This window comes from Natronomonas gomsonensis (assembly GCF_013391635.1).
GTDB lineage: Archaea > Halobacteriota > Halobacteria > Halobacteriales > Haloarculaceae > Natronomonas > Natronomonas gomsonensis_A.
Genome location: NZ_JACAWU010000001.1, coordinates 106,197 through 159,070, shown reverse-complemented (window position 1 = coordinate 159,070; position 52,874 = coordinate 106,197). Strand labels below are relative to the sequence as shown.

Sequence of the window (52,874 nt, the reverse complement as noted above, 5' to 3'; positions counted from 1 at the left end):
AAGCCGACGACGTACTACGAGGTCCAGCAGGTGCTGTCCTCGGAGTACCCCGAGCGCATCGCCGCCGCGATGGAGGGGCGAGACCCCGACGCCGAGGAGGGCGAGGAAGACGCCGACCGCGAACCCATCGGTCCGAACGAACTATCCGAGGAGACGGGCATCGACCTCGAACGAATCAACCAGATTCTTTCCGGGGAGTTCCGACCGAAGAAGGACGACCGGAAGGCCTTAGAGAAGGCGCTCTCCGTCGACCTCACCGAAGAGGACATGAACAAACTGATGCCCTCGGACATCCGCGACTGGTTCGAGGACATCCCCGACGAGGACATGGAGACGCTCGGCATCTCCTCGGAGAAGTCCCGGCCGGAGTGGATGATTCTGACCGTGCTGCCGGTGCCGCCGGTGACCGCACGCCCCTCGATTACGCTGGACAACGGCCAGCGCAGCGAGGACGACCTCACGCACAAACTGGTCGACATCATCCGCATCAACCAGCGGTTCATGGAGAACCGCGAGGCCGGTGCGCCGCAACTCATCATCGAGGACCTCTGGGAGTTGCTCCAGTACCACGTCACGACGTTCATGGACAACGAGATTTCGGGGACACCGCCGGCCCGACACCGCTCGGGGCGGCCCCTGAAGACCCTCTCCCAGCGACTGAAGGGCAAGGAGGGTCGCTTCCGTGGCTCGCTGTCCGGCAAGCGAGTGAACTTCTCGGCCCGAACCGTCATCTCGCCGGACCCGACGCTCAGCCTCAACGAGGTCGGCGTTCCCGACCGGGTCGCAAGCGAGATGACCCAGACGATGAACGTCAACGACCGGAACATCGAGGACGCCCGGCGCTACGTCGCTAACGGCCCCGAGGCCCATCCCGGTGCGAACTACGTCAAGCGGCCCGACGGCCGCCGACTGAAGGTGACCGAGAAGAACTGCGAGGAACTCGCAGAGAAAGTCGAGGTCGGCTGGGAGGTCGCCCGACACCTCATCGACGGCGACATCGTCATCTTCAACCGCCAGCCGTCGCTGCACCGGATGTCCATCATGGCCCACGAAGTGGTCGTGATGCCGTACAAGACGTTCCGCCTGAACACCGTCGTCTGTCCGCCATACAACGCCGACTTCGACGGCGACGAGATGAACATGCACGCCCTCCAGAACGAGGAGGCCCGTGCGGAGGCCCGCGTCCTCATGCGCGTCCAAGAGCAGATTCTCAGCCCCCGCTTCGGCGAGAATATCATCGGCGCGATTCAGGACCACATCAGCGGGACGTACCTGCTGACTCACGAGAACCCGCAGTTCAACGAGACGCAGGCGCTCGACTTGCTCCGTGCCACGTCCATCGACGAACTGCCCGAAGCGGACGGCACCGACGAGGAGGGCAAGGAGTACTGGACCGGTCGAACGGTGTTCTCGGAGTTGCTGCCCGAGGGTCTGAGCCTCGAGTTCACCTCCTCGGCCGGCGACACGGTCGTAATCGAGGAAGGCGAACTCGTCTCGGGGACCATCGACGAGGACGCAGTCGGCGCCTTCGGCGGCGAGGTCGTCGACACCATCTGTAAGGTGTACGGCAACACCCGCGCCCGCGTGTTCGTCAACGAAGTTGCGACGCTGGCGATGCGTGCCATCATGCACTTCGGGTTCTCCATCGGTATCGACGACGAGTCCATCGAGCGGGAGGCCGAAGAGCAGATCGCCGAAGCCATCGACAACGCCTACGAGCGCGTCCAGAAACTCATCGACACCTACCGGTCGGGCGAACTCGAATCGCTGCCGGGCCGGACCGTCGACGAGACGCTGGAGATGAAAATCATGCAGACGCTCGGGAAGGCCCGTGACTCCGCCGGTGACATCGCCGACGACCACTTCGGCGACGACAACCCCGCGGTCGTCATGGCCCAGTCCGGTGCGCGTGGGTCGATGCTGAACCTCACGCAGATGGCCGGCTGTGTCGGCCAGCAGGCCGTTCGCGGCGAGCGAATCAACCGCGGCTACGAGGACCGAACGCTGAGCCACTTCCAGCGGAACGACCTCTCGGCCGACGCCCACGGCTTCGTCGAGAACTCCTACCGCAACGGCCTGACGCCGCGTGAGTTCTTCTTCCACGCGATGGGCGGCCGCGAGGGACTGGTCGACACGGCCGTCCGAACGTCGAAGTCCGGTTACCTCCAGCGCCGACTCATCAACGCGCTGTCGGAGCTGGAAGCACAGTACGACGGCACGGTTCGGGACACCTCCGACACCATCGTCCAGTTCGAGTTCGGCGAGGACGGCACCTCGCCGGTTCGGGTGTCCTCCAACGAGAAGTTCGACATCGACGTCGAGTCCATCGCCGACCGCATCGTCGAAGAGGAGTTCGACACCGAACAGGCACGCGAGGAGTTCCTCGGGCTGCAGGAACCGACGACGAACCTCTCCGAACACGGGGAGTCGTGGCGAACCGCCTCGGGAACGGAGGTGGAATCCGATGACTGAGATCACCGACGACATCGAGGCCGTCGTCGAGGACACTGACCTGCCGCGACGGCTGAAAGACGAGGTGTACGAGACCGTCGAGGCCCGCGAGGGTGTGACGGCCGAACAGGTCGAGAGCATCACCCAAGCCGTCGAGTCCCAGTACCTCGATACGCGTATCGACCCGCTGGACCCCGTCGGAACCGTTTCGGCACAGTCCATCGGCGAACCCGGGACGCAGATGACGATGAACACGTTTCACTACGCGGGCGTCGCGGAAATCGACGTGACACAGGGGCTGCCCCGACTCATCGAGCTGGTGGACGCCCGGAAGACGCCCGACACGCCGATGATGACGGTGCACCTCGACGGCGAGTACGCCGAGGACCGCGAGAAGGCCCACGAGGTCGTCTGGCAAATCGAGGCGACGCGCATCCTCGCGCTGGGTGACATCTCGACGAACGTCGCGGACATGCTCGTCCGTATCGACCTCAACGAGGAGACGCTGGAGGAGCGGTGGCCGACCGTCGAGAGCCTCGACGAGGTGGCCGGCGAAATCGCCGACACCATCGATTCGAAACTCGGCGTCGAGACGGTCCAGCCCGAACCGACCGTCATCGAGTTCGGCCCCGACCAGCCCTCCTACCGGGAGTTGCTCCAGTTGGTCGAAGAGCTTCGTGAAGTCGTCTTCAAGGGCATCGACGAAATCAGCCGCGTCGTCATCCGGAAAGAGGAACTCGAAGACGGCGAGGAGTTCGTCCTCTACACCGAGGGGTCGTCGTTCGGCGACGTTCTCGACATCGAGGGCGTCGACGCCTCTCGGACGACGTGTAACAACATCCACGAAATCAACCGCAACCTCGGCATCGAGGCGGCCCGTGAGGCCATCATCGAGGAGACGATGAACACGCTCGAAGAGCAGGGGCTCGACGACGTGAACATCCGGCACCTGATGTTGGTCGCCGACATCATGACCAACAACGGTGAAATCGAGTCCATCGGCCGACACGGGATCTCCGGCAACAAGGACTCGGTGTTGGCGCGTGCGGCCTTCGAGGTCACGGTCAACCACCTGCTCGATGCGGCGATTCACGGCGAGGTCGACGCCCTCGACGGGGTCACGGAGAACGTCATCGTCGGCAAACCCATCAAACTGGGCACCGGTGACGTGGACCTCCGGATGGGCGCAAAGCAGACCGGCGGCAAATCCGCCGACGACTAATTCCGGGTCCGCCTTTTAGGCTACTTCATGACCGTCACGCTTTCCGACGAGGCCAGACAGTACATCGCGCTCCTCGATGAGGAAACCGACGTGGCGGCGACCGACTGCCTCATCGACGACGACGAGGACCGCCTAATCTTCGTCGTGCCACCGGGAACGATGGGACGGGCCATCGGGCCGGGAGGAAAACACGTCAAGGCCCTCGAAGAGCGGTTGGGCAAGCACGTCGAGTTAGTGGAGGGGGCGGACACACCCGAGGACTTCGTCGCGAACGCGCTCGCGCCCGCGGCGGTGTACAACGTGACGATAAGCGACGGCGAGACGACCGTCGCCTACGCGGAGGTCGACCACGACGACCGCGGTGTCGCCATCGGGACGGAGGGTCGAAACATCGCCATCGCCCGTCGGTTGGCGAAGCGGCACTTCGACATCGACGAAATCGAGCTAACGTAGCAGGCGTCGCCACGCCTCTGTGACGCGGTCGAGCGTGTTTTCGGGCCGGTCTGGGGCGAACGACGAGCCGGTTCCGTCGTGGTAGGCGTCGATGTCGTCCAGTAAGTCGTCTAGCCGTGGGTCGACGGTTCCGAGCCCCTCGGCGGAACGGCCCTCCGGCGGGCGTCGCCCCTCCCGAACGAGGACGCTTCCGCAGTCGGGACACTCGAAGTAACGGTTGGCGCCGCCGTCGGCGCCGAGTTCGCGGACGGCGTCGTGGTCGCAGTCGGCGTCACCACCGCCAGGGATGGCGTACAAGCGGTGCTCGGGGTCGGGTGTCGATGACATGTGTGGTATGTTGTATCACACAAACAAGTATTCGTCGGGTGGTGTGTGCTGCGGTCGGTAGCCCTCGGCGAGTGGGTGTGTCTCCCACATGCGGGATGGACACACGACGACGCCGTCGAAAAGGGATGCTTAAGTATCTCCGTAGGGAAGCAAGGGGTACTATGGCGAACGGCAAATACGCCGCGCGCAAACTCAAGAAGGACCGCCAGAAACACCGGTGGTCCGACTCTGATTACGCGCGCCGTGCCCGCGGACTCGGCAAGAAGTCCGACCCCCTCGAGGGCGCCCCCCAAGGTCGGGGCATCGTCCTCGAGAAGGTCGGTATCGAGGCAAAGCAGCCCAACTCGGCCATCCGGAAGTGCGTCCGAGTGCAACTCATCAAGAACGGCAAGCAAGTCACCGCCTTCTGTCCCGGTGACGGTGCCATCTCGTTCATCGACGAGCACGACGAGGTCACCATCGCCGGTATCGGTGGGGCGAAGGGTCGTGCGATGGGCGACCTCTCGGGTGTCAACTACAAAGTCGAGAAAGTCAACGGCGTCTCGATGATCGAACTTGTCCGCGGGAACGCGGAGAAACCGGTGCGATAACGATGAGTTCGGACGCACCAGAGCCGGACGCCCCGGCATCGACCGACGACGAGCGCGTCTCGGCGAAACTGTTCGGCGAGTGGGAAATCGGAGAAATCGAGTACACCGACCCCTCGATGCGCCGCTACATCACCGTCACGCCCATCGCCCACACGATGGGACGGCACTCCGAAAAGCAGTTCAAGAAATCCGAAATCAGCATCGTCGAGCGGCTCATCAACCGCCTGATGCAGACCGAGGAGAACACGGGCAAGAAACAGCAGGCGACGCGCATCGTCCGCGACGCCTTCGAAATCGTCGCCGAGCGAACCGACGAGAACCCCGTGCAGGTACTCGTCCGCGCCGTCGAGAACAGCGGCCCCCGAGAGGAGACGGTCCGTCTGAAGTACGGCGGGATTTCGGTGCCGAAAGCCGTCGACGTGGCCCCGCAGCGCCGCGTCGATCAGTCGCTGAAGTTCATCGCACAGGGCACACAGAGCGGGTCGTTCAAGACGACGACGCCGGCCGAGGAGGCGCTGGCCCAGCAGATTACGGGCGCCGCTGACTACGATCTCCAGGCCTACCCCATCAGCCAGAAGGAAGAACAGGAGCGCGTCGCGGCCGCAGCCCGCTAACCGTTCGCTTTCCCTCTCGTTTCTCTCGGTACGTAGCCTCGGCTACTGCCAGCTTTCGCGGTGTTCCCGCGTGAACGTCTCGAAGTCCGTCGGCGCTCTCCCGAGCAGCGTTTCGAGGTCGTCGGTGACACGCCCTGCGAGCCCGAGGCGTGCAGTGGTGTAGATGCCGGCCATGACGGCCGTCTTCGAGAGGTTCCGGTCGATACGATACCGTCGCCACAGGAAGCGAACGAGCGAGGGGTTCGCGTATCGCACGTCGTGGTCGAGTGTCGCCGAGAGAATCGCGGCGACAGCGTGGTAGTCGAGGGCCTCGGGCCCGGTTAGGTCGTAGGCTCCGGTCAGCCCCTCGGTGAGTGCTCTGGCGCCGACGGCGGCCACGTCGCGGGCGTCGACGAAACTCGTGGCGCCGTCGCCTGCGGGAACGAACAGTTCGCCGTCGCGGACTTCCTCGCGGTGGACGGTGGTGAGGTTCTGCATGAAGAACGACGCCCGCAGATACGTCGTCTCGACGCCTGCGCCGTCGAGCCACGACTCGATGTGGGCGTGCGGGACTATCTGGTTCCGGTCGGCACCGATGACCGAGAGGAACACGACGTGTTCGACGCCCGCGCCGACGGCAGCGGCGAGTGCGGGGACGATGTCGCGGCGGATCCGAGAGAGCTGTGGTGGTCGGACGAGAAACAGCGAGTCGACGCCGTCGAACGTCTCCCGGTAGGTCGTCGGGTCGGTGAAGTCGAACTCGACGACTTCCTCGGCGGGGCCATCGAAGTGGTCGGGCGACCGGACCGCTGCTCGAACTGGCGTCGCGTCGCCGTCGAGTTCGGTACAGACCGCGCTGCCGACCGTCCCGGTCGCACCGGTGACGAGTATCATCGTAGTGCCGACCGGTCGACGAGCGCGGCGACGGTGACGGCGGCGGCGACGACGTGCATCAACGCGAGGACGGCCAACCGGGCCGTCGTCGCTCCCTCGAACGACGATGCTTGCACGAGCGTGACCATCGATACGAGCGTGACGCCGACGGCGACAACGACGAATCGACGGTCGGCAGCGGGACCGAACACCCGTTTGAAGATTGCGTAGACGGCGGTGCCACCGATGGCACCGATTGCCGTCACGAGGGCGACCGGTGGGACGGCGAAGGGGTCGAAGCCGCCGGCACCGAGCGTCACCAGTGCCACTCCCAACACGAGGAGGTTCGCGACGATGGCGGCAACGACGGCCACGGCGCCGCGTCGGAGGAGGTCGTTCATCTCGACGCACCCGGAATCGTTCGGTCGGGTTCACGGCTCAGTCGGCCACTCGCATCGAATAGAAGGGGTACCATAGGTCTGGTACGGCCGCTGACGGCTTATATTTCCGCGTGGCGAATCGAATGGGATTCGAACACCTTTCCGAAACAGCACGTTTTAGCGGACGGGGTCGTATGGGCGGGTATGGAGCCCCTCCACAGTCGCCGTCGGTTCCTCGCGTCGGTCGGTGCGGCCGGGTCCCTCGCCGTCGCCGGCTGTTTCGACGATGATTCCGATGCTGGTGACCCGGAACCGGTCGACTCAGAGTACGACCTCTCGGTCGCCCACGACATCGAGTCGTGGGACCGCTACGACCCCGAGTGGGAGCCGCCCCGCAACTCGCCGCTGGAGGCGACCTACGGGACGGAAACGGTCATCGAGAACCTCGAAGTCGGCTGGGACCTCGAGTTCGCCGATAGCGGCGAGGTGTTCATCTCCGAGCGCGTCGGCCGCATCAGTCGGTACTCCGCGGGCGAACTGGAAGCCGTCGCCACGCCCGACGACGTCATCGACCACGCGGACTCCATCGAGAACCCCGAGGACAACGACTGGTGGGCCGGCGGCAGCGAAGGTGGCTTGCTCGGCATCGCCCTGCACCCGAACTACCCCGACGTACCGGTGCTGTACGCCTTCTACACCTATCGGGCGGGCGAGGAGGACTACCGGAATCGGCTGGTGTTCTACGACCTCGAGAACGGCAACGAGGAGACGGTCGTTATCGACGACATCCCCGGCCACCGCATCATCCACAACGGCGCGCGACTGGCGTTCGGCCCGCGAAACTATCTGTGGGTGACCACCGGCGACGCCAACGTCGAGGGACTGCCGCAGGACCCCGGACGACTCGGCGGGAAGGTCCTCCGGTTGAACCCCGACGGTACCGCTCCCGAGGACAATCCCGGCCTCGAAGACCCCCGGGTGTACACCTACGGCCACCGGAACCCACAGGCAGTGACGTGGCTGCCCGACGGGACGACACTCGTCTCCGAACACGGGCCGCAGGCGCGCGACGAGATGCAGATACTCGAAGCGGGTGGCAACTACGGGTGGTCGGACGTTCGCAGCGGTCCGGACGACGACGCCTACGAGTCCTACTCCGACCATCCGGACGTGATTCCGCCGCTCGTCCACACGCGCGGAACGAGCTGGGCGCCGACCGGCGGCGTCTTCTACACTGGTGATGCGGTGCCTGCCCTCCAAAACCGGTTCATCAGCGGCGGTCTCATCTCCCAGCGGCTGAACGTGGTCTCGATTTACGACGGCGACCCGCCGGACATCGGTGGCCAACGCTTCGACGACGACTGGCTGTATTCGGAGTACGACGCGGTTTCCCACTCGCTGTTCGAGGACGAACTCGGACGGATTCGGCACGCCGAGCAGGGGCCCGACGGGGCGCTGTACGTCGTCACGTCGAATCGCGACGGTCGCGCGACCGAACGGTTCCCCAAGCCGAACGACGACCGCCTGCTCCGTATCGTTCAGAACTAATCGGCTGCCCGCTGGGACGGTCCGTCGCCGAGGACGTACTCCCGGGTCACGTCGACGAGCGCCTTCCGGTACTCGGACTCGTCGGGGTCGTCGGCCAACGACCGGAACGTCCGTTTGAACGTCGACAGCGACACGTCGGGTGCGTCCGCGGCGGCGGCGTGGGCGAGGTCGTACAGTCGGTGGCCGTCGCCGATGGCGTCGTGGCGTTCGAGCAGGGCGAGTGCGAACGCCGCGTTGACGGCGGTGATGTCGGGGTCGGCGGCGGGACTCCACCGCTCCCACTCACCGGGGGCCGACGGCGGGGAGTCGGCGACCGCCCGCGCGAGCGAGGATTCCATGAAGGAGACCAACTTCTCGGTCGGGCCGATGTCGAGAGTGATGTCGTCGGCGTAGATGTCCTTCATGTGGTTGGCGATCTGATAACAGTGGGAGAGTTTGCGCCGCTCGACGCTCTTGCCGGCCAACGCGAGAAACAGCGCCTCCTCGGTCGACTGGAGGTGTGAGGGGTGTTCTTCCTCGTAGCGCGCCATGTGTGCGAACTCGTGGAGGGCGAGTTCCCGTGCCATCGCCGAGGTGGCGGCTCGCCTGGAGACGAGCAGTTCGTGGCGGTCGTCGTAGTGGCCCGCGACGGTCCGTTCGTCGGGGTTTTCGCGTATCTTCACGACGACCGGGAGGTCGAGGTCGTACTCGGTGGCGAGGAGGTCACGCGAGCTCAAAAACGGTTCCGCGGGCCCACGTCCCGTCACGCGAACGTCCATGTCTACCGTTACCACGGTCTTGAAGGGTTTGACTCTTGTGTCGGCGGACATTCCCGCGCTCGTCGGCCGGTCGTCGCGGCGTGTGGCACCGGCACACGGGCTGGAACGTCGAGAGCGCGTTTCAGCCACGGCGAAACACTATCCTTTTCACCCTGCTGTCGATAACTGACTGTATAATGGGCCGACGCAAAAAAATCGTACAGGAGTGCGAACGGCTGATGGACAAACCGGAGAACATCCGGAACATCGCCATCGCCGCGCACGTCGACCACGGGAAGACGACGCTGACCGACAACCTCCTCGCGGGTGCCGGCATGATATCCGACGAGACGGCTGGCCAACAGCTCGCGATGGACACCGAGGAGGACGAACAGGAACGCGGTATCACCATCGACGCGGCGAACGTCTCGATGACACACGAGTACGAGGACACCAACCACCTCATCAACCTCATCGACACGCCGGGCCACGTCGACTTCGGTGGCGACGTGACGCGGGCGATGCGTGCCGTCGACGGCGCGCTCGTCGTCGTCGACGCCGTCGAGGGGGCGATGCCCCAGACCGAGACCGTCCTGCGGCAGGCGCTGCGGGAGGGCGTCAAGCCGACGCTGTTCATCAACAAGGTCGACCGCCTCATCTCCGAACTCCAGGAGGGACCCCAGGAGATGCAACAGCGGCTCACGGGCGTCATCCACGACGTCAACGAGCTCATCCGCGGCATGACCGAGGAGATGGACGACATCGACGAGGACTGGACGGTCTCCGTCGAAGACGGCACCGTCGGCTTCGGGTCGGCGCTGTACAAGTGGGGCGTCTCGATGCCCTCGATGCAGCGGACCGGGATGGACTTCGGTGAGATTATCGACCTCGAACAGGCCGACAAGCGCCAGGAGCTCCACGAGCGGACGCCGCTGTCCGACGTGGTTCTCGACATGGTGTGTGAGCACTTCCCGAACCCCGTCGACGCACAGCCGCGTCGTATCCCGCGCATCTGGCGTGGCGATGCGGACTCCGAACTCGCCGACCAGATGCGACTGGTCGACGAGACGGGCGAGGTCGTCATGATGGTCACCGACATCGGTATCGACCCCCACGCCGGCGAAATCGCCGCGGGTCGTGTGTTCTCGGGCACCATCGAGAAGGGCCAGGACCTCTATGTCTCGGGGACCGTCGGGACGAACCGGGTCCAGAGCGTCGGCATCTACATGGGTGGCGAACGCGAGGAGGTCGAACACGTCCCCGCGGGCAACATCGCCGCCGTCACTGGGTTGAAGGACGCCATCGCCGGGTCGACCGTCTCCTCGGTGGAGATGACGCCGTTCGAGTCCATCGAACACATCTCCGAGCCGGTCATCACGAAATCCGTCGAGGCCCAGAGCATGGACGACCTGCCGAAGCTCATCGAGACGCTCCAGCAGGTCGCAAAGGAGGACCCCACCATCCAGATCGAGATTAACGAGGACACCGGCGAACACCTCATCTCCGGGCAGGGTGAACTCCACCTCGAGGTCATCACCCAGCGTATCGAGCGCAACCAGGGTATCCCGGTCAACACCGGCGAACCCATCGTCGTCTACCGGGAGGCACCGCAGGAAGCGTCCCGCGAGGTCGAGGGCCGTTCACCGAACAACCACAACCGGTTCTACATCACCGTCGAACCGCTCGAACAGGACATCGTCGACGGCATCAAACTCGGCGACATCTCGATGGACATGCCCGAACTGGAGCGCCGTGAGGAGCTCATGGAGCAGGGCATGGACAAAGACACCGCCCAGAACGTCGAGCACATCCACGGGACGAACGTGTTCATCGACGACACGAAGGGTATCCAGCACCTCAACGAGACGATGGAGCTCGTCATCGAGGGGCTCGAAGAGGCGCTCAACGACGGCCCACTCGCCGCCGAACCCGTCGAGGGGTCGCTCATCCGACTCCACGACGCGCGCCTCCACGAGGACGCCATCCACCGCGGTCCGGCACAGGTCATCCCCGCGGTTCGACAGGCCGTCCACAACGCACTCATCGACGCGGAAATCAAGCTGCTGGAGCCGATTCAGCAGGTCCGTATCGACGTGCCCAACGAGCACATGGGCGCTGCCTCCGGCGAGATTCAGGGTCGACGTGGCCGTGTCGACGACATGTACCAGGAGGGTGACCTCATGGTCGTCGAGGGTATCGCGCCCGTCGACGAGATGATCGGCTTCTCCAGCGACATCCGCTCGGCCACCGAGGGTCGAGCCTCCTGGAACACGGAGAACGCCGGCTTCCGCGTGCTGGCCGACAACCTCCAGCCCGACATCATCAACGAGATTCGAGAGCGGAAGGGCATGAAGCTCGAACTGCCGCAGTCTATCGACTACTTCTAACGACTCCACCGGATTTTTTGTACTGTCTCGCCGTGCGTAGCTTATGGGTCACGAGGCTGCTCGGCGGGTCACGGAATTCCTCCACGACCGAATCGAAGCGGACCTCCGGACTGTCGTCGTCATTCGGGAGGACGGCCACGATATCCACTATCTTCGCGAGGACCTCCGGGAACGGTACGACGGGGAGACCTACGGTGATGTCGTCGACACGTTTCGACTGGAGGACCCGTATACGTCTCCGGGTGTCGAAGACCAACCGGTCGGAGAGCGCCGTGGAATCGTCCACTACCACGAACACGCCTTCGTCATCCAGTTTCCCGTCTCGGACGCCGAGAGTGTTCTCATCAGCCTCTCGCGTGACTCCGGGCAGAACCTGCTTGAGTTCCTCGAGACGTGTCGGCACCGGGTCGTCGAGTCGTCCTGAGAGCCGACCGTCCGAGTCGTGACGTTCGGTGGCGCTCCGACGCTAGTGGTCGCCGCCGTCGATCGCCGAACCCCCTCGTTCGGAGTCGCCCCACTCGAAGACGGCGTAGTACGACAACACGATAGCGCCGCCGACCAGTACGGTCATGACTGGGTTGACGCTGAGTCCGACGCTGCTTGGCGGAACCCCGATGAGCGTGCCCAACATTCGATAGCCGACGATGGTGCCGAAAAGCAGCGACAGGCCGACGAGGGTGCCACAGAACACGACGGCGAACCGAGAGAGTCGTCGTGCGTCGACGCCGACGGCTACCGCCGTCGCCGCGGGGAGCGGCCAGACGAGCAACGCCCCGTACAGTTCCGCCCCGGTCTGTGGGCCGAACACCGAGGCCGTCGTGACGACGGCGACCAGCGCCGTCACTGCTGCTGTGGTGGCCACGCCCGGAATCTTCTCGTCCATCGCTCCGTGGTAATTATTTATAATTGTATATAAACGCACGTCCAGTTTCGAGACTCGAAACTCGACGGGGATACGCGGCGACACGCCGAAGAGGGCGGCCGGCGTACCCCTCGATATGTCCATGGCGTATCAGGTGGTCGACGTGGTAATCGCGGCGCTGTTGGCGGGGTTGTCGTCGTTTCTCGTCAGTGCTGTCCTGCCGGAGTTCGCGGTCACGACGGGTATCGTACTGGCCTGTATGTACTACTTCTCGCGGAACCCGTGGGGGGCGGCCGACGGTGCGGCGTACAACGAGCGCATCGACGAGGTGTACGACCGACTGTTGCCGGTGTGAACTACCGGCCACGCTTGCGAATGACGGCGCTCTTATAGCCGGCGGTGTTGAGTGGCAGGTAATGAGCGAACGTTCGGAGGTGAGTCGATGAGCGAGGCAGACAGACGGTCGTACACGGTTCGGCTCGAACTCGTCGACGAACCCGGTGAGCTGTTGGGCGCGCTCGAACCCATCGCGGACAACGGTGGGAACCTGCTGTCGATATTCCACGAGCGCGGCAACCTCACACCACGGGGCCACATCCCCGTCGAGGTCGACCTCGAGGCGACCCAGGCGCAGTTCGACGTCATCGTCGACTCGCTCCGGAAAGCGGGCGTCAACGTCATTCAGGCGGGTGCCGAGCGTTACAGCGAGGAGTTGACCGTCGTGTTGGTCGGTCACCTCGTCGAGACGGACCTCTCTGATACCCTCCGGCGGTTCCACGACTGCGGTGGGGTTTCGGTCGCGGACCTGTCGCTGTCGGCGCCAGCGGGCACTGAGGGGCCATCGAGCGCCCGCCTGCGCGTCGTCGCCAGCGAAGGGCAGAGCGACGACGCACTCGCGACTATCCGAGCGGTCGCCGAGGAGAAGGACCTGCGCGTCATCGAACCGCTGACGGAGGGGTCCCAATGAGACTGGCCGTGATGGGTGCCGGCGCCGTCGGTTCCTCCGTGGTGGAGTTGGCCGGCGAGTACGGCCACGAGGTCGTCGCGGTCGCGGACTCCTCGACGGCGGCCGTCGACGACGAAGGCCTCGATGCCGAGGACGTCCTCGCCCGAAAGCGAAGCCGCGGCGTCGTCGGCAATCAGGACCCTGCGGACGCGCTGGAAGCCGACTACGACGCCCTCGTCGAGGCGACGCCGACGACGCTCGGCGACGCCGAACCGGGCTTTTCACACGTCGAGCGCGCGCTCGAACGGGACCGCCACGTCGTGTTGGCGAACAAGGGGCCGGTCGCCGAACGCTACGACGAGGTTCGCAGTTTGGAGGCCGACTCGAAGGGGTCGGTGCTGTTCGAGGCCGCCGTCGGCGGTGCGATTCCGATTCTGTCGACTATCGACGACCTCAACGGGCAGGTGACCGCCGCACGCGGCGTCCTCAACGGGACGGCGAACTTCATCCTCACCCGGATGGCCGCAGAGGGACTGGGATACGAGCACGTTCTCGCGGAAGCACAGGATCTCGGCGTCGCCGAGGCCGACCCCACCTTCGACGTAGAGGGGACCGACGCCGCCCTGAAGTGCGTCATCCTCGCGAACGTGCTGTACGACGACACCTACACGCTCGAAGACGCCGAGGTCGAGGGCATCGCCGATTTGCCCGGAAGCGCACTCGAACTCGCCGCCGAGGACGGCCGGACCATCCGACTCATCGGGGAAGTCGCCGACGGCGAGGTTCGGGTCGGGCCGCGACTGGTGCCGGAAAACGGGACGCTCGCCGTCTCGGGGACGCTCAACATCGTCCAGTTGGAGACGAACCACGCCGGCCGGCTGAATATCTCGGGACGCGGTGCAGGCGGCCCGGAGACGGCCAGCGCCGTCCTGGCCGATATCGGGCGGCTCCCGCCCGTGGAGTGACCCTCTTGGACGGCGGCGTTCCCCGCTAACACTCCCGCTGACTGTTCCCGTGTCATCACCTCGCAAACCGCCCGACGCGCCCGGTTTCGGCGGAATCCCTTTCGAAATCGTTTTACGGGGCACCGACAAAAGACTCCGATATAGCGCCTCTGCGCGTGAGACCACAATGAGCGACAAACCACACCAGAACTTGGCCGTCATCGGCCACGTCGACCACGGAAAGAGTACGATGGTCGGGCGGCTCCTCTTCGAGACCGGGAGCGTCCCCGAGCACGTCATCGAACAGTACCGAGAGGAAGCCGAAGAGAAGGGCAAAGGCGGCTTCGAGTTCGCCTACGTCATGGACAACCTCGCCGAGGAGCGAGAGCGCGGTGTAACCATCGACATCGCCCACCAGGAGTTCGACACCGACGAGTACTACTTCACCATCGTCGACTGTCCGGGTCACCGCGACTTCGTCAAGAACATGATTACTGGCGCGAGCCAGGCCGACAACGCGGTGCTCGTCGTCGCAGCCGACGACGGTGTCCAGCCGCAGACCCAAGAGCACGTCTTCCTGGCCCGGACGCTGGGTATCGACGAGCTCATCATCGCGGTCAACAAGATGGACCTCGTCGACTACGACGAGAGCAAGTACAAGGCCGTCGTCGACGAGGTCAACCAGCTGCTCCAGCAGGTTCGCTTCAACACCGACGACGCCAAGTACATCCCGACCTCGGCGTTCGAGGGCGACAACGTCTCCGAGGAATCGGAGAACACGCCGTGGTACGATGGCCCGACCCTGCTCGAGGCCCTCAACGACCTGCCGGAGCCGCAGCCGCCGACGGACGCGCCGCTGCGACTGCCCATTCAGGACGTTTACACCATCTCCGGTATCGGTACGGTCCCGGTCGGCCGTGTCGAGACGGGGATGCTGAACACGGGCGACAACGTCTCCTTCCAGCCGAGCGACGCTGGCGGAGAGGTCAAGACCATCGAAATGCACCACGAGGAAGTCCCCGAGGCCGGCCCCGGCGACAACGTCGGATTCAACGTCCGCGGCGTCGGCAAGGACGACATCCGACGCGGTGACGTCTGTGGCCCCGCCGACGACCCGCCGACGGTCGCCGAGACCTTCCAGGCACAGGTCGTCGTCATGCAGCACCCCTCGGTCATCACCGCTGGCTACACGCCGGTCTTCCACGCCCACACGGCGCAGGTCGCGTGTACCATCGAGTCCATCGACAAGAAGATCGACCCCTCCTCCGGCGAGGTCGCCGAGGAGAACCCGGACTTCATCCAGTCCGGCGACGCTGCCGTCGTCACCGTCCGACCGCAGAAGCCGCTCAGCATCGAGTCCTCGAACGAGATTCCCGAGCTGGGCAGCTTCGCCATCCGCGACATGGGTCAGACCGTCGCGGCCGGCAAGGTCCTCAGCGTCAACGAGCGATAACGCATGCAACAGGCACGCGTTCGCCTCGCGGGCACGGCACCCGAGGACCTCGACGACATCTGCGACGACGTTCGCGAAATCGCCGACAAAACCGGCGTGACGCTGTCGGGACCGGTCCCGCTGCCGACGAAGAAGCTGGAAATCCCGGCGCGTAAGTCCCCCGACGGAGAGGGGACCGCGACGTGGGAACACTGGGAGATGCGCGTCCACAAACGGCTCATCGACATCGACGCCGACGAACGCGCGCTCCGCCAGCTGATGCGGATTCAGGTCCCGAACGACGTCTCCATCGAGATCGTCCTCGAGGACTAACGCGAACTCCCGTTCGCGAGGGTCGGAAGACGGCACGCGTCTTCCCCCACCGCCCGCCGCAGCACTCACGCGCGACCGCTCCCGGTCGCTTTCCCGAGTGCGAAACAGAAGGTACAAACGACCGAACCGATAACCGACTGTCGAGGGCTCGTAGATCAGCGGCAGATCGCTTCCTTCGCAAGGAAGAGGCCCCGGGTTCAAATCCCGGCGAGTCCATCTAATTTCTCACACTTTCCGAAGGTCCAGCGTTACGACCGCTACTTACGGTTAAGACCAATTATCGATTCTCGACAGTCGGAAAAAACACCGCTCTCTGAGAGAGTTCACGCGGGGACCTCTTCCGGCCCTTGCCGTCCCACGGTTTTTCGAAGGAACGGGGGTGTTTCAGCGTGAGCGACTGCCGGTGCGAGCACGCGGCCACCCCGAAGCGCGACGAACACGGACAACTCTACTGTGCCCGATGTGGTGCGATGCTCGGAGGTGTCTACTCCGGCCCATGAGGTCCCTCAACTTCGAAGCCGAACGCGACGAGGGTACAGACTCATGGACCCGCGCCGACCCACTGAACGGCACTCTCGCACGCCTCACGTGGGAGCAGTGGGGCGTGCACCTTCCAGACGGCGACGACGCCCATATCGTCACTCTGCGGCACGAGAACCGTGGATACGTCGGAGAGTGTGACTGCTCCGGCTACCAGTTCCACGACGGACCGTGTGCCCACCTCTGCGCCGTCAGGAAAGCCGAGTTCATCGGCATCGAGGACGCCGCCGGCGAGATCGTCCACATCGCTGACGAGATGGACGCGGCTGACCAGCATGTTGAGCGAGCGGTGGCCGACGGCGGCCGACGACGAGGTGAGCATCGGTGAGTACCGCGCACGCCCACCCGCGCACGAAGCCGCCTTTTCCACCGCACCGGGGGGTCGTGACTACGAGTTGCCTGTCTCGGCGCCGTCCCACGATTACGGACGTAATCACGGACGTAATCACTCCAGGGTGGTCGGCATGAGCAAGCAAATCAACTCGAACCCTTCGCGGGTGTCGTTCAACCCCGGCGGTGTCGATATCGAGGCACTCGACGAGGTCGCCGCCGACCGCGACATGAGCCGGGCTGAACTCATCCGGCAGACGCTTCAGGAAGTCATCGAGGAGTACGACGACGGCGCTGACCACGCCGACCTCTACAAGCCCGAACACCCCGAACTCCGCGAAACCTTCGAGGCGCTGTTAGAAGTCAGTGACCACCCACGAGGTGTCCGCCGTGTCACCGTCGAGGAGGCCCGCGCTACACTCCACACACAGAACACCAAGAAATCGCAGGTATCGAGTCGCCTGCTCCGGCCACTTGACCGAGAGGGCTTCATCACCGTTCGTGGTGGCTACATCACCGTTCACCGCCGGACGGTCGCAGAAGTCGAAGAAGCCCGCCAGCAGACCGAGGAGGAAGTCGAACAACTCGGATACGACGGCCCGCTCCCCTCGCAGGACGACATTCCCGAGGAACAGAAAACCATTCAAAAGTACCAGCACGGCCGGGTCAACGTCCCTTTCGGAGCTGCCGCGTGGGCTACTGCCGAAGCCGTCTGGGACGACGGAGGTACATCTGTATGAGCGGTCTACTCATGGGCGATATCTACCGATTACTCTGGCTGCTGTGTTTCGGTAAAGACGGGAGAAGGCCCCTCCGATACAAATCAAAAATCAACACAATAGAAAACGCTAGCACAAAAACTGGCGGTGCAAAATCCCAAGAAAATGGGTATTCTACCGTGCTTTGGGCTAAAACCGTCGAATGCATATCTCAAATTAAATGGAGAGATTATATTAAACATGGAGGGTGGGGGGGTTCGCCAAAGCAATCTGAAGTGGATACAATTAGCCTATGACAGTGGTTTGCCTCGGCTGCCACTACGAAAGCGAGGACTACAGAGAACACAACCAACACGTCCGTAACGCTGACCACCCCGACGAAGGCGAGGCGTACAAGTAGTCCGCTACTGCCTGTTTTCTGGAACGTACACGAACGCCCCGCTCAGGGGGTCGTGATACACGTTCATTCGGTCGCCCTGCTCGACTCCCGAGCCTTTCGCCGTTCGCTTGGGGAGTGAGACGGTGAGCGACCCGGAGCGATTCCCAACTTTGACCGGCCCGAGAGGGGTCAAATCAGCATCATCGGGCGCCTGAAGCGCCGCAACCAACCTGTCTGCTTCTGTCGTCGCCATACACGAACCCCTGTGACCTCTACCGTCTTAACACCGGGGCCGTCTCCGGTGGAATCAGGGGACTAGTCCCCGGACGAGTCTGGAGGTAATTCAGGGGTAGGCGACTCGCCCATTATCGGCCCTCTCTGTGGCTCTCGTATGGGTCAGGACGAACCCACGGCGGACGACCAAGCACAGACCAGCGACGAAGGGGGCGATCAACCCCCTGCCGAGTGGTTGCTCGAAGGGGTAGAGACCCCCCGACCAGCAGCAATCGAGCAGCACCCGGACATCGAGGCCGACCCAATCGAGGTGTACCAGTACCGACGAGCAGCAGCAGCCGAGCGACAAGCAGCAGCCGCAGAGCGCGATGCACAGGCCAACGAAATCATCCTCTACGGCCTGCTCGCAGTCGGTGCCGGCGCTGTTGGCTGGTCGCTCTTCGAGTCGGCGGTAGAGGCCGCCACGGGGTACTGATGGAGCAACTCCGACCCGGCCATCCCTGCCGCCGCTTCGACGTGTTCAACGACGAATGGGAGCGGGTCGCTGTTGGTACCAAACTCCCGAGCGGCCTGTTCGTCGTTGAGTGGCTCCGCGAGTCGTTCCCAGAGGAGGAACAGACGAACGACCCCGTGGTATCTCAATACCAGTGTAAAGCAGACGCTCAGCAGGCCACAGGCGGGGAAATAATCTTCGAGGACCCCCGATGAGCCCGGAAATCGAATTCCCGACGAAAGCCGCGGCTGACCGGGTACGAGACCAGCACTCCGACCACCTCTGTAGCGACGACGACCGCCGCTTAAAGACGGTCACTTTCACCAGCGACATCCCCGAGTCGGTCATCGATCAGGCAGAAGCCGTCGCTACCAGCGAGCAAGCAACAGCAGACCGCCCCTCTATCGAAGCGGTCGAACTCACCGAGGCCGAGAAGCGAGACCTTGACTTCTCTCGTGATGGTGTGAACGTCCCAAAGGCTCGCTATCTGAAAGGCTTGGGTTCCGAGTACGGCGTCGATGCCTTCCAGCACGTTGACCCCGGCGAAGTGGACAACGTCACCGACGCCCGCCCCATCCTCGAACGAGCAGCAAAATCGGGCGGTATCGACCGGGGCGGCGGGGCGAACTACGACGACGAAGCCACCGAACGCCAGCAGCGAAAGCGGCGAGAGCAGGCGGAAAAGCACGCCAAAGAGGGGTGCGACCACGCCCGCGACAGTTGCGAGCACGGCCAACCGGAGGCTTGTGAGTTCCTGAGCGAAGCCTGCGGGTATGACGAGCAGGAAGTCGAGCAGTTGCTTTCCGGCGATTTCCCTACCGACGAGACCAGCACCGAGCAAGGGCTTTCAGGGGAGCAGAAGGGGGCGCTTCAGCGGTCGTGGGGTGGGTACAAGGCAGCGATTAGTGAGATTGACCGACTGCTTACCCACCTCGAAGAGCGAAAAGCCGCAGCTCAGCAGGCGTTTGCAGCAATTAACCAGATTCGAGAGCAATCCGGGCAGGACCCACTCGAACCCGAACGACTCCACGAGCAGCTTGAGACCACGCAGGACCTCGCGGTCCAAAACCACGCAGAACACCGATGACAGACTACACTTGCCCCGCTGAGGGGTGCGAGTACGGCGAAAAAGGCGGTAAATCGCTGGCGGCGGTGCGGTCCCACATTAATGCGTCAAGTGACGGCTCCCACGACTGGGAGCAACTGAAACCAACCGTCAAGCAGCAAGGAGACCAGCAACCCGAGGCGACCGAGGAGACTGTCGACCAGGAGACCAGCACCGACGACCAGACGAAGACCACCGACGGGCCGGATACTGACGACGAGTACCAGCAGCAGGTTGAAGCGAACACGGCGCCGGTCGACAACGACGACGATGACGACGACAAGTCCGTGTCCGTCGACCCAGTCGACAACACGACCGACGACGATGCCGGCGGAAGTGCAGCGGTGACGTTGGTGACGGCATCGGTCGCGCTGGCGCTGGTCGTGCTGCTGGTTCGAGGGAACGACGAAAGTAACGAGACGACTGCACAGGACCTCGACGACGACACCGCCGACGTCTTCGAGGGGTGGGACGATGAGTGATGACGACACCACGACCGACGACAAAGTACCTGAGGACGCCGAGGAGCAAACAGAGCCAGAAACTGCCGAGGACCAGCCCGACAACGACGATGAGCGGCCGGAGATGGAAGAGGACGAGAAAGCGACCTTAGACCTCTCAGATGCCGACCTCGACGCCGTCGACGACGCAGGGAAAGAAGCAGCCGGCGACGAAGCCACAACCAACGACGACACCGGAAAGGAGACCGGTCAGAAGCCCGACGACAGCGGCGACGTGAGCGGCCCCAATTGGGGTGATATGTACGTCGACGTACTGGCGACGTTGCTGGTGGCCGTAGTGGACGAGTACGGCGACGGTCAGGCTGACGCCGAGGAGATTGAGGCGCTGGCGAACCAGCCGCCCGTCGCCCTCAACGAGCAGGCAGACCGCGTTTTCGCGGAGATGACCGGCGCCGAGGACCTGCCGCCGGGGCAGGCGCTCGTCATCGGCACCGCGACCGTCGCCGGGACGGTCATCATCAAAGAGACCGACGTGGCACAGGACGCCCTCGGTGAAGTGGCCGAGAAAACGCGAGGTGGTGCGGCGTGATGGACCAAATTCAGCAGAAGATGGCCGGCGCCGCTAACATCGAGGACCGCGAGGAAATCCGGGCGCTGGCGACTGCCGTGGCCGGCGTCGAACGTGACTTGCACGAAGCCGTACAGGACCACTACGAGGCCATTGGCATCGACCGGCCCGACGACCTCCCACCGGCCGAGGAGCGCGTCGACCAGTTCGTTCGCCTGGTCGGTGCGCAGGTAAGCGGTGACCTGTGGGAGTTCTTCGTCGAAGAACAAGCCCCAGACGCCCTCCAGAACGTCGAAGCCGCCAAGGAGCACGCCGGCAAGGACGCCGAAGCGTGGGAGCAGACTGTCGCCGGGTGGGCGTCGGCCCTTCGTGACGACCTCGGTGCCGGTCCAGAAACTGACGACGAGGAACTGGCCGACCAGTTCGTTCGACAGCGGTTCGGTATCCCTCTCGATGTCTTCGAACAGACAGTAGTGAACTACTCAGACCGCCGAACTCTCCGGTGGGCGTCCCGTGGCCCCATCGACGCGAATATCCGGCGTATTGAGGCGGCTACCGAGGCAATCACAGCACCTGAACCAGAAGGCGGCACCGGAGAACCCGAGGAGGGCGGAGGTGAAGCGTGAATCTCTCGCTGCTGGCGGCGTCGGGGTGGGGAAAATCGTGGCTGACTCAGACCATCACGGAGCGGAACTTCAACCGCTACGACTACGTGGTTGTTCTCGACTACAAGGACGAGTATCGAGGGCTGTGCTCGAGGAAACACGGCCCGGCGCCGGCAAAGCATCACCTCGCCGGCAACGTCGAGCGGTCAGTGACTCCCGAGCAGTGGGGCAACGCCATCGAGGAAAACGGGCACCTCGTCGTTGCTCGCTACTCCAAGCACCTCGGAAACACGGAGTGGCGAGAAGTGTGCGCCAACATCATTACCGGCGGGCGGCACCACGTTGAGGGGACCACACTCATCGTCGTCGACGAGGGGCATTTTGTGGCGCCGCAATCCGGCGGCTACCCCGAACCAATCGAGGGACTGGCGACGACCGGGCGCGGCGAGGGCAACAGCGCGATGTGGGTCACTCAGCGGCCGGCCTCTATAGACAAGCAGGTGCTTGGGAACGCGACGGCCCGATTTATCGGTGGTTTCGAGGACCACAACGACCTGTCGTCTGCGGAGGAGACCCTGAACTACCCAGCGAAGGCGCACAGTAGCGGCGGGCAGGACGTGCCGGGACTCCCCGAGGCGTTGCACGCCCCGGACGCCGGCGCCGTTTCGGTGCGGAAGTGGGCCGAAGAACTCGACGACGGGACGGAACTCGTCACGGATTCAGAGTGGATTTACAGCGACGACTCGGGGGCGATGAAGCGAATCCGGTCGGCTGAGAACTACGACCCGGAGTGCGACCACGTTGGCGCCTCTGGGATGCGTATCGATGTGGGGGTGTGAAATGCCGGTCCGAATCACTCTCTACGGCGACGATGCCGACCGTTTTGAGGAACTACAGGAACGGGTCGGAAAGGAACGGCCGGGAAGTAAGCCGGGGAATGCTGAGATGGTCCGCGTTCTGATGGACGAGCGGCAGCAGTAACAGCACTTAGACCATATCAAAATATTTGAAAAGAGATGGGAAATTGCTGAATACACTAACCGGAATATTAAAAATTGATTGAGGACATAGAGAATTATGCCGATTCAACAGTTTCGCTTGTATGATATTCTTGTAGATATCGTTCCTGGGATTATATTTATATTTATGGCAGATGCCCTATTACAAACTGACCTTCTCAAAATTCTGAATATAGATGGTTTCGGGGCTTCTGGTGCGGTTATTTTGGTTACTCTAGGGTATATATTGGGGAGATTAGTTCATTTTTGTTCCAGTATATGTTCGGATATCATAATGAAGCACCTTTTCACGCCCCGTGCTTTTCCTCAAGAAAATACTTTTATTCAAGATTTATTCTGGGTTCTTAAATTAGTGTTTCCTGTTGAGGATAAAGAAGAAGTGATCAAGTGGGCCCTCGATTATTACCCACCCGAACCAGACTGGTTTCCGCAAGTCAGATTCCCAGACTACAATCAAAATATAATCAACAGCTTGTCTGATGATCTAGAAAATAAGTACGACTTCAATATGCTGGGTAATCTTGATGATTTTATTCCATTTGCAGAGTCAAAACTGTATTCGGGCGATCATTTGTACCATAGGTACAATATACTCACGACGTTTTTTCGGAATATGTCTTTTTTGATGTGGTTGTTTGTTGTGGTCATAAGCGTCCAGGCATTATTTTGGCTCCTTCCCGTGAACCATCTCCAAGTATTATCGCCTTGGATGAATTCTACGTATGTGAACTCGATCCCATTAGTGTCTCTAATTTTGAGTTGTATATTCTCAATACAGTTGCAGAAATTTTCGACTCAGAGGAACCGGCATTTAATAATAGATCTATATCAGGTCGTTCGAGACGAGACGGATTGATGGTTTTTAACATCAAACTTTCTCCGACCACCGGTAGCCCCGTCTGAGGGCGTCTGAAACGCTCCACGTTACACCCGAGTGCGTCGGTTGTTGATGGATAGCGAGTGTCTACGGGGGATTGCAGATGATGGACGCGTTTGGTAAACTGGCGGATCCCGGGTTTGCACGAGACACGGTGCTTCTCGTTTCGGGGTACAGTATCGCGGCGGCCCTCGGTGTGGCTGCCGAGTCGATGACCGACTACGACGCCCCGACCGAGGTGTACGGCCTCGTTACGGTCGTCGGTGCGGAGTACGCCCCCGGCGTCTCCGGTCGGCAGAAGCGGCACGTTCAACTCGGCGCCGGTGCCCATACGGCGCTCGCACTCGGTGAACGGTTCGGTGTCCGGGACGCGGTCGAGGGGGCGATGTAAATGAGCGAGATTACCCACCTCTCGCAGTACGCGACCCAGCAGCAGAACACCACCGGGGAACTGACGCCTATCCTCACGTTCTCGCCGGAGGACGGGACGGCCGAGCAGATTCGTCACTCCGTCAACAAGGGCGACGAGTCGGGCGTTCCCATCTACTTCGACCTTCGAGACGGTGACGGGAACCCGCTGCCGAACGACACCGAAGTTCTGCTTCGCGTCGACGTGCCGAGCAAGGAGCAGCCGGTCGTCGTCTCCAAACGGCTCAAGAACATTGCGGCGTGGAACGCCCTCGATATGCGCGAGCAGCGCAACGAGGAGAACATCGACGCCGTCAAAGTCGACCTGAAGGGGAAGGTCATCAACGTGCGGTACTTCGACACCCTCCGGGTCGACGTGGTTTCCTCGGAGCAAGTCGACTGGTCGAACTCGGAGCTGTACGTCGACGGCAAAGCGACCCGAACGGTCTCCTACGAGGGGGAGTGACTGATGCCGAACCCGCTCACCGCCCTCAAGCAGAAGGGCGGACAGACCAAGACCCTCGGTAAGTCCGGGTTTGACCTCTCGGACGGGACGGCCGGGGAGCGGTCGCTAGTGGCGTCTCGGGAGGCGCAGGTTCCTATCCGGGTCCGTGAGGGGCCGGCCGCCCGGCTGGCGTTCGTCGCCGGCGAGGAGTTCACGACCAACACGACCGCCGACGACACGGAGACGTTCGACCTCTCGCACAACCTCGTGGACTCGAAGAACACCGAGAACCTGCTGCTGTACGCCGGCGACAGTCGGGTTCAGCCGGACAGCGTCGACTACGCCGGCGACTCGTTCGACTACACCGACGACGGGACGGAGACGACGCTGCACGCCTTCTACGTCGCCCGTGACCCCGGTGTTGTCACCGTCGAGAAGGTGGCGCCGAAAACGAGTTCGCAGGTCTCGGAGACGCTGACCGAGGACACAACCTCGGGTATCGCTGACCGGAACCAGAACAAGAACCCGGTCCAGTTCGAGTTCACCGACCCCTACGAGGGTGTTGTGCCGGCGAACTGGTCGCTTAACATCTACGTTGACTCTCCGTTTGCGGTTCGGTGGGACGACGCGAACCTGTCGACCACGAACGGCGACGAGGCGACGAACGCGCTCATCGACCTTCCCATCAAGCAGTACGAGGGGACGGTCTCGGGTCTCGGCCGGGCCGTGAAACGCGCCGCGCTCGACTTGGAGTAAACAGATGCTTCCGACCATTCAGGGGTCGGGAGCCACTTCTTCGCCTTCTGCCGAGCCGGTAGCGGCAGCAGGGTCCGACGAGTGGCTTCCGACCGAGACGACGGAGGGGCCGACCGCCGAGCAGCCGACGGGTTCGGCCGGCACCGGCCCGCGTATCGTGCTGGAAACGTCTGAAGGGCACAGTTTCGCCCTTGATGGCGACGACTTGATGCTGGCGGTGATGTTCGTACTTCTCGCCATCGAGGTACGGAGGGCCGCCTAATGGCGGGTCTGACGGTGAACGAGTCGGTCGAGGACCTGATTAGGGAGTACCACGCGGTGCTGCCGCCGGGTCTCACGATGAACGAGACCGATATGCTGCTGGCGGCGCTGTTGATGGAGATGCAGGCCCAGCGAGTCGCCAGCGGCCACGGCGAGGCCGTCGAGGTCGTCTTGAACCAGCGGAACGAGGACGACGGCGACCCCGACGAGACCGGCACCTATCACGCCGAGGAGGTGACGGCCGTTACCGGCGAGTGGACCGAGGTAGAGTTCGGATTCGTGGCCGGTGAGGTCGACCTGCGGCGTATCTCCGAGGACGTGCTGGTTGCCTTCACGGAGCCGACCGACGAGGAGGCCGTCATTCCGTACTCGTCGGATGACGCGCCGGTTGCCGGCATTCAGGTGACGACCTCGCGGATGTGGATTCGGGCGGTCTCGGCTGAAACGACGTTCAACGTGGAGGCGTGGCAATGACGCGGTCTATCGGTGCTGGGGCGCCGGAGCCGACCGGCAGCGGTGTGACCGTCGAGACGGCCATCGAGGGCGAGGTCTCGCAGTGGGCTGTAAACACCGTCACAACCGCCACGCCGGACACGAAAACGGCGCAACTGAACGAGTCGATAGCGGAGGCCGACGGCTACGTGTATATGGTCGGCGGAAACAACTACTTCAAGGACGGCGACGGCGCGGTGTCCGAGGCCCACCGTTGGGACGTGGAAAACGGCGGCTGGGAGCAGATTGCCCCGCTGCCGGCTCCTCGACAGGCCGGCCGGCTGTTCGTTGACGACGGTACGGACATCTACTATGCCGGCGGGGATTCGGCCGGCATACAGAACGTGGACGGTTCGACCATTCACGCCGACGTGTGGCGATACAACCGGTATGAGGACGAGTGGGTATCTGTTGCCCCTCTCCCGGAACCGCTGTATGACCCCGGCGGTGGCACGCCATCGAACAGCGTTTCGGATGGTGTGCTGCTGTGGGGTGAGACCACAGACGGCAGCGGGAACCTCGTCAACAACACGTCGGTCTATCTGTACGACGCCGGCGCCGACTCGTGGAGTACCGCCAGCGCGACGTGGGGCGGTGAGGCGACCGACTCAAGCACCAGTTACGCGACGAGTGTTTACACCGACCGGATTTACAAACTCGGCCCGGACAGCGGCGTGAAAGCCTACGACGCGGAATCGGATTCGTTCGTTGACCTGAACGCGGACGGGTTCGGTTACGACCCGCGAGCCATCCACTACACTCAGGCGACCGGCGGCAACAAGTTGGTCACAGTACCGCAGGACGGCAGTACGGGCGCCGATATGTACGATATAGAGTCGGACACGTTCGAGTCTATCGAACCGGTAGCCCCTACCCGGCCGAGTGGTCAGACGACGGCCTCGAATAAGAATTGGATTGGTGGCGGCTACATCGACGAGGGTTACCCCGACTACATCCCGGCTGCCGACCTCTACCGCTTCGGCCGTAGCGAACTCTATACGGCCGATTCCGAGGGAATGGTTCACATCTACGACCGGGGTGATGAGTCGGTTGAGTTGTTGAACCTGATGACGGCAGAATCCGGGGAGAGTGTGTACGTCCGAAGCGGTGACAGCGTTTCGGTGACGGGGAGTGCCTTCAGTTTCTCGGCGTATTTCGTCGGGGAATAGGGCGCTACCCGGCGGTTTCGGCACAGAGCGACTAACCGACTGCGGACAACCAAAACGATGAACGCAAAACAGAAGAAGATGGTAGCGGCCGGCGGTGTGGGCGTGATTTCCCTCGGCGGTGGCTACCTGCTGTTGAAGGGTGATAGTGCGGAGCAAGCAGCCGAGGAGGCGCCGGCGCCGGTGCCGGAGCAGGCGACGGAGGCAGCCGGGTCTCTCCGGGAGGCGTTGGAGGGAACCCGGCTGACGGCGCGAGACGGCGTGCTGTACGATGATACCGAGTCGGTCGAGCCGGACAGCGACGAGAACGTGTCTTTCGTCGGTGTCGGTGAGGCGTTGGACATCGACGGCGAGGAACTGGCGGAGAACTACGCGCCGGACACGGAGGGCGATACTGAGGCGCCGAGCGGCGGGGTGCTGGCGGACCCCGGCGACTCGCAGGAGTGGGGTGACGCCCCGGAGGCCGAGGACGACGACCTGAGCGAGCGAGCGGCCGAGTCGAACCTTTCCGACAGGATGAAAGCCTCGTTCGACCGGCTGGCGAACTACGACGACCCTTCCCAGTTGTGACGATGGAGGGGATTGACTCAGGAGACGGCGAGGTGTCGGCCACGTCGGCGGACGACAACCTGCTCGACGGCGACCCGTGGGCCGAGGGCGACGAGATGGAGCCGGCGGACTCGGATTCGGAGGGCGAGGAGTACGAGTTCGTGGGGCCGGAGGCAGACGAGAACTGGCCGGATACCGGCGTCGACGGTGGCGACGGTGCGGACCTAGGCGAGGTGGTCGTTTCCGGCGCCGAGAGTGCGCTGCTGGCGAACCCGGCGACGATGCCGGCGGCGTTGGCATGGGACGCGGCGACGGCGGCGACGGTGGACGACTCGCCGGTGAACGTCGTGGATGACGCTGTCGGGACGGGCGCGGATGCCGGTTCGGAGGCGTTCATCGAGTGGCAGTTTGGCGACCTCGACGGCGACGGCCAAGACCTCGGCGGCGGTAGTGGTGGCGGGGGTGGTAGCGACGACGGTGGGGACGGCGATGGTTGGCTGCCGGGATGGGCGCCCTACGCGGCGGCTGGTATCGTGGCGCTGGTCGTGCTTATCGTGCTGACACCGTATGCCCGCCTCGGGGCGGAGGTGGCTGGCTGAAGATGGCTGAGTCGGTTGTGTTCGGTCTCGACGTCGTGCAGTTCGTGACGACGGTGTCGGCGTTCGTGACGACGGCGATGGTCTCGTACATTGCCCTGAAGGTACGCCAGGCGGCTAACGAGGTGTTGCGGACCATCGAGGCGAACAGTCGGCGCTCGAAGCGCCACAAGCGCGTCATCTTCGGAGACGAGGGTATTCCCGGTCTGACTGACCGAGTGAGCAACATCGAGGAGGAGACGGATGCTTGAGGCGATTGCGGAGGCGGCGCCATCGACGGGCACGCTGGCGCTGGTTGTGCTGGCGTTTCTCGCCGGGGCGACGAGTCCGACATACTACGCTCAGGAGCGGCTTCGGGGGTTCGGTCGGGCGGTGTCTTCGAGGTTGCCGTACGAGCCGCCACCGGGGATGGAGGAGCAAGAAGCGATGGAGGCTGCAAATCAACAGGCTGAGGGCGACTAATAATTAAGTCAACCCGCTGGGTCTCATGCTATATGTGGTTGGAGTTCCTCCCAGATTTTATTGCATCGAATGCCTCTACTTTTGGCCTCCTAATCATCGGATATCTAGTAGAGAAAAAGTACGTAAGCCGCCCTGCTACGTTCGCCAATGTACTGGCACTAAACACTCATGCTTATCAGCAACAATTCCCTGCTGAATGGTTGATTTGGTATGCAAACATTGGGCTCCTTATTGGGGTAGTGGCTATCAGTTCTTACGCTGTAGAAGAACCCCTTCCTGGCTCATTCTATGACATCTCATACTGGATTTACTCGTCCTTACCTGTCGCTGGTGTTATTATTTGGACACTAGTCTATTAGACAATTCAACCGCGTTTTCTGGGAATAATTTTGTCTTAATTATTCAGTAATTCTTTGTTCCTGTCCTCTACTCTTTTCACCAACTTCTCGTTGAATTCGTCGCCATCTTTTCCGTGATGTCGACGTCTATGACAGTTTGGACAGAGAGCGATGACATTTTCGGGGTCATCGGGTCCACCGTCGCTTCTCCGGTGGAGATGGTGAACTTCGAGGAACCAATTCCCGTCTTTGCCTTTGAAAGGAGCCTTCTCTTTACAGCCTTGGCAAACGCCGTCCGCAGTCCGTAGAGCGAATTCTTTGACGACGTTACTACGAGTGTAGTTCCTCCGCTCTGTTTCGGTACTCGAGGAACTGGTAGTTTGTGCGGAGGAAGTTGCCTGTTTTGCCCGCTCAAACAATTCCTCTTCAGAGAGATCTCGTGCTTCTGACTCCTCAATTTCGAGGTCGGGACCTCCGACCGGCGCTAATTTGAACCGAATCACATCTCGGAGGTCGTCGTTATCATCGTAATCTTCCTCCCAGTAGTGGCCGATGTGCTCATACTCGCCAACGTAGGAGTGGACATCGGCACCGTTCTGTTCTGCGACGAGCTCGAATACATGAAGGGAATCATTATTCTCGTGATGATCTCGTATTCGTTCATTCCCGCCGTCCATCGTCATATCTCCTACCCGCCCTTCTCCGCTGTAGATGAAAATACCGTCATCACGGAAGTGGTCGCGGTAGCCGTGTTCTTCGCTCTCAGTATCCGTAAACACCAAAATGAACGAGTGATCTTTTGGTGTGGAAATACCATATTGTCGCTGTCCTCCGAATTGGTTGTGGAGTTCTTTCCTCAGATACTGATCTCCCATCGAAAACTCGGCCTCCTCTGGGACTTCTGAAAGTTCCATAACAGCGCGTCTCACGGCTGGAATATATTTCTTGACCGTGGCTATAGAGATAATCGACTTTTCCCATAACCCGATTAGATTCTCCCGATTTTCCCTGCATATCCGCCGTCGACTGTCCCAACCACCGAAAGAACTAGACGGATAGCCCTGTAAATCCGATTATGGTCCGACTCGACGACTCGGACGATGTGACAAAGTGTTGGCTCTCGCCGGACGAACTCGACCGGCTCGAACGCACCGCTGGCCGGGACGGGTGGAATCGTGAGGTCGCCGTTCAGTTGATGGGTCGGTGTGGTCTCCGGGCGTCGGAAGTGAGCTATCCTGGTGACGAGCACCTCAGGTGGTCCGACGATGGGGACGTGTGGCTGTTTGAGGTTAGGGGGAAGAACACGAAAGGCGGTGAGCCGAAGCTGCGGGATGCGTGGATGCCCGAGGACGTGGCCGACGACGTACACAAGTACAGTCGAGAGCGGGGACTGGGCGCGTCGGAGGCATGGGTCGACGCTTCGACGCCCTCTGTTCGTCGGTGGGTAAAGGAAGCCGCTCAGATGGTCGCTGAGGAGGCTGGTGATGAACGGTGGTCATTAGTGTCGAGTCACGACCTCCGACGGTCGTGGGCGACGTATCACCTCGTTGAGCGGCAGGTAGACGTGCGGACGATGATGTCAATTGGTGGGTGGTCGGATTACTCGGCAATCGAGCCTTATCTTGCCGAACCGACCGAAGCTAGGATCGGTGAGGCGATGACTGTTTGATACGGGTCAATCATTAGATCGGTACGGACACGTTTTTGAGTTCTTGAATTTGACCGTCTTCAAGAGACTCTAATCGCATTCTAAGATCCTCTAACTCCGAAAGTAGGTCAAGACCCTGGCCCATCATCCGTGAGGCCGTCTCCTTCGATATTTGGCGATATTTATTGTGGGCTACTTGGTTTCGGTAATCAACAAATAGTTGCGTTTGGTGATATTGCCTCTTAGACAGAATCTTTCCGGATTTATCCGGCATATCGATTTCATAAAGCGCTTTTGTACGTTCAAAGAATCGCGCATCTTCCCAACTAGTGTGCTCTCTAAACCCATTCACTGATATAACCATTCGGCTTCGGCCTAATTCCAGTAACGCTCGCTCCACAGCTCTGCCTAGTACGATTAATCCAGTAGAGAAGTATCCTAAACAGTATAGATCCCGAGCCTCGAAGGCTTCATTCTGATATTCATTTGGTGCATTATGTGGGTCAAACTCTTCGCCGTATCGTTCCAAGAACCGTCGAAGTTGGCTAATTGGATTGGTATTATTGGACTCAGATATGTTTGAAAGGATTCCATTTACCTCCCCCGCTAGGGCCCGAGTTACCTCTTCATCCGACGAGAGTGCATCATCAAACTTCCCATCCTTTACACGCCAATAAGCATGATGGACATCACCCTGGAACCCAGAGAACCATATATTATCTCTCAACTCAGGAAATGCATACTCGAAAGCATCCAAACTACGCATTAGCGTCCTAATTCCAGACAGAGCTGACCCCGCATCCTCATTGGAATTTTTATCTTGGAATTCTTCACGGAAAGTTTCTAAATCTTCGATTGACGATTGCATTCGGTCGAGCCGGCGTCCCAATTCAAATATCCGATGGAATACATTCGTCGTCATACCAGCGCTTACACGATCGCTCGCATAATCTCGGTCTTCTGCATAGCGTTCGGGATTCATAACGGAATGGCTATGGAGGCCCAAAAGGAGATAATTGGATTAACTATTGGGGTATGAATATAACACCCCGTCACTAACTTGGACTAAGTGTAAATGGTCGATATAAGTCTAGCTCAAATCTTCCTCGGCTTTTTGGCTACTTTAATAGCGACTCTAATAGGGGTTGAACGGGGGTTCAAGAAAGACCGACAGGCAGAACGAGATAGAGCACGTAAAACCACTCTACAGCATCTAAACGCTATAGAAAATGAATTGGAGTTGAACCATTCTAATGCGGGTGGGAATTATGAACTAATAGATGAACTCCAACAGAAAACCGATATCGACTCTGACCACTATTCTCTTGAGCCCTACTCAACTGATGCGTGGGATGCTGCAGTATCAGACCAAGTTATAGAAAACATCAGTTCGGAAACTTATACTCATTTGCAGGAAACTTATTCTCTAATTAAATCAACTAACGAACAGATACGACGTCTTAGAACTGAGTCACTTCATGAAAATATTGGAAATACGATTGATTACGGGGCAACCGAGATGCCTGTCTGGACTATGGAAGTAAGTTACTGGAACAGACAAAGTAGTGAGGTTGACACAAAGGGATTAGGGGAATTAATCCGCGATAGGAGTAATAGAATCCGGGTAAAAGCTAGTGGTGACCTTGAGAACATTGAACAAGAGACAGAAAACCTCAGAGAGAGGCTTGGTGATGGAGCAAATTCAGAAAGGACAGCAAAAGGTTTCCATCAAACTGCAGCTGAGAACTATCGTGGGTAGTCGTCTGTTTTGCAAGCTACGAGTATCTCTGATGAGAGACCAACCCTATCTGACACCAGCTTTAATACACCTTCCTCAGTCATTGATAAATCGATTTTAGAACCATCCTGGCTCTCTAAGTAGTCTCTTAGAGGTGTGATGTCGTACGTATACGCAACGTCCTCTAACTCGGATGGTGGAGTTATTTCTTTTTTAACTTGTCCGTCTCCTCGGACCTGATCACTTACTGTCAGACATAGACCGTCAGTATCCATTCTGAACGTTACTTCCGGAGCGATACTTTCCATCATACGGAGATTTTCTAATAACGCTTCTCTATTGATCTCGTCCACATAATGAAACCCCTGTGGCCGAGCTGGATCTGTGAATTCGGTCCCTTGGAAGAAGTGGAGATCGAATTCGGTGGGCGTCGTGAACCAGCTACCTCCTGTTTTAAAACGATAGCTGTCGTCGCCGAACTCCAACGTGATATCGCCCTCCCCAGCATCCGTGGTAAGATTGTATAGGGTTTCTGAACTAAAAACGAATCTTGAAGGGGTGTTTACTTCCACTTCTGTTTCGGTAGAGTTCTCGATTTTGTGGAGTATCTGAAGAGTGTTTGTCCTATTGACGAAAATCTCGATTTCGTCATCAGAATTCGCAATCATATTGAGGTCCATTTCCAGCTCTTCATCGCCGGTTACAACTTTGTAGAAACTACGTAGAATATCCTCAATCTCATCTTGGCTTATCTGGACTCTCACATTCATTTCAATCCAACCCCAGCTTTTCTGCTACACTATCGATAACTCTGTTTTGATGTCTGGGTTCCTTCAACAACTTCTTTTTTCTCCATCGATACGTACTACTTTCCGTTTGCTCGATTACGTTGAACCTCTCGAGCATGGCGTACAGGCAGTCCCTCCAATGTCCTTCTCTCTCTTCTTCTGTTAACTGCCACAGCATCGGAGGACGCTGATCAATCATGACTTCGTCGACTTCATCGAACGTGAATTCTCGCTTTCTTTCTTTGGCACAGTAGCTTAGCAGTCGCTGTGTGAATTCGAATTTGATGAGATTAGAGTCTGTTTTCCGGGTAAATTGTAATAAGTCATTCCCGTGTGGAGATGTCTGGAGCCCAGAGCCAACCGCTTTCTCTAGCGTCATATTATTATGCTCGCCCTGCTCCTTCGAGATTGAAACAGCCCCGTTTGGCTTGAGGGCCCAAACTATGATGTCTCGTGCAGCTGCGGCATCGATGACGGCAGCTTGATGTTCCTGGATGAGTTCGTCAGGTATCACCGCAACCAATTCATGACTAACCGGTGAGAAATCTGGATGGTTCCGTTTGTTGAGGTAATCGGTAACCATCTCATCAGAAATTTCATCGTATTTTGCAATCTCACCTATTCTCTCACGGACTTCATCGGGACTGTCGCTTTTGTTCAGTTCTTGGCATACAATCTCTATATGCTGAACATCTCCTTGGTCACTAAACGAAAGAATATCTGGCATAAACGTGCCGTCTCTACCTTCATATTTTGGATCTGGATAACCTACGTAGCCTCGGTCACAAAGCTGGTTTCGAAGGCTAATATTTGGGGAGTACAGGGTATATAGCTGGCTTAGATATATCGTATAATCGTCTTTCCAAGAATGAACTTGGTAGTCGCTAACCGCCATTAATTGTAGCCCCCACTCACCTGATTTTCGCGACTTAGTTGTCCCAAGGGAAATTCTTCAACAAAATCATATTTTATTCGGGGATCAAACTTCTCCCTTAGCTTGTTAAATAAATAGAGAATCCCAGACGCTGTCCCTGAGCGTGGCTTGATATAAAGTGTGGGGCGATTAACTTGGTTGATAGTTTCCGAGGTCAGCAAAATCTCTGCGGTACCATTATCGTATACCGTCCTACTCTCGCAAAAGAACCCAAGGTTTGCTCTGGATTTTATTACTCCATATACACGCACGTCATTCTGTCCGACAGTAAGAAGATTCGATAGTTTGAGACTGCTTTCCTCATTGTACGGTTTGCTCGTAAACGTCACTTTGAGAACCTTCCCAGGTGAATAAGAGGTGGGTGAAAATACGCCGTGATCGTTCTTCGAAAATTCTTGCTTCGGAATTGCTTCGGTGAACTCATCCCAGAGATCGTTTCGATTGTGGAGAGTTTCTATCAGCTCGAAAGTTGCTTCAGGGTTACCAGTTCGATGTACGACTTCCCCTTCCTGGTGTACAGATACCTTCGCATCCGATTTTTGTGTTTTACTCCCCCCATCCTGAGCAATAGCTAGATTTGGAGGTTCAAAAGTGAACCGAGATTTAGAGATTCCTGATTTATCTAATAGCTCGGATGTTACTCCCTCCTCTAAAGCTTCGTCAACCATCCACTTAGGAGTCTTTAGATTGAATTCGATTTCTCTCTGAACGAATTGCTCGATATTATCGGCATAGTAGTCTTGGAGGTGGTCGGGGATCTCTGAATCATTTTCATATAACCAGTATGGGTCCCACTGCTTCTCTATATTGACATTTTTATCATCCGGGCTATATTCATGGTATACTTCGTCGATCACCTCACTCTGGAAATGAAGCTTCAACAGCCACCCAATCTTTGAATCCAAGTTAGACAGTGAATTTCGGGCTTTCTGCTCTAGAGAACTTCCATAGCAAATAAGCCATCTCTCGGGTTGAACTTCCCAGAAAAGAACGGGATGACCATCCAGCCTGACGTAGTACCCTCCTTCAATAGCCTCTACTCTTTTAGCGGGTCCGCCTCCAGAAATCGACTCGACAAGATTTGAGACTATTTCCCTTGAGATCTTTTTGGAACTATGGTATTGGTTGAAATATACGTTGGGTCCAGGATTTTCTAAATCTTCCTCAAGATAGGCACGGATGGTGTCCTTGATAGCGGGTGTCAGCATGATTGTCTCCTTGGTTCCGGATTGTTTCTTGTTTCTAATCGCAAGTAATTAACTGTCATTGTTGGTTCGGCTCATCCGATATAAGGGAAAGGTTGATGTTTAGCGTCCAGTTCGCCTTCCAGATATCGTTTCCCTTCCCCGGTCAATTCATACATTCGACTGCTTTCGAAGAACGGAGCAACGAGCCCTGCATCGGCTAGCATCTTGAGCCGCTCTTGAGTCCTCCCTTCTGAGGCATTCATCGAAAACGTTCGTTCGATATGTCGTGGTGTGGCCCAGCCTTCCCTTTGTAGATGCTCCAAAATTCGTTCATCAAGACAACACATCCATTCGGCGGGCCGCCGCTCGCTCATATCTCACCAGGTTCCTCGCCTGCGGTTGGCCCACCGTTCTCCTCAACACCATTGTCGAGGTAGACATGGTTTTCGGCGTCATATTCGCCATCTAGGTACGCCTCTCCCTCATCGGTAATGACGTAGACGCCGTTACCAAGTGGCCGTAAGAGCCCGTGTTCTGCTAACTTCTTACAACGCCGTGAGACGTGCGTATTCGACACTCTGATATTCTCTTTCTGCTGTAACTCGCCCACTCTACCCCCGTCCTCCTTCCGGATATGCTCTAAAATCCGGTCATCCCATATAGTCATCCACGTACCAGGTTGTCTCATTACCTATCTTATTGGGGGAGATATACGTAGTAGTGCGCAAATCGCCATTTCGTTGGTGCCGCAACATATATGTGATATCGCCCCATTGGTGTCGATGCGAGCCGACGACTCGGTTGAAGATGACTCTGTTGGCGATGCGAGGAACGGGCCGCGTTGGAGCGCGGCCCGAGAAGTCGGTTCCAGGAAGGCAACTATGCTAGCTGGAACCAACGCGGGGCCGGAAAGCCCCGAACGAACAGACGAAACGCCTCTTGAAAACGCTGACGACGTGCGGTGTGCCTGTGGCCGCGTGGCCGACGGTCTCGATGCCCGAGACGGTAAGCCGACCTGTGAGCGGTGCGCTCGACTGGCTTCTACTGTCGGTTACGTCCAAACCGGCCCCGAACCGCGCCCCGACGACGGAGGGAACCGATGAGCCTCACGCAATTCGGCTTCTGCCCGAACTGCAAGGGTCGACGGGAGCTGGTGATGACCTCGCCCGGATCGGTCGCCTGCCATGACTGCGGCGCCGTTGACGTCTTCGAAAGCCGCGAGCAGTACGAGGAGCAAGTATGAGACGGGCAACTGTCGAGTACTGCCCCAGCTGTGGCGCAACGGTAGTCGGCGCGGCGCCGGGCGACGAGTGCGGTAACTGCGGGAGCGTGGTGCTCGATGGGTGACGACCTCCAGCCGCTAACACCGAGCGAGGGGGTCGAGCGGTTCCTTACCCACCGGAAGCCCTCGGTCCGCAAGTCGACGCTTCAGAACGCTCGAACACGGCTGAACTACTTCCTGAAGTGGTGTAGTGAACAGTCCGTTGATAATCTGAACACACTCACCGGCCGGGATTTGGCCGACTTCGTCGCGTGGCGACAGTCGCAAATCTCGCCCGTCACGCTTCAGAAGCAACTCAGTACGATTCGGCAGTTCCTCCGATGGGCAGCCGATATCGAGGCAGTGAGCGAGGGCCTTGCCGAGAAGGTCCACGCACCCGAACTCCCCGACGGAGCCGAAAGCCGCGACGTACAGCTACCGGCATCCCGCGCCGAGCCGATAGTCGAGTACCTGGACCGCTACGAATTCGCCAGTCGAAAGCACGTCGTCATGCTGTTACTCTGGCGAACGGGGATGCGTCGCGGGGCGCTTCGTGCGCTCGACGTGGGCGATCTCCAACACGATGACCATGCGATTTCTATCCACCACCGACCCGAGCAGGGAACCGGACTGAAGAACGGAGCAGACGGTGAGCGGTGGGTCTACCTCGGCCCGCAACCCTTCAGCATCGTTCAGGAGTACGTCGAGACGCACCGCCACGACGTGACCGACGATTACGGTCGGGAGCCACTCATTACGACCGAGTACGGCCGTGCGGCGGGAACGACTATCTACGATATCGTACACCGGGCCACCCAACCCTGTCGTTACGGAGAGTGCCCCCACGACCGCGAGCCCGAGACTTGCGAGGCTGTCGGGTCGTCAAACACACCGTGTAAATGTCCGTCCTCGAGGTCGCCGCACGCCATCCGGCGCGGAAGTATCACCGCCGACCTCAACGGCGACGTACCTCCCGAAGTCGTCGGGGAACGAGCGAACGTCTCGCTTGATGTGCTCTATGAGCACTACGACGCTCGAACGCCTCGCGAGAAGATGGATGTCCGAAGACAACACTACCAACGATGAGCAACCGATACTCTACCCGAGTCAGAAGCACCGCGAGAACGAGTAGAAACCCGCATACGGCGCGGGGAAAGACCTACCCGGCGAGTCCATTTCCTTCGCTCACTGCGTTCGCTCAGTCCCGGCGAGTCCGTTTTGGACTGTTGCATGCAGCGTGACGATTCGCCGACGGCGTCGAAGTCGCCATCAAGAGCTGATTCGGTTACTGCTCGAACAGAGACGCCGTCAACGCAGGGCGGCAGTGTGCCGGCCAAGGCGTTCTCGGCCGGCCTGTGGGTGGGTGGATGGAAATGCCGCCCGTTCAGGTGATTGCGTCGAACCGTGTTAGCGGTACTGCCTGTTAGTTGAGAAGCATTTATATCGTGGCCGATTTTTCCCGTCTCGGGGTGGCGCTAGACGTGGTTGAGAACGGCGCCTCAGGGGCGAAACGAGCGTTCTCAAAGTGAGAAAACAGCCCCAACGGCTATTTTGGTGTATCTCGTTGGGGTGAGTATGGGGACGGATACGGAGACGACCGAAACGGCGACGGTACTCGTCGTCGACGACGAGCGGGACCTGGCTGATTTGTACGCGGCGTGGCTCTCCCAAGAGTACGACGTCCGAACGGCATACGGCGGCCAGGCGGCGCTCGACGCCCTCGACGAGGACGTCGACGTGGCGCTCATCGACCGCCTGATGCCGCAGGTGTCGGGCGACGAGGTGCTCGAACACATTCGCGAGTCGGAGTACGACTGCCGGGTGTCGATGGTGACGGCCGTCGAACCGGATTTCGACATCATCGAGATGGGATTCGACGAGTACATCGTCAAGCCGATTCGGCGCGACGACCTCGTCGAGGTCGTCGAATCGTTGCTCTCGCGGTCGACCTACGACGCCCAACTGCAGGAGTTCTTCTCGCTTGCCTCGAAGCGTGCGGCGCTGCAGTCCCAGAAGAGCCAACACGAACTGGAGAACAGCGAGGCCTACAGCGACCTCACCGAACGCGTCGAGCAGTTGCGGACGGACCTCGACAGCACGGCCGAGAAGCTATCGACCCGGGACTTCGAGGTGCAGTTGCGGAAGTTGAACGCTGACTCGGCTTAGCGAACGGTATTCTCCAGCGTCCCCAGTCCGTCGACGTGTAACGTGACGGTGTCGCCTTCTTCGAGGAATTTCCCGAGTTCGAGACCACAGCCCTCGCCGACAGTGCCGCTGCCGAGCACGTCGCCGGGGTACAGCGTCTCGTCGCGGGAGACGTGTTCGACGATGTCCGCGAAGGAGTGATACATCTCGCCGGCGACGCCATCGGACCACGTCTCGCCGTTGACTTCGGCGGTCATCCGGGCCGACGCGAGCTCGAAGTCCTCGGGCGTGACGAGGTACGGTCCGAAGGCGTTGGCGAAGTCCTTGCCCTTCGCGGGGCCGAGACGGCCTTGCATCTCTTTCATCTGGGTGTCACGGGCGCTGAAGTCGTTGAACACGGTGTAGCCGGCGATGTACTCCGCGGCGTCTTCCGCGGGGATGTCGCTGCCCTCCGTGCCGATGACGGCGGCGATTTCGAGTTCGTAGTCGAGTTGCTCGGAGTGACTCGGCCACGCCACCGTCTCGTCGGGGCCGACGACGCTGTCGGGGTTGCCCTTGTAGTAGACCGGGGTGTCGTACCACACCTGCGGCGGCTCTTCGCCGAGGCTGTTCTCGACGTGTTCCTCGAAGGCCATGAAGTCCCGAATCGAGTTCGGCCGCGGCAGCGGAGCGAGGAGCCGAACGCCCTCGGCCTGGGGGTCGAACCGGAGTTGTCCGCCCGTTGGCCCCTCCGAGGCGTCGGTTTCACGGACGAACGCGACGGCGTCGCGGGCGGCGCTGAAGGAGCGTTCGCCCCGGCGGAGGAACGTCGCCATTTCGGGTGGAGCGTGGGTTTCGGCGACCGCGAGGGGGTCGGCCTCACCTCGCGATTCGAGGTCGGCGGCGTAGGCGGCGGTCACGTCGACGAGGGCGCCGCCGTCGTCGTGGACGCCGACGCGCTGTCGTGTTCCCACCGGCGTCTCGACTTCGAAGGAGGCGAGTTTCATGCTGCACCTCCCTCGAAGACGGCGACGGGACGGACCCAGCCGGCGCTGGCGTCTTCGACGACGATGGGGAAGGCGACCAGCGGAACGTTCGTCTTCCGCGGCAGCGAATCGAGGTTCGCCATCTTCTCGATTTGACAGTACTCTCCATCGCGGCCGGCGAGGTGGGCTGGCCACAGCTCCTCGGCGTCGCCGGTTTCCTCGAAGCGTCGGCCCATCTCGTCGAACGGCTTGTCGAAGCCGTAGGCGTCGGTGCCGATGACGCGAACCCCGCGGTCGACGAGCCACCTCGTCGCCGCCCGTCCCATCCCGGGGAAGCCGGTGAGGTACTCGGGGGCGCCCCACAGTTCGTCGGCGCCGGTCTGGAGCAGGACGATTTCGCCAGCAGAGAGCTCGTGGCCGAGGTCGTCGAGGGCTTCCCGTAGGTCGTCGACGCCGATTTCGGCACCCGATTCGAGGTGACGCACGTCGAGGACGACCGCCTCGCCACAGCCCCACGACAGCGGCACCTCGTCGATGGTACGGGCGGGGTCACCCTCGCTTTCGGTGCCGTAGTGATACGGCGCGTCCATGTGGGTCGCAGTGTGGGTGATGGCGTGGACCTCTTCCCAGGCGAGGGCGGTACCGTCGGGGAAGTCGTCGGCGGTGACGTCTCGCCCCAACGCCTGGAGGTTCTCGGCGAGCCACTCGGCGCCCTCGCGGTGGTCCATTCGGTCGATGCTCGCGGGGTCGGGTTCGCTTACCGCGCCGTCCTCGATGCCGATGCTGAGGTCGACCAGTGTGGCATCCTCGAACATACCCCTATGCGCGTGCGAACGGACCTATACTTTCGCCCGGTCGGTGGACGACTACGCGATGGCGCCGCCGATTTCGCTCCCGAGAACGACCGCGAGGAGGGCGACGACGAGCGTCCCGACCGCGTAGACGGCTGCGACTCCGACGCTTTCGTCTTCGGCGAGTCGGACGCTCTCGACGGCGAACGACGAGAACGTGGTGAACGCGCCACAGAAACCGACGCCGAAGGCCAGCCTCGCGGTGTCACCGAGGCCGACTGCGAGCACGACGCCGAGTGCGAAACTCCCGAGGACGTTCACGGCGAACGTGTCGAGGCCTCGCTGCTCGATTGCGTTCCCGACGGCGTACCGTGCGAGCGTACCCGCCGACCCGCCGACGCCGACCGCAAGCGCCGCTACGAGCGCCACCGCACCACCTCACGGGCGAGCAGAACGGCCACGCCGCCGAGTGCGTAGTTGGCGAGGACGTTGGCCGCCGCCAGCGTCGGCGTGAGTCCGACCGTCTCGCTGGCGAACGTGCTGTAGGTGGTGAACGACGAGAGGAACCCCGTCGCAACGAACGTCCGAGCGGCCGCCGACAGTCGCCCCCGGTGCAGTGTCTCGTAGACGACCATCCCCAACAGGAACGCGCCGGCGACGTTGACCGCGAGTGTCCCCCACGGAAACGCCGCCGGCAACGCGACGGCGACGGCGTGTCGACTCACCGCGCCGACGAACCCGCCCGCCGCGACCAGCGCCGCCGCCCGCGGTTGCATAGACGACGCTGCGTCCGGGTCCTACAGGGGTCTTGCGGTTCCGACGGCCGGGATTTCGGTTCCGACGGCCGGGATTTCGGTTCCGGCGACCCTGCGGTTTATGTACGAAACCGAGGCCAGACGCCCCATGTTCAGAGCAACGCGGCTACGCGAGGACGAACGCGGTATCGAGGGACTGCCGGTTCGCCTCGTCATCGCCCTCGTCGTCGGCGTCGCCAGCCTCTCGGTGATGATGAGCATGATTTCCGGCATTTCGGGGCTCGCGGTGACGGAACTCGACGTTCGGCCGACGCCGGAGGTCACGACGCCCGACAACGGCTCCGTCTCGGTGACGGTCGTCGACCCCGACGGGGGGCGCGTCGCCGGTGCTACGGTCGTCGCCCGCGGCGAATCGGCGCGACTCGACGGCGTCACGACGGCGAAGACCGGCGAGAACGGCACCGCGGAGTTCGACCTCGACCCCGAATTGGGTCCGAACCAGCGGGACGGCACCGTCGTCTTCGACATCAAACCGCCCGCGGGCAGCGACTACGCCGACAGACGCGAGAACACGGCGCTGTTGGTGGTCGAAAAGTAGGCCTCTTCAGAGTCGGTCGTCCCAGTCTATCCACGTCTGTTCCCAGCCCTTCCGGCGCTCGGCGGCCCGGCGGGCGTGTTCGCGGTCCTCGCGGTGGGTTCGGTTGCGCTCGACGGTGTCGGCCTGCTCGCCTTCGACCAACATCGGCTGGAAGGCGACGGTGCCGAACTCGGCGACGGCCTCCTCGCCCTCGACGGCGACGAGTTCCTGGGTCCCGGTTCCTCGGGGCATGACCAGTCGTCCTTCGGGGGCCAACTGGTTCAGGAGCGCCCGTGGCGGTTCGATAGCGGCGGCTTCGAGGAGAATTCGGTCGTAGGGTGCGTAGTCGGGGAGTCCGCGGGCACCGTCGCGACGGTCGACGAGTACGCCCGGGTAGCCGGCGCGTTCGAGGTTCGACCGCGCCTCGTAGACGAGTCGGCGCGTGATGTCGATGGCCTGGACGTTCGCCTCGCCGACGATTTCGGCGATGACGGCGGCGGTGTATCCAACGCCACAGCCCACGACCAACACGTCGTCGTCGGGGCCGACGGCGAGCGCCTCGAACAGTCGTCCCGCCGCACTCGGGGAGAGCACGCGCGTTCCGTAGCGCTCCGAGGAACGGTCGGCGTAGGCCGCCGCCTCGTCGTCGACGAACGGCTCTCGTGGAACTTCCCGCATCGCGACGCTAACCGTCTCCGAGCGAACGACGGCCTTGGCCTTGTGTTCGAGGCTGTCGACCATGTCGTCGCGGAGCACCGCCGGGTCCATACCCGGAATCGGGGCCGGAGCCTATTGAATCGAGCGCCCGACGAGCGCCGACCGGCGACCCGATGGCACCGCCTCGACTGATACCTCGTCGAAGGCCCCTCCGAGCCACGAGCGGGCCGTTCCGACGCTGTGTACGCGACCCGCTCCGGCCGCCAGCCGGTCGATATCGACCAACGCGGCTCCGGGCGTTTCGCCACTGAACGTGTCGAAGAAGACGGCCGCAGGTGCGGCTGCTGCCGCGGCCGCGACGTGGTCCGCGGCACCGTCGCCGTCGCGGCGACTCAGCGTCTCGATGCCGACCACGAGGTCACACGGCGGCATCTCGGTTCCGTCGCCACGGCGGAGGTCGACGGACTCCCGCCGGAGCAGCGGCTCGGCGGCGTCGATTCGCTCTTCGCTGTCCAGCAACGTCACCGACCAGCCCCGGCGGGCGAACTCGACGGCACGGCGGCCCGCTCCATCGCCGACCACCACGACGCTGTCGCCGTCCGGGGCGGCGTGGACCGCGGTCGTCACCTCCGAGCGCAGACTGGCTTCGTCGGTGGCGGCCGCCCGTCCGAGTTCGTTCCGCAACTCGTCCGATTGCTCCGGGACCGCTCGACCGGCCAGCGTCTCCGGCAGCGCGACCCATCGCTCGAAGGCGTCTAATTTGGCGGGGAGACGGCCGATAGAGCGGAGGTCGGTCTTCGTGAGAAAGCCCAAGAGGCGATTGGTGGGTTCGTACTCCCCGTCGACGTGGGTGAGAAACCCCTGCGACTGCAGCGCCGCGACGAGACGCTCGGCCGCCTCCGGGTCGATACCGGTGGCATCGGCGACCGCTTCGGGCGACCCGGCGGTCGTCGACAGCGCCTCGAGGGCGCCACAGCGGCGGGCCGCCCACAGCAACGCTATCTCGCGCCAGGGTGGCTCGCTTCGGTCCTGCGTTGGCATACGCCGGCTTCACACTCCGGCCTCAAGAATCGCCGCCCTGCATCGGGACGAACCGGACGCCACCGAACTCCTCGCGGTCGATGCCGCCCTCCCGTTTGACGGCGCGGACGAGTCGCTGTCGACGGTCGCCGACGGGCGCGAGCAACCGGCCGTCCTCACGGAGTTGGTCGAGGACCGCCTCGGGCAACTCGCGGGCGGCGCAGGTGAGATACGCGGCGTCGTAGGGGGCGTACTCGGGCCACCCGTCGTGGCCGTCGCCGACGCGGACGTGAACGTCGTATCCGAGGTCGTCGAGTCGGTTTCGCGCGTCGTCGGCCAGCGATTCGACGTACTCGACGCTGTAGACGTTGCCGTCGCCGACGATTTCGGCCGTGACCGCGGCGTGATACCCACAGCCGGTGCCGATTTCGAGCACCGCCTCGCCTTCGCTCAAGGCGAGTCTGTCGCACATGATACCGACCATGTGGGGGGCAGAGACGGTCTGGTCGTTGCCGATGGGGAGCGGTCGGTCGGCGTAGGCACTCCCCCGTCGCTCGGGTGGGACGAACTCGTGTCTCGGGACGGCCTTCAGCGCCTCGATGGTCGATTCGCGTTCGATGCGGCCGCTCTCGACGAGGGCCTCGACCATCCGCTCGCGACGGGTTTCGAAATCCGAATCGGCGTCGTCGTCGCGTCGGAACATCGGCCTACCAGGCGGACCACGCTCGCTGGGTAGAGTTCTCGTCGCGGGCGTACACTCGCTTGAGGTCCTTCGCGAGCGCCGCGTCGCCGGCGTGGTCGTAGCCCTCGCGGTAGTAGTTGGTGGCGTCCTCTCGGACCAGCAGGCGCTCGACGGTGAACTCCTCGCCGCCGTACTCGTGGGTCCGGCCGACGACGAACTCCTCGTCGCCGGGCACCTGTATCTTCACGCTCCGGGTCTCGTCGTGACCGCCGTCCTTCGGGTGCAGCGTCAGGTTCACCGCGACGTTGCCGACCGCACGCGTCCACAGCGTCTTCACGTCCTCTGCGCTGGCTTCGTCGACGCGGGCCCCCTCAGTCGTCTCGATGGAGGTGATACGCGCCGTGAGAATCGCCTCGTCGGTTTCGACGAGGAACTCGTCGCCGGTCGACAGCTCCTCCTCGGGCGGCACTTCGACGCGTGCCTCCGTCGATTCGTCGTCCTGGGAGACGATAACCCGGCGGTCGACGCGGGATTCCTCTTCGATGGTCGTCTTGTGAACGTGGCTGCACTCGCTGCATCGAACCGTGGCCTGCCCACCGTGGTTGAGCACCTCGTGGGCGGTCTCGGCGGACGGCGAACAGGAGGGACACCGAACCGCGACGCGCTGTTGACTCATTGGCCGCACTTGACGGTGCGAACGTATAAGCGCGTGGCTCCGACGATGACGAGGCTTCGACCGTGACCTGCCGATAGGATTATTTCACCGGCCACCGCGTTCGATGCCGTGTCCCTCGCCGATTCGGCGGTTCGGATGTATCTGTTCTACGCCTTCGCCACCATCGGGTTCGTCTCCATTGGGGCCGTCCTCGGGACGGTCCTCCCGGACGGGGTCGCGCTGTTCGTCGGCTTTCTCGTCCTACTTGTGGTCGTCCTCGGGGGACTGTTCTGGTACGCTCGGCTCTGAGCGTTACTCGACGGTCGGAAGCTCGATTTCCTCCCCGTCTCGCGGTTTCACCGCTCGACCTGAGGAAGTTCCACTTCCTCCCCATCCACGTACACCGTCGGCTCTCGCAGAATGCCGTCGAGGTGGATGGGCGCGTCGTTGTCGCCGCCGATGCCCGCGTCGTCGCCCAGGGCGATGTGGACGGTCCCGCCGGCCTTCTCGTCGAGCAGGACGCTGCCGACGAGGTCGGTGACGCCGATGTTCGTTCCGATGCCGAGTTCGGCCATGTTGTAGGCGTTCTGTCCCACCTGCTCGGCGGCCTCCTCGACCTCGGCGCGGATGGCGTCGTCGCCAATCGAGGTGACGTAGCCGTCTTCGACCTCGAAGGTGACCGTCTGTCCCTCGTCGAGCAGACCGTGGGGTCGGATGGTGCCGTCGACGACGTAGGTGCCGTCGGCGGATTCGGGGCTGATGAACACCTCGCCGGCCGGGAGGTTCGAGAAGTCGCCCGGTTCGTGGACGATGCCAGTGTCGTCGTTCCAGACGCGGTCGCCCAACTCGAAGGTGATGTCGGTGCCCTGCGGGGAGGTGACACGGATTTCCTCGGCGCCGTCGACGTTCTCGAGCATCGCTTCGCACTCGGCGGCGATGGCGTCGTAGTCGGCGTCCAGTCCCGTCGTGAACACCTCCTCGGTGATGCCCGGCAGCGTCGCCCCGCGGGCGCCGCCGTCGGTCGCGTCCGAGCGCGCGCGGGTGTGGCTGAGGCTCTTCGTCGTCGGCGCGAGGAAGGCGTCGGCCGAGGCCAAGGCACCGGCGACCGGTTCCGGTGGCTCGGCGCCGTGCTGTGGCCCCGGCGGATACCGGACGATGACGGCGTCGTCGGTGGCTTCGAGGGCGGCGTCGTACAGCGCCTCGCCGATGGGCTGGCGTTTGTCGTCGGTGACGACGACGCAACTCTCGTCGGATTCGACGGCGAGACACTGCTGGACGGCGGTTTCGGCCGCCGCGGCGACGGCTTCGGGGTCTTCGATGTCGAGTACGTCCGAATCGCTCATGTCCGGACCTGCGACCGAGACGACGAAAAGGATTGGCTTCGCGGACTACTCCTCGCGGAGTTTGAACTTCTGGACTTTCCCGCTGGGATTCTTCGGCAGTTCCTCGACGAAGTGATACGCACGCGGCCGTTTGAAATCCGCGAGGTCGTCGCTGTCGAGGACGAACGACTCCAAGGTGTCGGCGTCGGTGTCGCCGACGACGTACGCGACGACGCGTTCCCCCCACTCCGGATGCGGTTCGCCGACGACCGCCGCTTCGATTACGTCGGGATGAGAGAACAGGACGTCCTCGACTTCGGTCGGGTAGACGTTCTCGCCGCCGGTGATTATCATGTCGTCCTTCCGGTCGACGACGTAGAGGTAGCCGTCGTCGTCGAAATACCCGAGATCACCGGAGTAGTACCACTCGACGCCCCCCTCCTCTCGGAGGGATTCGGCGGTCGCCTCCGGGCGGTTCCAGTACTCCCGCATCGTACACGGCCCGGCGAACAGTATCTCGCCGATGTCGCCCTGGTCGACCTCCTCGTCGGGCGCGCCGTCGGGTTCGACGACCCGGACGTCGTGGTTCAGCGCGGGTTTCCCGGCCGACCCCTGTTTCGGTATCTGCTCGTCGGGGTGTTGGAACGTTCCACAGGGGCCGATTTCGGTCATGCCGTAGGCCTGGAGGTAGTCGTCACAGAACTGCTCCATGCAGGCGTCGAGTACCTCCTTCGGCATCGGCGAGGCGCCGTAGAGGCCGAGTCGGAGCGAGGAGGTGTCGGCGTCGACTTCCTCGGCGGCGTGGGCCAGTCCGTTCCACGCCGTCGGTGCGGCGAACATCACGGACACGTCGTGTTTCTCGATGTCCTGAAGCACCGCCACGGGGTCGAACTCGTGGTGGACGACGCTTTTTGCCCCCACCTGAATCCTGGGGAACAGGGCGGCGTGTAACTCCGCGCAGTGATACAGCGGCAGCGCCGACAGCCCCACGTCGTCCTTCCGGAGGCCGCCCTCCGCGACGCAGATGAGGTTGTGTTCGACCATGTCGCGGTGTTCGTGGACGACGCCCTTCGGCCGGCCCGTCGTCCCCGAGGTGTAAATGAAGGCGTACACGTCGTCCTCGGAGACGACGGTGTCGGGCGTCTCCGCCGGAGCTGCCTCGATGATGGTGTCGAAGTCGTGGGTGTCGTCGGGAGCGTCCTCTTCGATGAAGACGTACTCCTCGACGGTTTCGAGGTTCTCGCGGGCACCTTCGACCGCTTCGCGGGTGTCGTCCTCGTAGATGAGGACGCTCGATTCGGCGTCGTTGCAGATGAACTCGACCTCGCCGGCCGGCAGGCGGTAGTTCAGGGGGTTGAACACCGCACCGAGTTTTCCACACGCGAACACCGTACAGACGATTTCCGAGCCGTTGTACAGCATCGTCGAGACGCGGTCGCCTTTCTCGACGCCGAGGTCCGCCAGGGCGTTCGCCAACCGGTCGGCACGCTCGTCGAGTTCCGCAAACGTGTAGCGGCGGTCGCGTCGCGGATACACCAGCGCCTCTTTGTCGGGGTACTTTTCGGCGGTGAGTTCCAGCGTGTCTGCTATCGTGGGATGCATACGCAACCCACAGACTCCGCCGTGTTAACGCTTCGCCCGCTGCCCTCCTGCGTCGTGGAGAGAAACGGTTATTCCCGTCGGCACACGATCCGGGGGTATGAGCATTCAGGTCGCGGTCAACGGCTACGGAACCATCGGCAAACGCGTTGCCGACGCCGTCGCGCTCCAACCCGACATGGAGTTGATCGGCGTCGCCAAGACCCGCCCGAACCACGAGGCGGAACTCGCCGTCGAGAACGACTACCCGCTGTACGCCGCCATCGAGGACCGCGTTCACCTGTTCGAGGAAGCCGGCATCGAGTTGGCCGGCACCGTCGAGGAACTGGTCGAAGCCGCCGACATCGTCGTCGACGCCTGTCCATCCGGCATCGGCGCCGAGAACAAGTCGCTGTACGAGGAGTACGACACGCCCGCGCTGTATCAGGGCGGCGAGGACGCCGACCTCGTCGACGTCTCGTTCAACGCCCGGAGCAACTTCGCGGAGGCCGCCGACGCCGACCACGTCCGCGTCGTCTCCTGTAACACGACCGGTCTCTCGCGGCTACTCGCGCCGCTACAGGAGGAGTACGGCGTCGAGAAGGCCCGCGTCACCCTGGTCCGACGCGGCGGCGACCCCGCCCAGACGGGCCGTGGCCCAATCAACGACATCCTGCCGAACCCGGTGAGTCTCCCCTCTCATCACGGCCCCGACGTGAACACCATCTTCCCGGACCTCGCTATCGACACGCTCGGACTGAAGGTGCCCGCCACGCTGATGCACACTCACTCGGTCAACGTCACGCTGGAGGACGCCCCCGACGCCGAGGCCGTCCGCGAGTTGCTCGACGCCCAGTCCCGAACCTTCCTCGTCCCCGAATCCTACGACATCGACGGCGCGGGCAAACTGAAGGAGTACGCGATGGACCGCGGCCGCCCCCGCGCGGACATCTGGGAGAACTGCATCTGGTCGGAGTCGATAAGCGTCGAAGGTGACGACCTGTATCTGTTCCAGGCGATTCACCAGGAATCCGACGTGGTGCCGGAGAACGTCGACGCCATCCGCGCCGTGCTGGGAACTGCCGACGCCGAAGAGTCCATCCAGCGCACGAACGAGACGATGGGCGTCGGTTTCTAACTGCCGTCCTCGCCGGATATCGATTTCTGCCCTCGACAGAAGGCTTTTGATGGCCACTCACATACCGACGGGTATGCGCCGTGACGACCGCGACGACCCCTTCGACGACATCTTCAGCGAGATAGAGCGAATGATGGAGGAGATGACGGGCGGCGTGAGCGCGGCGGGCAACGCCGGTTTCGGTAGCGATGCCCACGTCTCCATCTACGAGACCGACGACCAACTCCGGGTCGTCGCGGACATGCCCGGCGTCCGAAAGGAGGACATCGACATCAAGTGTGACGGCCGCCACGTCACCATCTCGGCGTCGACGGACACGAGCGACTACGAGGAGCGCATCGAACTCCCCGCCCGCGTCGACGAACACTCGGCGTCGGCGACGTTCAACAACGGCATCCTCGAAATCACGCTCGACCGAACCGGCAGTTCCGCGAACATCGACCTCGACTGAGTCGCCTCGGCGCTCGGGTTTCGTTTCTCTCGCTTCGAGCATCGAAGCGAACAGTACGTCACCGGTCTCGACGTGCGGTCCGACGAATGAGGGCGGCGAGGCGGTCGTAGAAGTCCGTCTCGTACTTCGTTTCGGCGTCGACCGTCGGGCGGGCGTTCGTCTCGTTGACGACCGCACGGTCGTCCGAGACGAGGATGTCGACGCCGAGCCAGTCGATGTCGAGCGCCTCTGCGGCGTCTTCGGCGAGATTGCGGTGTGCTTTCGGCAACTCGACGCCCTCGGCGACGGCGCCGCGGTGGACGTTGTGTTTCCAGCGGCCCGCCGCTCGCTCGGCCTCGGGGAGGCGGCGCTCGACGGCGCCGACGTAGTCGCCGTCGACGACCATCGCCCGGTAGTCGCGGGCGTCGGGGAGGTACTCCTGAACGAGAAAGGAGCGGTCGCCGGTCGCGCGGTAGTCGTGGACCAACGATAGGTAATCGCACACGCCGAAGAACGAATCGAGGTCGGCGGCCTTCGCGATGCCGACGCCGCGGGTCGTCGAGTTCGGCTTGACGACGACCGGTGGGTCGAACCGCTCGAAGGCCGCCCGGAGTTCCGACTCGTTGGCGGGGTTCGAGACGTACACCGACTCGGGTGTGGGGACGCCGGCGCGGTCGAGACGGGCGAGCGTGCCGGCCTTGTTCCGGCTCCGCAGGATGGCCTCCCGGTCGTTGACCCACGGCACGTCCAGCATGGCGTCGGCGACGCCGCCCTCCATCAGCCGCGATGGGAAGACGAACCCGGCGTCGAACGCCTCGTCGGCGAGCGGGTCGGAGAGCGGCTGGGCGCGCTCGCTCGTCGGGACGTACGTCGCCTCGATGTCGCGTTCGGCGAGGGGGTCGCGGATTCGTTCGAGCGTTTCGGCGTCGGTCGCGACCGCCAACCGGAGCATACTCGCGTGGTGGGGTTCCGCGCCCTTGAATACCTCCCCGGTTCGTCAGTCGTCGTCGGCGTCGGTGCGGGCCTGCCGTTTCGCCGCACGTTCGATGAACTCCTCGGGCAGTTCGTCTATCTCGCCGGCTTGGACGCCCCAGAGGTGGGCGTAGAGTCCTCCCTCCTCGAGGAGGTCTTCGTGGGTGCCTCGCTCGACGATTTCGCCGTCTTCGAGGACGACGATGGTGTCGGCGTCCTTGATGGTCGACAGGCGATGGGCGATGGCGAAGGTGGTCCGGTCGGCAGTGAGGCGGTCCAGCGACCGCTGGATGAGCATCTCGGTTTCGGTGTCCACGTCGCTCGTCGCCTCGTCCAACACGAGGATGGCGGGGTCTTTGAGGACTGCCCGGGCGATGGAGATGCGCTGCCGTTGGCCGCCGGAGAGTTTGACGCCGCGCTCGCCGACCATCGTGTCGTAGCCGTCCGGAAGGTTCGTGATGAACTCGTGGGCCTCGGCGGCCTTGGCGGCCTCGACGACGGCCTCCTCGTCGGCGTCGAAGGTGCCGTAGGTGATGTTCTCCCGGACGGTGCCGTAGAAGAGGAACGTGTCCTGTCCGACGTAGCCGATGTGCTGCCGCAGCGAGGGCAGAGTCACGTTCCGGATGTCCTGTCCGTCGATGCGTATCGCCCCCTCGTCGACGTCGTACAGTCGGAGGAGGAGTTTCAGGACCGTCGATTTCCCGGCGCCCGTGGGCCCGACGAGCGCGAGCGTTTCGCCGCCCTCAACCTCGAAGTCGACGTTCTCGACGATGGCTTCCGCCTCGTCGTAGCCGAAGGTCACCTCGTCGTACTCGACGCGGCCCGACTCGACTTCGAGGGGTTCGGCGTCGGGGTCGATTTCGAGGCGGTCGGGTTCGTCCATCAGTCCGAAGATGCGCTCGGAGGAGGCGTAGGCCCGCTGATACATGTTGATTATCTGGCCGAACTGCGCCATCGGCCAGATGAACCGCTGGGTGAAGAGGATGAAGACGACGAACGTTCCCACCGAGAGGTCGCCGGAGAGCGGGCCGGGAGCGGTGCCGGTGAACACCCACAGCCCGCCGACGACGAACGTGACGACGAAGCCGATGCCCGCGAGCAGTCGGAGGCCGGGGAAGAACTTGATGCGGGTCTCGATTGCGTCCCAGTTGGCGTCGAAGTACTCCATCGACACGTCGTCGACCCGGTCGGACTCGTAGGGTTCTGTGTTGGCGGACTTGATGACCTGAATGCCGCCGAGGTTGTTCTCCAGTCGGGAGTTGACCTTTCCGACTGACGAGCGGACGCGGGCGTACTTCGGTTGGATGATGCGGATGAACAGGTAGGTAAAGCCGGCGATGAGCGGCACGGGAAGCAGCGCGATGAGCGCCAACTGCCAGTTGTAGTACAGGAGGATACCGCCGATGCCCAACACCATCACCGACAGCCGGAACATCGAGTTCAGGCCGTCGTTGAGGAACCGTTCGAGGCGGTTGACGTCGTTCGAGAGGATGGACATCAACTCGCCGGTCTGTTTGTCGGCGAAGAAGTCCATGTTCAACCGCTGCATCGTGTCGTAGGTGTCTGTCCGGATGCTGTGTTGGATGTTCTGTGCGAAGGAGTTGAACCCCCAGTTGCGTATCCAGTGGAAGGCCGCCCCGAGCGCGAAGGCGCCGGCGATGATGCCGATGACGACCCAGAACTGCGTCCACTCGTCGGTGGGCGTCCACGCTTCCGGCACCAGCCACAGTGAAAACGCCTGCTCGCCGAACACCGAATCGATGGCCAAGCCGAGCATGATGGGCGGCAGCAAATCGAGCAGTCGCGCGAAGATGCTCGCGAGAATCCCGACGGTCACCTGCACCGCGTTCGGCCGGCCGTACTCGGCGAACAGCCTGCTCATCGGGTTCTCCGCGTTCTCCCGCTGCTCCTCGAAGGGGTCGTCCTCGTCGGCCCCGATGGCACTCTCCGCCATTACCTGAACTGACTGTTCAGTCAGTATAACGCTTGGCACATCGGCCGGACGGGCCGCTACACCTCGAAGACGAGTCGGTCACCGACCTCGACGCCGCGGTCGTCGGTCCACCCTCGATTCACTTCGAGGACGTACTGCCCCGTCCCGATGTACTGCTGTTCGTTGCCGTTCTCGTCGGGTCCCGGGGCGGGTGCCTCGTGGATTTCGGTAATCGTCCCGTCGGAATCGACGAACACGATGTCGAGACCGAACTCCATCTCCCGCATCACGTAGGTCCGCTCGGCGACGCCGTCGTGGACGAACAGCATCCCCTGGTCGTCGGCCAGCGATTCGGTGTCGCTCAACCCGACGTAGCGCTTCGAGAAGGTGTCGGCGACGGCGGCATCGACTCGACCCAACTCCTCGTCGCTGTCGGCGTCGACGACGGTTACGTCAGTGTGCTCGTAGCCGGATGCCCCGGGATTCGAGGCGTCGTAGCCGGCCAGAAGCGAGGCGAGCACGCCTGTCGCAAAGCCGAGGTAGACGAGCAACGCGAGAACTACGACCGCCGAGAGCGCGTAGCCGAGACGGCGTCGGTCCATCACGCTGACGGACGGCCCGGCCGGCGAAAAGCGTGCCGGCGCACTTACTCCGGCAACTCGAAGGCGACCTGATCGCCGACTTCGACGCCGCGGTCGGTCGTCCAGTGGTGGTTCACCTCGAGGACGTACTGTCCGCGCCCGGAGTACTCCTGGTCGTTGCCGTCCTCCTCGGGCCCCGGTGCGGGCGCGTGGTGAATCGACGTTATCGTCCCGTT

At 61.9% G+C, this 52,874-nt stretch carries 69 protein-coding genes and 1 tRNA gene (2 of these 70 cut by a window edge); 43 read left to right on the top strand and 27 right to left on the bottom strand.

The window, feature by feature from the left end:
- The 3 genes in view from HWX69_RS00990 to HWX69_RS00980 are tightly spaced (at most 27 nt apart) and all read left to right on the top strand, a layout consistent with a single transcriptional unit that may run on beyond the window.
- Positions 1-2,472, top strand: partial view of a DNA-directed RNA polymerase subunit A' gene (locus HWX69_RS00990; RefSeq protein ID WP_178915212.1) — the 3' portion only. Its footprint begins 483 nt before the window's first position; only the last 2,472 of its 2,955 coding nucleotides appear in the window; its start codon lies beyond the left edge, outside the window; its stop codon occupies positions 2,470-2,472.
- A complete protein-coding gene (rpoA2, locus tag HWX69_RS00985) occupies positions 2,465-3,673 on the top strand; it encodes a DNA-directed RNA polymerase subunit A'' (RefSeq protein ID WP_178915211.1) in 1,209 nt (402 codons plus the stop codon). The genes HWX69_RS00990 and rpoA2 overlap by 8 nt, the downstream gene beginning before the upstream one ends.
- A 27-nt stretch (positions 3,674-3,700) precedes the next feature.
- Positions 3,701-4,126, top strand: coding sequence for a NusA-like transcription termination signal-binding factor (locus HWX69_RS00980; protein WP_178915210.1), 426 nt, complete (start codon positions 3,701-3,703; stop codon positions 4,124-4,126).
- Here HWX69_RS00980 and HWX69_RS00975 read toward each other — a convergent pair.
- Positions 4,118-4,453 carry a hypothetical protein gene (locus HWX69_RS00975; protein ID WP_178915209.1) on the bottom strand — a complete coding sequence of 112 codons (336 nt, stop codon included), beginning with the start codon at positions 4,451-4,453 and terminating at the stop codon, positions 4,118-4,120. The two genes, HWX69_RS00980 and HWX69_RS00975, sit on opposite strands and share 9 nt — an antisense overlap.
- A 161-nt stretch (positions 4,454-4,614) precedes the next feature.
- Here HWX69_RS00975 and HWX69_RS00970 point away from each other — a divergent pair, with 161 nt between their 5' ends.
- Positions 4,615-5,043, top strand: coding sequence for a 30S ribosomal protein S12 (locus HWX69_RS00970; RefSeq protein ID WP_015410678.1), 429 nt, complete (start codon positions 4,615-4,617; stop codon positions 5,041-5,043).
- Between the two features lie 2 nt (positions 5,044-5,045).
- The gene (locus HWX69_RS00965) at positions 5,046-5,657 is read left to right on the top strand and encodes a 30S ribosomal protein S7 (RefSeq protein WP_178915208.1); all 612 of its coding nucleotides are present in this window, start codon (positions 5,046-5,048) and stop codon (positions 5,655-5,657) included.
- A 42-nt stretch (positions 5,658-5,699) separates the two neighbouring features.
- On the opposite strand, the gene HWX69_RS00960 is transcribed toward HWX69_RS00965, so the two are convergent.
- Both HWX69_RS00960 and HWX69_RS00955 read right to left on the bottom strand, forming a co-directional pair.
- Positions 5,700-6,530 (bottom strand): NmrA family NAD(P)-binding protein, encoded by an 831-nt coding sequence (locus HWX69_RS00960; RefSeq protein WP_178915207.1) that lies wholly within the window; start codon positions 6,528-6,530, stop codon positions 5,700-5,702.
- On the bottom strand, positions 6,527-6,910 hold the full coding sequence (locus HWX69_RS00955; RefSeq protein WP_178915206.1) for a DUF6069 family protein: 384 nt from the start codon (positions 6,908-6,910) through the stop codon (positions 6,527-6,529). Before HWX69_RS00955 ends, HWX69_RS00960 begins: the two co-directional genes overlap by 4 nt.
- 183 nt (positions 6,911-7,093) lie before the next feature.
- Here HWX69_RS00955 and HWX69_RS00950 point away from each other — a divergent pair, with 183 nt between their 5' ends.
- A complete protein-coding gene (locus HWX69_RS00950; RefSeq protein WP_178915205.1) occupies positions 7,094-8,437 on the top strand; it encodes a PQQ-dependent sugar dehydrogenase in 1,344 nt (447 codons plus the stop codon).
- On the opposite strand, the gene HWX69_RS00945 is transcribed toward HWX69_RS00950, so the two are convergent.
- Positions 8,434-9,195 (bottom strand): DUF5781 family protein, encoded by a 762-nt coding sequence (locus HWX69_RS00945; protein ID WP_178915204.1) that lies wholly within the window; start codon positions 9,193-9,195, stop codon positions 8,434-8,436. The two genes, HWX69_RS00950 and HWX69_RS00945, sit on opposite strands and share 4 nt — an antisense overlap.
- Positions 9,196-9,371: 176 nt before the next feature.
- Here HWX69_RS00945 and HWX69_RS00940 point away from each other — a divergent pair, with 176 nt between their 5' ends.
- Positions 9,372-11,561: an elongation factor EF-2 gene (locus HWX69_RS00940; protein ID WP_156709885.1), complete on the top strand. Its 2,190-nt coding sequence runs from the start codon at positions 9,372-9,374 to the stop codon at positions 11,559-11,561.
- A gap of 43 nt (positions 11,562-11,604) precedes the next feature.
- Positions 11,605-11,985, top strand: a complete 381-nt coding sequence (locus HWX69_RS00935; RefSeq protein WP_178915203.1) for a hypothetical protein — start codon at positions 11,605-11,607, stop codon at positions 11,983-11,985.
- Positions 11,986-12,027: 42 nt separating this feature from the next.
- On the opposite strand, the gene HWX69_RS00930 is transcribed toward HWX69_RS00935, so the two are convergent.
- On the bottom strand, positions 12,028-12,444 hold the full coding sequence (locus tag HWX69_RS00930; protein WP_178915202.1) for a hypothetical protein: 417 nt from the start codon (positions 12,442-12,444) through the stop codon (positions 12,028-12,030).
- 115 nt (positions 12,445-12,559) lie between these two features.
- Here HWX69_RS00930 and HWX69_RS00925 point away from each other — a divergent pair, with 115 nt between their 5' ends.
- From HWX69_RS00925 to HWX69_RS00885, 9 genes are all read left to right on the top strand, one after another.
- On the top strand, positions 12,560-12,778 hold the full coding sequence (locus tag HWX69_RS00925; RefSeq protein ID WP_178915201.1) for a hypothetical protein: 219 nt from the start codon (positions 12,560-12,562) through the stop codon (positions 12,776-12,778).
- Between the two features lie 87 nt (positions 12,779-12,865).
- Positions 12,866-13,390, top strand: coding sequence for an amino acid-binding protein (locus HWX69_RS00920; protein WP_178915200.1), 525 nt, complete (start codon positions 12,866-12,868; stop codon positions 13,388-13,390).
- Positions 13,387-14,334, top strand: a complete 948-nt coding sequence (locus HWX69_RS00915; protein ID WP_178915199.1) for a homoserine dehydrogenase — start codon at positions 13,387-13,389, stop codon at positions 14,332-14,334. Before HWX69_RS00920 ends, HWX69_RS00915 begins: the two co-directional genes overlap by 4 nt.
- Before the next feature lie 166 nt (positions 14,335-14,500).
- Entirely contained in the window at positions 14,501-15,766 is a 1,266-nt protein-coding gene (gene tuf / locus HWX69_RS00910) for a translation elongation factor EF-1 subunit alpha (RefSeq protein WP_178915198.1), read from the top strand.
- Positions 15,767-15,769: 3 nt separating this feature from the next.
- A complete protein-coding gene (gene rpsJ / locus HWX69_RS00905; RefSeq protein WP_156709892.1) occupies positions 15,770-16,078 on the top strand; it encodes a 30S ribosomal protein S10 in 309 nt (102 codons plus the stop codon).
- 144 nt (positions 16,079-16,222) lie between these two features.
- Positions 16,223-16,294: transfer RNA gene (locus HWX69_RS00900), tRNA-Ala, on the top strand.
- A gap of 280 nt (positions 16,295-16,574) precedes the next feature.
- Positions 16,575-16,946 (top strand): hypothetical protein, encoded by a 372-nt coding sequence (locus HWX69_RS00895; protein WP_178915197.1) that lies wholly within the window; start codon positions 16,575-16,577, stop codon positions 16,944-16,946.
- Positions 16,947-17,082: 136 nt separating this feature from the next.
- The gene (locus HWX69_RS00890) at positions 17,083-17,688 is read left to right on the top strand and encodes a hypothetical protein (protein WP_178915196.1); all 606 of its coding nucleotides are present in this window, start codon (positions 17,083-17,085) and stop codon (positions 17,686-17,688) included.
- On the top strand, positions 17,685-17,963 hold the full coding sequence (locus HWX69_RS00885; protein ID WP_178915195.1) for a hypothetical protein: 279 nt from the start codon (positions 17,685-17,687) through the stop codon (positions 17,961-17,963). The genes HWX69_RS00890 and HWX69_RS00885 overlap by 4 nt, the downstream gene beginning before the upstream one ends.
- Positions 17,964-18,071: 108 nt before the next feature.
- Here HWX69_RS00885 and HWX69_RS00880 read toward each other — a convergent pair whose 3' ends face one another.
- Complete coding sequence (locus tag HWX69_RS00880; RefSeq protein WP_178915194.1) at positions 18,072-18,299, bottom strand: hypothetical protein; 228 nt, start codon at positions 18,297-18,299, stop codon at positions 18,072-18,074.
- Positions 18,300-18,437: 138 nt separating this feature from the next.
- On the opposite strand from HWX69_RS00880, the gene HWX69_RS00875 reads away from it, so the two are divergent.
- The 17 genes from HWX69_RS00875 (at position 18,438) to HWX69_RS00795 (ending at position 28,543) form a co-directional block, all read left to right on the top strand.
- Positions 18,438-18,755: a hypothetical protein gene (locus HWX69_RS00875; RefSeq protein WP_178915193.1), complete on the top strand. Its 318-nt coding sequence runs from the start codon at positions 18,438-18,440 to the stop codon at positions 18,753-18,755.
- On the top strand, positions 18,755-18,988 hold the full coding sequence (locus tag HWX69_RS00870; RefSeq protein WP_178915192.1) for a hypothetical protein: 234 nt from the start codon (positions 18,755-18,757) through the stop codon (positions 18,986-18,988). Before HWX69_RS00875 ends, HWX69_RS00870 begins: the two co-directional genes overlap by 1 nt.
- On the top strand, positions 18,985-19,860 hold the full coding sequence (locus HWX69_RS00865) for a hypothetical protein (RefSeq protein WP_178915191.1): 876 nt from the start codon (positions 18,985-18,987) through the stop codon (positions 19,858-19,860). Before HWX69_RS00870 ends, HWX69_RS00865 begins: the two co-directional genes overlap by 4 nt.
- Positions 19,857-20,360, top strand: a complete 504-nt coding sequence (locus tag HWX69_RS00860) for a hypothetical protein (RefSeq protein WP_178915190.1) — start codon at positions 19,857-19,859, stop codon at positions 20,358-20,360. Before HWX69_RS00865 ends, HWX69_RS00860 begins: the two co-directional genes overlap by 4 nt.
- Entirely contained in the window at positions 20,353-20,928 is a 576-nt protein-coding gene (locus tag HWX69_RS00855; protein ID WP_178915189.1) for a hypothetical protein, read from the top strand. The genes HWX69_RS00860 and HWX69_RS00855 overlap by 8 nt, the downstream gene beginning before the upstream one ends.
- On the top strand, positions 20,928-21,533 hold the full coding sequence (locus HWX69_RS00850; protein ID WP_178915188.1) for a hypothetical protein: 606 nt from the start codon (positions 20,928-20,930) through the stop codon (positions 21,531-21,533). Before HWX69_RS00855 ends, HWX69_RS00850 begins: the two co-directional genes overlap by 1 nt.
- Positions 21,530-22,351, top strand: a complete 822-nt coding sequence (locus tag HWX69_RS00845) for an ATP-binding protein (RefSeq protein ID WP_178915187.1) — start codon at positions 21,530-21,532, stop codon at positions 22,349-22,351. The genes HWX69_RS00850 and HWX69_RS00845 overlap by 4 nt, the downstream gene beginning before the upstream one ends.
- 1,160 nt (positions 22,352-23,511) lie before the next feature.
- Positions 23,512-23,799 (top strand): hypothetical protein, encoded by a 288-nt coding sequence (locus HWX69_RS00840; protein WP_178915186.1) that lies wholly within the window; start codon positions 23,512-23,514, stop codon positions 23,797-23,799.
- On the top strand, positions 23,800-24,282 hold the full coding sequence (locus tag HWX69_RS00835) for a hypothetical protein (RefSeq protein ID WP_178915185.1): 483 nt from the start codon (positions 23,800-23,802) through the stop codon (positions 24,280-24,282).
- Positions 24,283-24,285: 3 nt separating this feature from the next.
- Entirely contained in the window at positions 24,286-25,017 is a 732-nt protein-coding gene (locus HWX69_RS00830; protein WP_178915184.1) for a hypothetical protein, read from the top strand.
- A 4-nt stretch (positions 25,018-25,021) separates the two neighbouring features.
- Entirely contained in the window at positions 25,022-25,279 is a 258-nt protein-coding gene (locus HWX69_RS00825) for a hypothetical protein (RefSeq protein ID WP_178915183.1), read from the top strand.
- Positions 25,279-25,752 carry a hypothetical protein gene (locus HWX69_RS00820; protein ID WP_178915182.1) on the top strand — a complete coding sequence of 158 codons (474 nt, stop codon included), beginning with the start codon at positions 25,279-25,281 and terminating at the stop codon, positions 25,750-25,752. Before HWX69_RS00825 ends, HWX69_RS00820 begins: the two co-directional genes overlap by 1 nt.
- Complete coding sequence (locus HWX69_RS00815) at positions 25,749-26,939, top strand: Kelch repeat-containing protein (RefSeq protein ID WP_178915181.1); 1,191 nt, start codon at positions 25,749-25,751, stop codon at positions 26,937-26,939. Before HWX69_RS00820 ends, HWX69_RS00815 begins: the two co-directional genes overlap by 4 nt.
- Positions 26,940-26,996: 57 nt before the next feature.
- Positions 26,997-27,506: a hypothetical protein gene (locus tag HWX69_RS00810; RefSeq protein ID WP_178915180.1), complete on the top strand. Its 510-nt coding sequence runs from the start codon at positions 26,997-26,999 to the stop codon at positions 27,504-27,506.
- Positions 27,507-27,508: 2 nt separating this feature from the next.
- Positions 27,509-28,084, top strand: a complete 576-nt coding sequence (locus HWX69_RS00805; protein ID WP_178915179.1) for a hypothetical protein — start codon at positions 27,509-27,511, stop codon at positions 28,082-28,084.
- 2 nt (positions 28,085-28,086) lie between these two features.
- The gene (locus tag HWX69_RS00800; RefSeq protein ID WP_178915178.1) at positions 28,087-28,332 is read left to right on the top strand and encodes a hypothetical protein; all 246 of its coding nucleotides are present in this window, start codon (positions 28,087-28,089) and stop codon (positions 28,330-28,332) included.
- A complete protein-coding gene (locus HWX69_RS00795; RefSeq protein WP_178915177.1) occupies positions 28,325-28,543 on the top strand; it encodes a hypothetical protein in 219 nt (72 codons plus the stop codon). Before HWX69_RS00800 ends, HWX69_RS00795 begins: the two co-directional genes overlap by 8 nt.
- Positions 28,544-28,937: 394 nt before the next feature.
- On the opposite strand, the gene HWX69_RS00790 is transcribed toward HWX69_RS00795, so the two are convergent.
- Complete coding sequence (locus HWX69_RS00790; protein WP_178915176.1) at positions 28,938-29,795, bottom strand: HNH endonuclease; 858 nt, start codon at positions 29,793-29,795, stop codon at positions 28,938-28,940.
- Between the two features lie 161 nt (positions 29,796-29,956).
- Here HWX69_RS00790 and HWX69_RS00785 point away from each other — a divergent pair, with 161 nt between their 5' ends.
- Positions 29,957-30,550: a tyrosine-type recombinase/integrase gene (locus HWX69_RS00785; RefSeq protein WP_178915175.1), complete on the top strand. Its 594-nt coding sequence runs from the start codon at positions 29,957-29,959 to the stop codon at positions 30,548-30,550.
- 13 nt (positions 30,551-30,563) lie between these two features.
- Here the strand turns inward: HWX69_RS00785 and HWX69_RS00780 are convergent, their stop codons facing one another.
- Positions 30,564-31,397 carry a hypothetical protein gene (locus HWX69_RS00780; protein WP_178915174.1) on the bottom strand — a complete coding sequence of 278 codons (834 nt, stop codon included), beginning with the start codon at positions 31,395-31,397 and terminating at the stop codon, positions 30,564-30,566.
- Positions 31,398-31,604: 207 nt separating this feature from the next.
- On the opposite strand from HWX69_RS00780, the gene HWX69_RS00775 reads away from it, so the two are divergent.
- Positions 31,605-32,288, top strand: coding sequence for a hypothetical protein (locus HWX69_RS00775; protein WP_178915173.1), 684 nt, complete (start codon positions 31,605-31,607; stop codon positions 32,286-32,288).
- On the opposite strand, the gene HWX69_RS00770 is transcribed toward HWX69_RS00775, so the two are convergent.
- From HWX69_RS00770 to HWX69_RS00750, 5 genes are all read right to left on the bottom strand, one after another.
- Positions 32,276-33,037 (bottom strand): hypothetical protein, encoded by a 762-nt coding sequence (locus HWX69_RS00770; protein WP_178915172.1) that lies wholly within the window; start codon positions 33,035-33,037, stop codon positions 32,276-32,278. The two genes, HWX69_RS00775 and HWX69_RS00770, sit on opposite strands and share 13 nt — an antisense overlap.
- Before the next feature lies 1 nt (position 33,038).
- The gene (locus tag HWX69_RS00765; protein ID WP_178915171.1) at positions 33,039-33,950 is read right to left on the bottom strand and encodes a hypothetical protein; all 912 of its coding nucleotides are present in this window, start codon (positions 33,948-33,950) and stop codon (positions 33,039-33,041) included.
- A complete protein-coding gene (locus HWX69_RS00760; RefSeq protein WP_178915170.1) occupies positions 33,950-35,197 on the bottom strand; it encodes a hypothetical protein in 1,248 nt (415 codons plus the stop codon). Before HWX69_RS00760 ends, HWX69_RS00765 begins: the two co-directional genes overlap by 1 nt.
- A gap of 71 nt (positions 35,198-35,268) precedes the next feature.
- Positions 35,269-35,550, bottom strand: coding sequence for a winged helix-turn-helix domain-containing protein (locus HWX69_RS00755; protein WP_178915169.1), 282 nt, complete (start codon positions 35,548-35,550; stop codon positions 35,269-35,271).
- Positions 35,547-35,864: a helix-turn-helix domain-containing protein gene (locus tag HWX69_RS00750; protein ID WP_178915168.1), complete on the bottom strand. Its 318-nt coding sequence runs from the start codon at positions 35,862-35,864 to the stop codon at positions 35,547-35,549. Before HWX69_RS00750 ends, HWX69_RS00755 begins: the two co-directional genes overlap by 4 nt.
- A 411-nt stretch (positions 35,865-36,275) precedes the next feature.
- Between HWX69_RS00750 and HWX69_RS00745 the strand changes: the two genes are divergently transcribed.
- The 3 genes from HWX69_RS00745 (at position 36,276) to HWX69_RS00735 (ending at position 38,603) form a co-directional block, all read left to right on the top strand.
- The gene (locus tag HWX69_RS00745) at positions 36,276-36,419 is read left to right on the top strand and encodes a hypothetical protein (RefSeq protein ID WP_178915167.1); all 144 of its coding nucleotides are present in this window, start codon (positions 36,276-36,278) and stop codon (positions 36,417-36,419) included.
- 96 nt (positions 36,420-36,515) lie between these two features.
- A complete protein-coding gene (locus HWX69_RS00740; RefSeq protein WP_178915166.1) occupies positions 36,516-37,523 on the top strand; it encodes a tyrosine-type recombinase/integrase in 1,008 nt (335 codons plus the stop codon).
- Positions 37,524-38,012: 489 nt separating this feature from the next.
- Entirely contained in the window at positions 38,013-38,603 is a 591-nt protein-coding gene (locus tag HWX69_RS00735) for a HalX domain-containing protein (protein ID WP_178915165.1), read from the top strand.
- Here HWX69_RS00735 and HWX69_RS00730 read toward each other — a convergent pair.
- The 4 genes from HWX69_RS00730 to HWX69_RS00715 are packed head-to-tail and all read right to left on the bottom strand — an operon-like array spanning position 38,600 to position 41,114.
- Positions 38,600-39,568, bottom strand: a complete 969-nt coding sequence (locus tag HWX69_RS00730; protein WP_178915164.1) for a fumarylacetoacetate hydrolase family protein — start codon at positions 39,566-39,568, stop codon at positions 38,600-38,602. The two genes, HWX69_RS00735 and HWX69_RS00730, sit on opposite strands and share 4 nt — an antisense overlap.
- A complete protein-coding gene (locus tag HWX69_RS00725; RefSeq protein ID WP_178915163.1) occupies positions 39,565-40,362 on the bottom strand; it encodes a cyclase family protein in 798 nt (265 codons plus the stop codon). Before HWX69_RS00725 ends, HWX69_RS00730 begins: the two co-directional genes overlap by 4 nt.
- Positions 40,363-40,413: 51 nt before the next feature.
- Positions 40,414-40,767: a CrcB family protein gene (locus HWX69_RS00720; RefSeq protein WP_178915162.1), complete on the bottom strand. Its 354-nt coding sequence runs from the start codon at positions 40,765-40,767 to the stop codon at positions 40,414-40,416.
- The gene (locus HWX69_RS00715; RefSeq protein ID WP_178915161.1) at positions 40,755-41,114 is read right to left on the bottom strand and encodes a fluoride efflux transporter FluC; all 360 of its coding nucleotides are present in this window, start codon (positions 41,112-41,114) and stop codon (positions 40,755-40,757) included. Before HWX69_RS00715 ends, HWX69_RS00720 begins: the two co-directional genes overlap by 13 nt.
- 127 nt (positions 41,115-41,241) lie before the next feature.
- On the opposite strand from HWX69_RS00715, the gene HWX69_RS00710 reads away from it, so the two are divergent.
- Entirely contained in the window at positions 41,242-41,691 is a 450-nt protein-coding gene (locus tag HWX69_RS00710) for a carboxypeptidase-like regulatory domain-containing protein (protein WP_218644644.1), read from the top strand.
- A 6-nt stretch (positions 41,692-41,697) separates the two neighbouring features.
- Here HWX69_RS00710 and HWX69_RS00705 read toward each other — a convergent pair whose 3' ends face one another.
- From HWX69_RS00705 to HWX69_RS00690, 4 genes are read right to left on the bottom strand one after another with little or no spacing between them, the layout of a single operon-like run.
- Positions 41,698-42,438 carry a protein-L-isoaspartate O-methyltransferase family protein gene (locus HWX69_RS00705; protein ID WP_178915159.1) on the bottom strand — a complete coding sequence of 247 codons (741 nt, stop codon included), beginning with the start codon at positions 42,436-42,438 and terminating at the stop codon, positions 41,698-41,700.
- Positions 42,439-42,459: 21 nt separating this feature from the next.
- Complete coding sequence (locus tag HWX69_RS00700) at positions 42,460-43,368, bottom strand: class I SAM-dependent methyltransferase (protein WP_178915158.1); 909 nt, start codon at positions 43,366-43,368, stop codon at positions 42,460-42,462.
- A 22-nt stretch (positions 43,369-43,390) separates the two neighbouring features.
- A complete protein-coding gene (locus tag HWX69_RS00695) occupies positions 43,391-44,050 on the bottom strand; it encodes a protein-L-isoaspartate(D-aspartate) O-methyltransferase (RefSeq protein WP_178915157.1) in 660 nt (219 codons plus the stop codon).
- A 4-nt stretch (positions 44,051-44,054) separates the two neighbouring features.
- Complete coding sequence (locus HWX69_RS00690) at positions 44,055-44,705, bottom strand: HVO_0476 family zinc finger protein (protein ID WP_178915156.1); 651 nt, start codon at positions 44,703-44,705, stop codon at positions 44,055-44,057.
- A gap of 108 nt (positions 44,706-44,813) precedes the next feature.
- Between HWX69_RS00690 and HWX69_RS00685 the strand changes: the two genes are divergently transcribed.
- A complete protein-coding gene (locus HWX69_RS00685; RefSeq protein WP_178915155.1) occupies positions 44,814-44,993 on the top strand; it encodes a hypothetical protein in 180 nt (59 codons plus the stop codon).
- Positions 44,994-45,040: 47 nt separating this feature from the next.
- Here the strand turns inward: HWX69_RS00685 and HWX69_RS00680 are convergent, their stop codons facing one another.
- Positions 45,041-46,027: an aminopeptidase gene (locus HWX69_RS00680; RefSeq protein WP_178915154.1), complete on the bottom strand. Its 987-nt coding sequence runs from the start codon at positions 46,025-46,027 to the stop codon at positions 45,041-45,043.
- 45 nt (positions 46,028-46,072) lie between these two features.
- Positions 46,073-47,614 carry a long-chain-fatty-acid--CoA ligase gene (locus tag HWX69_RS00675; RefSeq protein WP_178915153.1) on the bottom strand — a complete coding sequence of 514 codons (1,542 nt, stop codon included), beginning with the start codon at positions 47,612-47,614 and terminating at the stop codon, positions 46,073-46,075.
- A 91-nt stretch (positions 47,615-47,705) separates the two neighbouring features.
- Between HWX69_RS00675 and HWX69_RS00670 the strand changes: the two genes are divergently transcribed.
- Together HWX69_RS00670 and HWX69_RS00665 are read left to right on the top strand one after the other, a co-directional pair.
- Entirely contained in the window at positions 47,706-48,722 is a 1,017-nt protein-coding gene (locus tag HWX69_RS00670) for a type II glyceraldehyde-3-phosphate dehydrogenase (protein WP_178915152.1), read from the top strand.
- A 73-nt stretch (positions 48,723-48,795) separates the two neighbouring features.
- Positions 48,796-49,173: an Hsp20/alpha crystallin family protein gene (locus tag HWX69_RS00665; protein ID WP_178915151.1), complete on the top strand. Its 378-nt coding sequence runs from the start codon at positions 48,796-48,798 to the stop codon at positions 49,171-49,173.
- Positions 49,174-49,231: 58 nt separating this feature from the next.
- Here HWX69_RS00665 and HWX69_RS00660 read toward each other — a convergent pair whose 3' ends face one another.
- The 4 genes in view from HWX69_RS00660 to HWX69_RS00645 are tightly spaced (at most 56 nt apart) and all read right to left on the bottom strand, a layout consistent with a single transcriptional unit that may run on beyond the window.
- A complete protein-coding gene (locus tag HWX69_RS00660; RefSeq protein ID WP_178915150.1) occupies positions 49,232-50,104 on the bottom strand; it encodes an ATP-grasp domain-containing protein in 873 nt (290 codons plus the stop codon).
- 45 nt (positions 50,105-50,149) lie between these two features.
- Positions 50,150-52,078 carry an ABC transporter ATP-binding protein gene (locus HWX69_RS00655; protein ID WP_178915149.1) on the bottom strand — a complete coding sequence of 643 codons (1,929 nt, stop codon included), beginning with the start codon at positions 52,076-52,078 and terminating at the stop codon, positions 50,150-50,152.
- A 56-nt stretch (positions 52,079-52,134) separates the two neighbouring features.
- Positions 52,135-52,659, bottom strand: coding sequence for a DUF192 domain-containing protein (locus tag HWX69_RS00650; protein ID WP_178915148.1), 525 nt, complete (start codon positions 52,657-52,659; stop codon positions 52,135-52,137).
- A gap of 44 nt (positions 52,660-52,703) precedes the next feature.
- Positions 52,704-52,874: the 3' portion of a DUF192 domain-containing protein gene (locus HWX69_RS00645; protein ID WP_178915147.1), read on the bottom strand. 378 nt of this gene lie beyond the right edge of the window; the window shows 171 of its 549 coding nt (coding positions 379-549); the start codon falls outside the window, past its right edge; the stop codon is at positions 52,704-52,706.

Bases quoted from the DNA above. Each gene is read 5' to 3' on its own strand.
- HWX69_RS00795 (WP_178915177.1), top strand. From the start codon at position 28,325: ATGCTTGAGGCGATTGCGGAGGCGGCGCCATCGACGGGCACGCTGGCG.
- HWX69_RS00860 (WP_178915190.1), top strand. From the start codon at position 19,857: ATGACAGACTACACTTGCCCCGCTGAGGGGTGCGAGTACGGCGAAAAA.
- HWX69_RS00655 (WP_178915149.1), bottom strand. From the start codon at position 52,078: ATGGCGGAGAGTGCCATCGGGGCCGACGAGGACGACCCCTTCGAGGAG.
- HWX69_RS00680 (WP_178915154.1), bottom strand. From the start codon at position 46,027: ATGAGCGATTCGGACGTACTCGACATCGAAGACCCCGAAGCCGTCGCC.
- HWX69_RS00815 (WP_178915181.1), top strand. From the start codon at position 25,749: ATGACGCGGTCTATCGGTGCTGGGGCGCCGGAGCCGACCGGCAGCGGT.
- HWX69_RS00970 (WP_015410678.1), top strand. From the start codon at position 4,615: ATGGCGAACGGCAAATACGCCGCGCGCAAACTCAAGAAGGACCGCCAG.
- HWX69_RS00835 (WP_178915185.1), top strand. From the start codon at position 23,800: ATGAGCGAGATTACCCACCTCTCGCAGTACGCGACCCAGCAGCAGAAC.
- HWX69_RS00695 (WP_178915157.1), bottom strand. From the start codon at position 44,050: ATGTTCCGACGCGACGACGACGCCGATTCGGATTTCGAAACCCGTCGC.
- HWX69_RS00875 (WP_178915193.1), top strand. From the start codon at position 18,438: ATGGGTCAGGACGAACCCACGGCGGACGACCAAGCACAGACCAGCGAC.
- HWX69_RS00825 (WP_178915183.1), top strand. From the start codon at position 25,022: ATGCTTCCGACCATTCAGGGGTCGGGAGCCACTTCTTCGCCTTCTGCC.
- HWX69_RS00955 (WP_178915206.1), bottom strand. From the start codon at position 6,910: ATGAACGACCTCCTCCGACGCGGCGCCGTGGCCGTCGTTGCCGCCATC.
- HWX69_RS00885 (WP_178915195.1), top strand. From the start codon at position 17,685: ATGAGCGGTCTACTCATGGGCGATATCTACCGATTACTCTGGCTGCTG.
- HWX69_RS00770 (WP_178915172.1), bottom strand. From the start codon at position 33,037: ATGAATGTGAGAGTCCAGATAAGCCAAGATGAGATTGAGGATATTCTA.
- HWX69_RS00670 (WP_178915152.1), top strand. From the start codon at position 47,706: ATGAGCATTCAGGTCGCGGTCAACGGCTACGGAACCATCGGCAAACGC.
- HWX69_RS00755 (WP_178915169.1), bottom strand. From the start codon at position 35,550: ATGAGCGAGCGGCGGCCCGCCGAATGGATGTGTTGTCTTGATGAACGA.
- HWX69_RS00855 (WP_178915189.1), top strand. From the start codon at position 20,353: ATGAGTGATGACGACACCACGACCGACGACAAAGTACCTGAGGACGCC.
- HWX69_RS00780 (WP_178915174.1), bottom strand. From the start codon at position 31,397: ATGCAATCGTCAATCGAAGATTTAGAAACTTTCCGTGAAGAATTCCAA.
- HWX69_RS00735 (WP_178915165.1), top strand. From the start codon at position 38,013: ATGGGGACGGATACGGAGACGACCGAAACGGCGACGGTACTCGTCGTC.
- HWX69_RS00800 (WP_178915178.1), top strand. From the start codon at position 28,087: ATGGCTGAGTCGGTTGTGTTCGGTCTCGACGTCGTGCAGTTCGTGACG.
- rpoA2 (WP_178915211.1), top strand. From the start codon at position 2,465: ATGACTGAGATCACCGACGACATCGAGGCCGTCGTCGAGGACACTGAC.
- HWX69_RS00935 (WP_178915203.1), top strand. From the start codon at position 11,605: ATGGGTCACGAGGCTGCTCGGCGGGTCACGGAATTCCTCCACGACCGA.
- HWX69_RS00880 (WP_178915194.1), bottom strand. From the start codon at position 18,299: ATGGCGACGACAGAAGCAGACAGGTTGGTTGCGGCGCTTCAGGCGCCC.
- HWX69_RS00725 (WP_178915163.1), bottom strand. From the start codon at position 40,362: ATGTTCGAGGATGCCACACTGGTCGACCTCAGCATCGGCATCGAGGAC.
- HWX69_RS00945 (WP_178915204.1), bottom strand. From the start codon at position 9,195: ATGGACGTTCGCGTGACGGGACGTGGGCCCGCGGAACCGTTTTTGAGC.
- HWX69_RS00710 (WP_218644644.1), top strand. From the start codon at position 41,242: ATGTTCAGAGCAACGCGGCTACGCGAGGACGAACGCGGTATCGAGGGA.
- HWX69_RS00915 (WP_178915199.1), top strand. From the start codon at position 13,387: ATGAGACTGGCCGTGATGGGTGCCGGCGCCGTCGGTTCCTCCGTGGTG.
- HWX69_RS00805 (WP_178915179.1), top strand. From the start codon at position 27,509: ATGGAGGGGATTGACTCAGGAGACGGCGAGGTGTCGGCCACGTCGGCG.
- HWX69_RS00790 (WP_178915176.1), bottom strand. From the start codon at position 29,795: ATGGAACTTTCAGAAGTCCCAGAGGAGGCCGAGTTTTCGATGGGAGAT.
- HWX69_RS00715 (WP_178915161.1), bottom strand. From the start codon at position 41,114: ATGCAACCGCGGGCGGCGGCGCTGGTCGCGGCGGGCGGGTTCGTCGGC.
- HWX69_RS00690 (WP_178915156.1), bottom strand. From the start codon at position 44,705: ATGAGTCAACAGCGCGTCGCGGTTCGGTGTCCCTCCTGTTCGCCGTCC.
- HWX69_RS00895 (WP_178915197.1), top strand. From the start codon at position 16,575: ATGAGGTCCCTCAACTTCGAAGCCGAACGCGACGAGGGTACAGACTCA.
- HWX69_RS00950 (WP_178915205.1), top strand. From the start codon at position 7,094: ATGGAGCCCCTCCACAGTCGCCGTCGGTTCCTCGCGTCGGTCGGTGCG.
- HWX69_RS00730 (WP_178915164.1), bottom strand. From the start codon at position 39,568: ATGAAACTCGCCTCCTTCGAAGTCGAGACGCCGGTGGGAACACGACAG.
- HWX69_RS00980 (WP_178915210.1), top strand. From the start codon at position 3,701: ATGACCGTCACGCTTTCCGACGAGGCCAGACAGTACATCGCGCTCCTC.
- HWX69_RS00870 (WP_178915192.1), top strand. From the start codon at position 18,755: ATGGAGCAACTCCGACCCGGCCATCCCTGCCGCCGCTTCGACGTGTTC.
- HWX69_RS00785 (WP_178915175.1), top strand. From the start codon at position 29,957: ATGGTCCGACTCGACGACTCGGACGATGTGACAAAGTGTTGGCTCTCG.
- HWX69_RS00865 (WP_178915191.1), top strand. From the start codon at position 18,985: ATGAGCCCGGAAATCGAATTCCCGACGAAAGCCGCGGCTGACCGGGTA.
- tuf (WP_178915198.1), top strand. From the start codon at position 14,501: ATGAGCGACAAACCACACCAGAACTTGGCCGTCATCGGCCACGTCGAC.
- HWX69_RS00740 (WP_178915166.1), top strand. From the start codon at position 36,516: ATGGGTGACGACCTCCAGCCGCTAACACCGAGCGAGGGGGTCGAGCGG.
- HWX69_RS00965 (WP_178915208.1), top strand. From the start codon at position 5,046: ATGAGTTCGGACGCACCAGAGCCGGACGCCCCGGCATCGACCGACGAC.
- HWX69_RS00775 (WP_178915173.1), top strand. From the start codon at position 31,605: ATGGTCGATATAAGTCTAGCTCAAATCTTCCTCGGCTTTTTGGCTACT.
- HWX69_RS00920 (WP_178915200.1), top strand. From the start codon at position 12,866: ATGAGCGAGGCAGACAGACGGTCGTACACGGTTCGGCTCGAACTCGTC.
- HWX69_RS00890 (WP_178915196.1), top strand. From the start codon at position 17,083: ATGAGCAAGCAAATCAACTCGAACCCTTCGCGGGTGTCGTTCAACCCC.
- HWX69_RS00840 (WP_178915186.1), top strand. From the start codon at position 23,512: ATGATGGACGCGTTTGGTAAACTGGCGGATCCCGGGTTTGCACGAGAC.
- HWX69_RS00940 (WP_156709885.1), top strand. From the start codon at position 9,372: ATGGGCCGACGCAAAAAAATCGTACAGGAGTGCGAACGGCTGATGGAC.
- HWX69_RS00850 (WP_178915188.1), top strand. From the start codon at position 20,928: ATGGACCAAATTCAGCAGAAGATGGCCGGCGCCGCTAACATCGAGGAC.
- HWX69_RS00820 (WP_178915182.1), top strand. From the start codon at position 25,279: ATGGCGGGTCTGACGGTGAACGAGTCGGTCGAGGACCTGATTAGGGAG.
- HWX69_RS00750 (WP_178915168.1), bottom strand. From the start codon at position 35,864: ATGAGACAACCTGGTACGTGGATGACTATATGGGATGACCGGATTTTA.
- HWX69_RS00665 (WP_178915151.1), top strand. From the start codon at position 48,796: ATGCGCCGTGACGACCGCGACGACCCCTTCGACGACATCTTCAGCGAG.
- HWX69_RS00960 (WP_178915207.1), bottom strand. From the start codon at position 6,530: ATGATACTCGTCACCGGTGCGACCGGGACGGTCGGCAGCGCGGTCTGT.
- HWX69_RS00745 (WP_178915167.1), top strand. From the start codon at position 36,276: ATGAGCCTCACGCAATTCGGCTTCTGCCCGAACTGCAAGGGTCGACGG.
- HWX69_RS00930 (WP_178915202.1), bottom strand. From the start codon at position 12,444: ATGGACGAGAAGATTCCGGGCGTGGCCACCACAGCAGCAGTGACGGCG.
- rpsJ (WP_156709892.1), top strand. From the start codon at position 15,770: ATGCAACAGGCACGCGTTCGCCTCGCGGGCACGGCACCCGAGGACCTC.
- HWX69_RS00705 (WP_178915159.1), bottom strand. From the start codon at position 42,438: ATGGACCCGGCGGTGCTCCGCGACGACATGGTCGACAGCCTCGAACAC.
- HWX69_RS00700 (WP_178915158.1), bottom strand. From the start codon at position 43,368: ATGCCAACGCAGGACCGAAGCGAGCCACCCTGGCGCGAGATAGCGTTG.
- HWX69_RS00650 (WP_178915148.1), bottom strand. From the start codon at position 52,659: ATGGACCGACGCCGTCTCGGCTACGCGCTCTCGGCGGTCGTAGTTCTC.
- HWX69_RS00660 (WP_178915150.1), bottom strand. From the start codon at position 50,104: ATGCTCCGGTTGGCGGTCGCGACCGACGCCGAAACGCTCGAACGAATC.
- HWX69_RS00765 (WP_178915171.1), bottom strand. From the start codon at position 33,950: ATGGCGGTTAGCGACTACCAAGTTCATTCTTGGAAAGACGATTATACG.
- HWX69_RS00810 (WP_178915180.1), top strand. From the start codon at position 26,997: ATGAACGCAAAACAGAAGAAGATGGTAGCGGCCGGCGGTGTGGGCGTG.
- HWX69_RS00975 (WP_178915209.1), bottom strand. From the start codon at position 4,453: ATGTCATCGACACCCGACCCCGAGCACCGCTTGTACGCCATCCCTGGC.
- HWX69_RS00760 (WP_178915170.1), bottom strand. From the start codon at position 35,197: ATGCTGACACCCGCTATCAAGGACACCATCCGTGCCTATCTTGAGGAA.
- HWX69_RS00830 (WP_178915184.1), top strand. From the start codon at position 24,286: ATGCCGAACCCGCTCACCGCCCTCAAGCAGAAGGGCGGACAGACCAAG.
- HWX69_RS00925 (WP_178915201.1), top strand. From the start codon at position 12,560: ATGTCCATGGCGTATCAGGTGGTCGACGTGGTAATCGCGGCGCTGTTG.